This is a genomic window from Saccharopolyspora sp. NPDC000995 (assembly GCF_053599315.1).
In genome coordinates, this window is the sequence record NZ_JBSFLZ010000049.1 from 1 (window position 1) to 43,471 (window position 43,471).

At 70.0% G+C, this 43,471-nt stretch carries 43 protein-coding genes and 1 pseudogene; 16 read left to right on the forward strand and 28 right to left on the reverse strand.

What is annotated here, in order from left to right:
* From ACWDKQ_RS17765 to ACWDKQ_RS17775, 3 genes are all read right to left on the reverse strand, one after another.
* Positions 1-513 (reverse strand): DUF397 domain-containing protein (locus ACWDKQ_RS17765; RefSeq protein WP_450139827.1); only part of this gene is annotated, 513 nt, incomplete at its 3' end.
* Between the two features lie 20 nt (positions 514-533).
* Complete coding sequence (locus ACWDKQ_RS17770; RefSeq protein WP_450139828.1) at positions 534-2,486, reverse strand: vWA domain-containing protein; 1,953 nt, start codon at positions 2,484-2,486, stop codon at positions 534-536.
* Positions 2,486-3,886, reverse strand: a complete 1,401-nt coding sequence (locus ACWDKQ_RS17775) for an ATP-binding protein (RefSeq protein ID WP_450139829.1) — start codon at positions 3,884-3,886, stop codon at positions 2,486-2,488. The genes ACWDKQ_RS17770 and ACWDKQ_RS17775 overlap by 1 nt, the downstream gene beginning before the upstream one ends.
* Before the next feature lie 118 nt (positions 3,887-4,004).
* On the opposite strand from ACWDKQ_RS17775, the gene ACWDKQ_RS17780 reads away from it, so the two are divergent.
* On the forward strand, positions 4,005-5,243 hold the full coding sequence (locus ACWDKQ_RS17780) for a serine hydrolase domain-containing protein (protein ID WP_450139830.1): 1,239 nt from the start codon (positions 4,005-4,007) through the stop codon (positions 5,241-5,243).
* A gap of 49 nt (positions 5,244-5,292) precedes the next feature.
* Here the strand turns inward: ACWDKQ_RS17780 and ACWDKQ_RS17785 are convergent, their stop codons facing one another.
* From ACWDKQ_RS17785 to ACWDKQ_RS17795, 3 genes are read right to left on the reverse strand one after another with little or no spacing between them, the layout of a single operon-like run.
* A complete protein-coding gene (locus tag ACWDKQ_RS17785) occupies positions 5,293-6,255 on the reverse strand; it encodes an MBL fold metallo-hydrolase (RefSeq protein WP_450139831.1) in 963 nt (320 codons plus the stop codon).
* Between the two features lie 44 nt (positions 6,256-6,299).
* The gene (locus ACWDKQ_RS17790; RefSeq protein ID WP_450139832.1) at positions 6,300-7,094 is read right to left on the reverse strand and encodes an SCO1664 family protein; all 795 of its coding nucleotides are present in this window, start codon (positions 7,092-7,094) and stop codon (positions 6,300-6,302) included.
* Positions 7,095-7,099: 5 nt separating this feature from the next.
* Entirely contained in the window at positions 7,100-7,666 is a 567-nt protein-coding gene (locus ACWDKQ_RS17795) for a DUF3090 domain-containing protein (protein WP_450139833.1), read from the reverse strand.
* A 232-nt stretch (positions 7,667-7,898) separates the two neighbouring features.
* Here ACWDKQ_RS17795 and ACWDKQ_RS17800 point away from each other — a divergent pair, with 232 nt between their 5' ends.
* The 4 genes from ACWDKQ_RS17800 to ACWDKQ_RS17815 all read left to right on the forward strand — a co-directional run bounded on the left by ACWDKQ_RS17800 (position 7,899) and on the right by ACWDKQ_RS17815 (position 10,196).
* Positions 7,899-8,831, forward strand: coding sequence for a S66 peptidase family protein (locus ACWDKQ_RS17800; RefSeq protein ID WP_450139834.1), 933 nt, complete (start codon positions 7,899-7,901; stop codon positions 8,829-8,831).
* Between the two features lie 60 nt (positions 8,832-8,891).
* Positions 8,892-9,053, forward strand: a complete 162-nt coding sequence (locus tag ACWDKQ_RS17805) for a hypothetical protein (RefSeq protein ID WP_450139835.1) — start codon at positions 8,892-8,894, stop codon at positions 9,051-9,053.
* A 216-nt stretch (positions 9,054-9,269) separates the two neighbouring features.
* The gene (locus ACWDKQ_RS17810; RefSeq protein ID WP_450139836.1) at positions 9,270-9,521 is read left to right on the forward strand and encodes an alpha/beta fold hydrolase; all 252 of its coding nucleotides are present in this window, start codon (positions 9,270-9,272) and stop codon (positions 9,519-9,521) included.
* Between the two features lie 45 nt (positions 9,522-9,566).
* Positions 9,567-10,196 (forward strand): uridine kinase, encoded by a 630-nt coding sequence (locus tag ACWDKQ_RS17815; RefSeq protein ID WP_450139837.1) that lies wholly within the window; start codon positions 9,567-9,569, stop codon positions 10,194-10,196.
* 19 nt (positions 10,197-10,215) lie between these two features.
* Here ACWDKQ_RS17815 and ACWDKQ_RS17820 read toward each other — a convergent pair whose 3' ends face one another.
* Positions 10,216-10,539 (reverse strand): antibiotic biosynthesis monooxygenase family protein, encoded by a 324-nt coding sequence (locus ACWDKQ_RS17820; protein WP_450139838.1) that lies wholly within the window; start codon positions 10,537-10,539, stop codon positions 10,216-10,218.
* A gap of 85 nt (positions 10,540-10,624) precedes the next feature.
* On the opposite strand from ACWDKQ_RS17820, the gene ACWDKQ_RS17825 reads away from it, so the two are divergent.
* Positions 10,625-10,849 carry a hypothetical protein gene (locus tag ACWDKQ_RS17825; RefSeq protein WP_450139839.1) on the forward strand — a complete coding sequence of 75 codons (225 nt, stop codon included), beginning with the start codon at positions 10,625-10,627 and terminating at the stop codon, positions 10,847-10,849.
* A complete protein-coding gene (locus ACWDKQ_RS17830) occupies positions 10,846-11,166 on the forward strand; it encodes a type II toxin-antitoxin system PemK/MazF family toxin (RefSeq protein ID WP_450139840.1) in 321 nt (106 codons plus the stop codon). The genes ACWDKQ_RS17825 and ACWDKQ_RS17830 overlap by 4 nt, the downstream gene beginning before the upstream one ends.
* Here ACWDKQ_RS17830 and ACWDKQ_RS17835 read toward each other — a convergent pair.
* Genes ACWDKQ_RS17835 through ACWDKQ_RS17850 form a run of 4 tightly spaced genes read right to left on the reverse strand, consistent with a single transcriptional unit; the run spans position 11,093 to position 16,494 of the window.
* Complete coding sequence (locus tag ACWDKQ_RS17835) at positions 11,093-12,769, reverse strand: dipeptide ABC transporter ATP-binding protein (protein ID WP_450139841.1); 1,677 nt, start codon at positions 12,767-12,769, stop codon at positions 11,093-11,095. The two genes, ACWDKQ_RS17830 and ACWDKQ_RS17835, sit on opposite strands and share 74 nt — an antisense overlap.
* Positions 12,766-13,662 carry an ABC transporter permease gene (locus tag ACWDKQ_RS17840; protein ID WP_450139842.1) on the reverse strand — a complete coding sequence of 299 codons (897 nt, stop codon included), beginning with the start codon at positions 13,660-13,662 and terminating at the stop codon, positions 12,766-12,768. The genes ACWDKQ_RS17835 and ACWDKQ_RS17840 overlap by 4 nt, the downstream gene beginning before the upstream one ends.
* A complete protein-coding gene (locus tag ACWDKQ_RS17845) occupies positions 13,659-14,696 on the reverse strand; it encodes an ABC transporter permease (protein ID WP_450139843.1) in 1,038 nt (345 codons plus the stop codon). Before ACWDKQ_RS17845 ends, ACWDKQ_RS17840 begins: the two co-directional genes overlap by 4 nt.
* Before the next feature lie 7 nt (positions 14,697-14,703).
* Positions 14,704-16,494 carry an ABC transporter substrate-binding protein gene (locus tag ACWDKQ_RS17850; protein WP_450139844.1) on the reverse strand — a complete coding sequence of 597 codons (1,791 nt, stop codon included), beginning with the start codon at positions 16,492-16,494 and terminating at the stop codon, positions 14,704-14,706.
* Between the two features lie 168 nt (positions 16,495-16,662).
* On the opposite strand from ACWDKQ_RS17850, the gene ACWDKQ_RS17855 reads away from it, so the two are divergent.
* Positions 16,663-17,490, forward strand: coding sequence for a M55 family metallopeptidase (locus tag ACWDKQ_RS17855; RefSeq protein WP_450139845.1), 828 nt, complete (start codon positions 16,663-16,665; stop codon positions 17,488-17,490).
* 212 nt (positions 17,491-17,702) lie between these two features.
* Here ACWDKQ_RS17855 and ACWDKQ_RS17860 read toward each other — a convergent pair whose 3' ends face one another.
* On the reverse strand, positions 17,703-18,416 hold the full coding sequence (locus tag ACWDKQ_RS17860; RefSeq protein WP_450139846.1) for an Imm1 family immunity protein: 714 nt from the start codon (positions 18,414-18,416) through the stop codon (positions 17,703-17,705).
* Between the two features lie 124 nt (positions 18,417-18,540).
* Positions 18,541-19,167 (reverse strand): TetR/AcrR family transcriptional regulator, encoded by a 627-nt coding sequence (locus tag ACWDKQ_RS17865; RefSeq protein ID WP_450139866.1) that lies wholly within the window; start codon positions 19,165-19,167, stop codon positions 18,541-18,543.
* 154 nt (positions 19,168-19,321) lie between these two features.
* On the opposite strand from ACWDKQ_RS17865, the gene ACWDKQ_RS17870 reads away from it, so the two are divergent.
* The gene (locus ACWDKQ_RS17870; protein WP_450139847.1) at positions 19,322-20,056 is read left to right on the forward strand and encodes a sugar isomerase domain-containing protein; all 735 of its coding nucleotides are present in this window, start codon (positions 19,322-19,324) and stop codon (positions 20,054-20,056) included.
* A gap of 1 nt (position 20,057) precedes the next feature.
* On the opposite strand, the gene ACWDKQ_RS17875 is transcribed toward ACWDKQ_RS17870, so the two are convergent.
* The 4 genes from ACWDKQ_RS17875 to ACWDKQ_RS17890 form a co-directional block, all read right to left on the reverse strand.
* Positions 20,058-20,879, reverse strand: a complete 822-nt coding sequence (locus tag ACWDKQ_RS17875) for an enoyl-CoA hydratase/isomerase family protein (RefSeq protein ID WP_450139848.1) — start codon at positions 20,877-20,879, stop codon at positions 20,058-20,060.
* Between the two features lie 64 nt (positions 20,880-20,943).
* Positions 20,944-21,153 (reverse strand): helix-turn-helix domain-containing protein, encoded by a 210-nt coding sequence (locus tag ACWDKQ_RS17880; RefSeq protein WP_010310662.1) that lies wholly within the window; start codon positions 21,151-21,153, stop codon positions 20,944-20,946.
* 188 nt (positions 21,154-21,341) lie between these two features.
* Complete coding sequence (locus tag ACWDKQ_RS17885; RefSeq protein WP_450139849.1) at positions 21,342-22,970, reverse strand: ABC-F family ATP-binding cassette domain-containing protein; 1,629 nt, start codon at positions 22,968-22,970, stop codon at positions 21,342-21,344.
* Between the two features lie 241 nt (positions 22,971-23,211).
* A complete protein-coding gene (locus tag ACWDKQ_RS17890) occupies positions 23,212-24,783 on the reverse strand; it encodes a deoxyguanosinetriphosphate triphosphohydrolase family protein (protein WP_450139850.1) in 1,572 nt (523 codons plus the stop codon).
* Between the two features lie 73 nt (positions 24,784-24,856).
* Here ACWDKQ_RS17890 and ACWDKQ_RS17895 point away from each other — a divergent pair, with 73 nt between their 5' ends.
* Positions 24,857-26,041 (forward strand): lycopene cyclase family protein, encoded by a 1,185-nt coding sequence (locus ACWDKQ_RS17895; RefSeq protein ID WP_450139851.1) that lies wholly within the window; start codon positions 24,857-24,859, stop codon positions 26,039-26,041.
* Between the two features lie 198 nt (positions 26,042-26,239).
* Positions 26,240-27,994, forward strand: coding sequence for an EAL domain-containing protein (locus ACWDKQ_RS17900; protein ID WP_450139852.1), 1,755 nt, complete (start codon positions 26,240-26,242; stop codon positions 27,992-27,994).
* 167 nt (positions 27,995-28,161) lie between these two features.
* Here the strand turns inward: ACWDKQ_RS17900 and ACWDKQ_RS17905 are convergent, their stop codons facing one another.
* From ACWDKQ_RS17905 to ACWDKQ_RS17935, 7 genes are all read right to left on the reverse strand, one after another.
* Positions 28,162-28,569 (reverse strand): metal-sulfur cluster assembly factor, encoded by a 408-nt coding sequence (locus ACWDKQ_RS17905; RefSeq protein WP_010310676.1) that lies wholly within the window; start codon positions 28,567-28,569, stop codon positions 28,162-28,164.
* On the reverse strand, positions 28,566-29,024 hold the full coding sequence (gene sufU, locus ACWDKQ_RS17910) for a Fe-S cluster assembly sulfur transfer protein SufU (protein WP_450139853.1): 459 nt from the start codon (positions 29,022-29,024) through the stop codon (positions 28,566-28,568). Before sufU ends, ACWDKQ_RS17905 begins: the two co-directional genes overlap by 4 nt.
* A 24-nt stretch (positions 29,025-29,048) precedes the next feature.
* Entirely contained in the window at positions 29,049-30,356 is a 1,308-nt protein-coding gene (locus tag ACWDKQ_RS17915; RefSeq protein WP_450139854.1) for a cysteine desulfurase, read from the reverse strand.
* Positions 30,353-31,126: a Fe-S cluster assembly ATPase SufC gene (gene sufC / locus ACWDKQ_RS17920; protein ID WP_450139855.1), complete on the reverse strand. Its 774-nt coding sequence runs from the start codon at positions 31,124-31,126 to the stop codon at positions 30,353-30,355. The genes ACWDKQ_RS17915 and sufC overlap by 4 nt, the downstream gene beginning before the upstream one ends.
* A 137-nt stretch (positions 31,127-31,263) precedes the next feature.
* Complete coding sequence (sufD, locus tag ACWDKQ_RS17925; RefSeq protein ID WP_450139856.1) at positions 31,264-32,448, reverse strand: Fe-S cluster assembly protein SufD; 1,185 nt, start codon at positions 32,446-32,448, stop codon at positions 31,264-31,266.
* A gap of 1 nt (position 32,449) precedes the next feature.
* Positions 32,450-33,913 carry a Fe-S cluster assembly protein SufB gene (sufB, locus tag ACWDKQ_RS17930; protein WP_450139857.1) on the reverse strand — a complete coding sequence of 488 codons (1,464 nt, stop codon included), beginning with the start codon at positions 33,911-33,913 and terminating at the stop codon, positions 32,450-32,452.
* Positions 33,910-34,743: a helix-turn-helix transcriptional regulator gene (locus ACWDKQ_RS17935; RefSeq protein WP_450139858.1), complete on the reverse strand. Its 834-nt coding sequence runs from the start codon at positions 34,741-34,743 to the stop codon at positions 33,910-33,912. Before ACWDKQ_RS17935 ends, sufB begins: the two co-directional genes overlap by 4 nt.
* Positions 34,744-34,828: 85 nt before the next feature.
* Here ACWDKQ_RS17935 and mptB point away from each other — a divergent pair, with 85 nt between their 5' ends.
* From mptB to ACWDKQ_RS17955, 4 genes are all read left to right on the forward strand, one after another.
* Positions 34,829-36,397 carry a polyprenol phosphomannose-dependent alpha 1,6 mannosyltransferase MptB gene (gene mptB / locus ACWDKQ_RS17940; RefSeq protein ID WP_450139859.1) on the forward strand — a complete coding sequence of 523 codons (1,569 nt, stop codon included), beginning with the start codon at positions 34,829-34,831 and terminating at the stop codon, positions 36,395-36,397.
* An 11-nt stretch (positions 36,398-36,408) separates the two neighbouring features.
* Positions 36,409-37,344, forward strand: coding sequence for an ABC transporter ATP-binding protein (locus tag ACWDKQ_RS17945; protein ID WP_450139860.1), 936 nt, complete (start codon positions 36,409-36,411; stop codon positions 37,342-37,344).
* Between the two features lie 89 nt (positions 37,345-37,433).
* Positions 37,434-38,150: an ABC transporter permease gene (locus tag ACWDKQ_RS17950; RefSeq protein WP_450139867.1), complete on the forward strand. Its 717-nt coding sequence runs from the start codon at positions 37,434-37,436 to the stop codon at positions 38,148-38,150.
* Positions 38,151-38,433: 283 nt separating this feature from the next.
* Entirely contained in the window at positions 38,434-39,396 is a 963-nt protein-coding gene (locus ACWDKQ_RS17955; RefSeq protein WP_450139861.1) for a COX15/CtaA family protein, read from the forward strand.
* Positions 39,397-39,408: 12 nt separating this feature from the next.
* Here the strand turns inward: ACWDKQ_RS17955 and ACWDKQ_RS17960 are convergent.
* The 3 genes and pseudogenes from ACWDKQ_RS17960 to ACWDKQ_RS17970 form a co-directional block, all read right to left on the reverse strand.
* Positions 39,409-39,675: pseudogene (locus ACWDKQ_RS17960) on the reverse strand (response regulator transcription factor); the annotation flags it as partial.
* 79 nt (positions 39,676-39,754) lie between these two features.
* Positions 39,755-40,249: a GbsR/MarR family transcriptional regulator gene (locus ACWDKQ_RS17965; protein WP_450139862.1), complete on the reverse strand. Its 495-nt coding sequence runs from the start codon at positions 40,247-40,249 to the stop codon at positions 39,755-39,757.
* 112 nt (positions 40,250-40,361) lie between these two features.
* Positions 40,362-40,682: a hypothetical protein gene (locus ACWDKQ_RS17970; RefSeq protein ID WP_450139863.1), complete on the reverse strand. Its 321-nt coding sequence runs from the start codon at positions 40,680-40,682 to the stop codon at positions 40,362-40,364.
* A gap of 180 nt (positions 40,683-40,862) precedes the next feature.
* On the opposite strand from ACWDKQ_RS17970, the gene ACWDKQ_RS17975 reads away from it, so the two are divergent.
* A complete protein-coding gene (locus ACWDKQ_RS17975) occupies positions 40,863-41,831 on the forward strand; it encodes a quinone oxidoreductase family protein (protein ID WP_450139864.1) in 969 nt (322 codons plus the stop codon).
* A gap of 92 nt (positions 41,832-41,923) precedes the next feature.
* Here the strand turns inward: ACWDKQ_RS17975 and ACWDKQ_RS17980 are convergent, their stop codons facing one another.
* On the reverse strand, positions 41,924-42,859 hold the full coding sequence (locus ACWDKQ_RS17980; RefSeq protein WP_450139865.1) for a heme o synthase: 936 nt from the start codon (positions 42,857-42,859) through the stop codon (positions 41,924-41,926).
* Between the last annotated feature and the right edge of the window lie 612 nt (positions 42,860-43,471).

Here is a 43,471-nt window from a genome sequence, read left to right on the forward strand (position 1 = left end):
TGCGGCTGCACCGACACCACGATCTCCATCCTGCGGCCAGACACCACAAGACTGCCGCAAGATCATCATCCCGGGCCTGCCCAACACACCCTCACTCAACCCGAGAATTAACCACCAGGGTCTCCACCACATCCAAAACAGCCTCTTCAGGCAGTCATACGAGGCCGAACCGCCCGGCCTTGACGGCGGCGACGAAGCCGCCCCATCCAGCCCCACCGGACCAAAGCTCCGGCCACCAGGATTCTTCGAATCCCGAGCCCCGACGACCGTGTCAGCGACGGCGATCTCGACACGTGCGCCGTTGTTCGTGCTGTAACTGGACTTCCCCCAGCCAGCCCCGCTTCGGGTCGCGAACGCGGTCTCGACACAATCACCGTTGTTCGCGCTGTAGCTGGACTTCCGCCAAGCCAGGACGCCGACACCCCCGAGATCCGCCTCGTCTACACCTGTACGAGCGAATTTTTCGAGGTGAGGGGCACCTGAGCCAACCAGTGACTCAAGGGTGCCCCTCACCTATCACCGGATCGAGTGGGTCAGCGGCGGCGCTTGGTGCGGAGGTAGTCGCCGACGACCGCCGCGCCGAGGCCGTCCGGGGTGGGTGCCAGGACCCGGCCGCCGCCGCGGCGGGCCACGATGTCCACGAAAGCCTTCAGGCTCGGATCCTCGCCGAGCATGAAGACGCTCAACGTGGCGCCCAGGCGGTGCAGGGCGTCCACTTCGGACAGCGTGACCTGCAGGGTGTGCCGCGTCGGCGGGTACTGGAACACCGCCTCGCCGTCGGGTTCGAGGTGGGCGGTGGGTTCCCCGTCGGTCACCACCAGCACGACCGGCTGGGCGTCCGGGTGGCGGCGCAGGTGGCGGCCCGCGAGCAGCAGCGCGTGATGCAGGTTCGTGCCCTGTTCCCAAACCCCTTCCAGCGCGGCGAGCTCACCGACGTCCACAGTGGACGCGTAGCGCCCGAAGGTCACCAGTTGCAGCGCGTCCGAGCGGAACCGGGTCGCGACCAGGTGGTGCAGCGCGAGGGCGGTGCGCTTCATCGGCACCCAGCGGCCGTCCTGCACCATTGACCACGACGTGTCCACGCAGAGCACCACCGCCGAGCGCGAACGCTGCTCGGTCTCGGCCACCTCCAGGTCTGAGATGTCCAGCTGCGCCGAATCCGGCCCCTCCGCCGCGCGCCGCAGCACGGCGTTGCGCACAGTGCGGACGGCGTCCCACGGCTCCGCGTCGCCGTAGCTCCACGGCCGCGTGGTGCCGGTCAACTCCCCCGCCGCGCCCGCGCGGTCGGTGTCGCGCTCGCCGCGCCGCGACCGCAGCTGCGCGATCACTGAGCGCAGCGCGGTCTCCCCGAGCCGACGCAGGGCGCGCGGTGACAGCCTCAAGCTGCCGTCGGGTGCCCGTTGCAGCAGTCTCTGCTGCCGCAACTGCTGCTCGATCTCCGACAGCCGCTGCGCATCGACAACGGCCTGCGGGCCGAGCTGCCGCTCCAGCGCCTCCAGGTCGATATCCTCCAGGCTCGCACCCGGATAGGCCTGCCCGAGCTGCTCCGCCAACCGGTCCAGCTCACCGAGGTCGGCCATCGCCGCCGTGGCTTCGGCCAGCCCCATCGGCTGGTCGCCGCGGAACCGCGCCCGGCCCGTCCAGTCCTCGCCCGGCCGCAGCCCCTGCAGCTGCTGGTCGAGCCGCTGCAACGCCCGGGCGATGCGCGGGTCGCCGAAAGCCTGCTGGGACAGCGACATCAACTCGGCGCGCTGCCGCTCGCTCATGGAGTTCAGCAGCCGCTGGGCGGCCGCCGAGCGGGCCGCCAGCGCGTCGATCAGCTCGTCGACGTTGCGCGGGTTCTCCGGGAAGAACTCGCCGTGGCTGGCCATGAACTGCTCGAACTTCTGCTGAATGTCGGAGTCTGCGCGGGCGTGCGCGGCCAGCAGCGCAGACAGGTCGCCGAGCATCTGCCGCACCCGCTCGGCGTCCTCAGGCGTGACCTGTTGCATCGCCTGCTTCATGCCCTGGAAGCGCTGTTCGAGGAACTCGGCGCCCAGCATCTGCCGGAGCTCCTCAAAGATCTCCCGCGCGTCCGGCGACCGCCAGTCGTAGTTCGCCAGCTCCGAGACCTGGCCCGCGACGTCCGGCGGCAGCGCGCCCAGCTGCAACTCGCGGAACCGCGCGTCCCCGCTGGTGTCGGCCGCGAGCGCCAGCCGCTCCGCCTCCAACGCGCGGTCCAGCAGCCGACGGACCTCGGAGATCGTCCCGTCGAGCCGGTGCCGCCGCTGCATCTCGCTGCGCCGCTGCCACAGCCGCCGGGTGAGCTCGTCGAGACCAGCGACGTCGCGGGTGCCGGTGCGCAGCAACTCCTCCAGCGCGGAGCGCGGCGAGGCGCCTTCCATGACATCGCGGCCGATCTGGTCCAGTGCCGCACGCAGATCCACCGGCGGCGCCAGGGGATCCGCCCCGCCGTGCCACGCGTTGTACCGGAACCGACGGCTCATCAGCTGTACACCGACCGGTCGTCATCGGCGTCCTTGCCGAGCCGCTTCGCCAGGTACAGCGACTCCAGCGCCAGCTCGACGGCGCTGGCGATGCGCCCCGGCGGGTCCCCGGCGCGCACCCCGAGCCGCTCGGCGACCTGGTGCAGCACAGGCAGCTCCGGCAGCGCGGTGAGGACGTCGCGCCCGGCGACGCGCTCACCGGTGGCCACCGGGTGCCCGTCGATGACGGCCTGGGCCAGCGACTGAAGGTCCAGCCCGGCGAACAGGCCGCGGGCGGTGTCGGCCACCGAGCGCCGCAGCAGGTAGCCCAGCAGCTCGTCCTCGCGGCCCTCCTCGCCGGCCTCGAACTCGATCTTGCCGCGCAGAACGGCGGGCACCGCCGCCAGGTCGACCGGCCGCGCCACCGCCGGGTGCTCGCCGGTCACCGCGGACCGGTGCAGCGCGGCGGCCGAGACGGTCTCGGCGGCGGCGATGGCGAACCGGGCCGACACCCCGGAGCGCTGGTCGACCGCGGCGGATTCGCGCAGGTGGCCGACGAAGCGGGCGAGCACCTCCAGCAGGTGGTCGCCGACCTCGGCCGGCAGGTCCGCCTCCTGGCGCACCAGCGACACCTCGTCATCGACGTCCAGCGGGTAGTGGGTGCGGATCTCCGCGCCGAAGCGGTCCTTCAGCGGCGTGATGATCCGGCCCCGGTTCGTGTAGTCCTCGGGGTTTGCGGTGGCGACCAGCAGCACGTCCAGCGGCAGCCGCAGGCTGTAGCCGCGGATCTGGATGTCCCGCTCCTCCATCACGTTCAGCAGCGCCACCTGGATCCGCTCGGCCAGGTCGGGCAGCTCGTTGACGGTGACGATGCCGCGGTGCGCGCGGGGCACGAGTCCGAAGTGGATCGTCTCCGGGTCGCCCAGCGAGCGGCCCTCGGCGACCTTCACCGGGTCCACGTCGCCGACCAGGTCGCCGACCGAGGTGTCAGGGGTGGCCAGCTTCTCCACGTACCGCTCGCTGCGGTGCCGCCAGGCCACCGGTAAGTCGTCGCCGAGCTCCACGGCGCGGCGGCGGGAGGCCGGGGTGATCGGCTGCAGCGGGTGTTCGCCGAGTTCCGAGCTCTCGATCACTGGAGTCCACTCGTCGAGCAGTTCCACGAGGCTGCGCAGCAGCCGCGTCTTGCCCTGCCCGCGCTCCCCGAGCAGCACGACGTCGTGCCCGGCGATCAGGGCGCGTTCCAGCTGCGGCAGCACCGTCTGGTCGAATCCGACGATGCCGGGCCACAGCGCCCGGCCGGAGCGTAGCGCGGTCAGCAGGTTGGCGCGCAGCTCGGCCTTGACGCTGCGCGGGACGTGGCCGCTGGACCGCAGCGCTCCTGCCGTGCGGGGCAGCCCTTCGGGTTGAGTCGGGGTCGTCACGCCCCCGACGCTACCGGCACGAACCGACAAGCGCTGCCATAGCAGAAAGGATTTCGTATGTGGGCGCGCTGGAGTAGAAACACCAAGTAACCCGCGATGGCATGCGCAGGAGGATCAAGTGGGCCTGGAAATCGAGGTCGATCCCGGCGAAGTCGGTTTCGACGCCGCCCGGCTGAACCGGATCGACGAGCACTTCGCGAAGTACGTGGAGGCCGGCAAGCTGCCGGGCTGGCTGGCGCTGGTGTCCCGGCACGGCAAGATCGCGCACCTGTCGACGCACGGAATGCGCGACATCGCCAGCGGCGCCCCAGTGCAGACCGACACGCTGTTCCGGATCTACTCCATGACCAAGCCGGTCACCTCGGTGGCGATCATGATGCTGCACGAGGAGGGTGCCTTCGAGCTCACCGGCCCGGTCGCCGACTTCATCCCATCGTTTGCCGACCTGCGGGTTTACCGAGGTGGGACCGCCCGCGCCCCGCAGACCCGCCCGGCAGCCGAGGAAATGCGGATCTGGCACCTGCTGACGCACACCGCCGGCCTAACGTACGCCTTCCACTACCTGAACCCGGTCGACGAGCTCTACCGCCGCGCCGGATTCGAGTTCGGCATGGCCGCCGACCTCGACCTGGCGGGTTGCTGCGACGCGTGGGCGAGCATGCCGCTGCTGTTCGACCCGGGCACTGCCTGGAACTACTCGGTGGCCACCGACGTGCTGGGCCGGATCGTGGAGGTGGCGTCCGGGCAGACGCTGGACGAGTTCTTCCGCACCCGCATCTTCGAGCCGCTGGGCATGACCGACACCGGCTTCGCGGTGGACCGCGCCAACGCCGACCGGCTCGCCACCCTCTACGCGGCCGACCCGCAGGGCAAGGCCCGCCCGCACCCGAAGCACGCGGAGCTGCACGCTACGGCGTTGGAGCTGCCCAAGGCCCTCTCCGGCGGCGGCGGGCTGTTCTCCTCCGCGCACGACTACCACCGGTTCACGCAGATGCTGCGCGGGGAGGGCGAGCTCGACGGCACGCGCCTGCTCGGCAGCCGCACGATGCGGTACATGACCCGAAACCACCTGCCCGGCGGCGCGGACCTGGAAACCCTGGCGCTCGGGTCGGTCTCCGAGGTGGCCAACGCGGGCAAGGGCTTCGGGCTGGGCTTCGCGGTGATCGGCGACCCACTGGCGGCGAAGGTGATCAGCTCCCGGGGCGAGTTCTCCTGGGGCGGCCTGGCCAGCACCGCGTTCTGGGTGGACCCGGCGGAGGACCTGACGGTGCTGTTCCTGACTCAGCTGATGCCGTCGAGCACCCACCCGATCCGTCCCCAACTGCACCAACTCGTCTACCAGTCCCTAGTGGACTGAAAGACCGTTTTCGTTCTCCGCAATGTCAATGGAAATCGGACCTTCGATTTTAATGGAAATTTCGGCCCCCCGACCCCAGGACGCGGGATTCGCCGATGGCGAGGTCCCAGAGTTGCTCCGGGTCGCGGCCGGTGTCGCGCCAGGCCTTGCGGACGCGGGTCAGCGGTTCGACGACCGGTTCCCGGGTCAGCACGAACGTCGCCCAGTGCATCGTCGCCGCGTACCTCGCGCCCAGGTCCGCCACCGCCTGCACCGCCTCCTCCGGGTTCATGTGCACCGGCTTCATGAACCACCGCGGCGCGTACGCGCCGATCGGCACCATCGCCACGTCGATGCCCGGATACTGCTGCCCGATCTCGGCGAAGTGCGGGCCGTAGCCGGTGTCCCCGGCGTGGTAGACCCGGTGCTCTGGGCCGGAGATCACCCAGCTGCCCCATAGGCTGCGGCAGGTGTCCCGCGGGCCGCGGCGGCTCCAGTGCTGCGCGGGGGCGAAGTCGAACGTCAGCCCGGCGACCTCCGCGGACTGCCACCAGTCCAGCTCGATGACCTCGGTGAAGCCGCGGCGCCGGAACCAGCGGCCCACCCCGGCGGGCACCAGCAACGGAGTGTCGCGCGGCAGCCGCAGCACAGTGGGCGCGTCCAAGTGGTCGTAGTGGTTGTGGCTGATCACGACCGCGTCGACGGGCGGCAACTCGGCGAAGGAGACACCCGGCGGCGTCAGCCGGCGCGGCACGCCAGGAATCCGGGACGACCAAACGGGATCGGTGAGCACCGTGGCCCCGGCCGTCCGCACCACGTAGGTCGCGTGGCCGACCCAGGTGACCGCAGTGTCGCGCGCCGTGACCGGTGGCAGCCCGGTGCGCAGCACCGGGATCCGGTTGGAGTCCTCCACCCGGCCACGGAATCCGCCGGTCCACATCAGTCGCATCACGTCGCTGAAGCGGGGCAGCGGCGCGTGCAGGCGGTCGGCGTAGGAGGGCTGGATCATCGGCTGCTGGTACTGGGTTCGCACCCGACCAGATTGCCCCGCCCAGCAGCCGGTCCGCACCCGCGGATTCAGAACGCGGGCCAGGGGATGGCGGGCCATTCCCCGGAAGGAGCGGGAAACGTCCCGTCCTCCAGCAGCCGCTCGATGCGCGCGTTGACCGCCTGGACTTCCTTCGGCGTCACGTGTTCTGCCAGCTCAGCGGCCAGCGGGCCCTCCATCAGGGCGCGCAGCTCGCCGAGCCGGTCGACGGCGTCGGCCGGCAGCGGCTGGCCGATCCAGCCCCAGAGCACGGTGCGCAGCTTGTCGTCGGTGTTCAGGCTCACGCCGTGATCGACGCCCAGCACCTGGCCGTCCGGGGCGTGCAGGATGTGCCCGCCCTTGCGGTCAGCGTTGTTTATCACGATGTCGAGCACCGCTAACAGCCGCAGCTGCTCGTGGTCGGCGTGTGCCAGCACCACCGGGTCGCCGCGGTGGTCCTGGGCACGCAGCACCGGCAGCCAACCATCCGGCACCCCGCCCGGGACGACGATGTCGACCAGCTGCGAATCCTCTTCGGTGTCCACCCACAGCTGCACCATGCCCGGCCCAAATGGGCCATCGCGCAGCAGCGTCGGCGGGATCAGCCCCCAGCCGGTGGCCTCGGACAGCAGGTAGGACGCGATCTCACGGCCGGCGAGCGTGCCGTCCGGGAAGTCCCACAACTGCCGCTCCCCGCGCACCGGCTTGTAGACGCACTCAGCTGAGACGCCGTCGGCCTCGATCACGCAGAACAACGTCGCGTTCGACGCCTCCACCAGCCGCCCCTGCACGTCCAACCGGCCGTGCAGGAGCAGTCCGCGGACCGCGGGATCATCGGCGCGCACGCCGGTCAGACCTCTTCCGAGCGGCGGTAGCCGTTCTGCCGCGGGCAGATGTGACCGGCCGGGTCCAGCGGTTCGGCGCACAGCGGGCACGGCTTCCGGCCCGCGTTGATGACGCGCTCGGCGCGCTCGGCGAACGCTCGGGCGTGCGCTGGGCTGAGGAACACCCGCAGGGCATCGGGGCCCTCCTCGGTGTCGTCGAGGACCACCGACTCGTCGATCTCCTCCTCGGTGACCGCGAGCAGCTCGACGACCACCGCTTCGGTCTCGGCGTCCCAGCCCAGCCCCATCGTGCCGACCCGGAACTCCTCGTCCACCGGCACCGCCAGCGGGTCGGTGTCGACCAGGTCGTCGGGGGTCTGGGTGGGCAGGTCGGTGTTGAACCGCCGCTGCACTTCCTCCAGCAGCGCGCCGATGCGTTCGGCCAGCACCGACACCTGCTGCTTCTCTAGCTGCACGCTCACCGTGCGGACATCCTCGGACGCCTGCAGGTAGAAGGTGCGTTCACCGGGTTCACCGACCGTTCCGGCGACGAATCGGTCGGGTTGACGGAAGACGTGGATGACACGAGCCATGGCACCTCCGACACTAGGCCACCGCGCGCTGGCCGTGCGCGGCTGGCCCCCGTTTTGTTCATCACCGTTTCGGGCCGGACCGGTTTCCACCGGGCCATCCGCCGGTTTACTCGTTGAGCACTCCTTTCGACCACCGGTTTCAACCTTGTTCGCCATTGGCGAACTCCGGCGCTGCACGCTGCGGGCCGATACGATCACGGGCGGTGGTCAGGATCGCGGGATGGAGCACGCCATGAGCATGCGCGAACTACGTCGCCCGCACAGGCTGCGCAGCGGGGACACCGTGGCGCTCGTCGCCCCCGCCGGGCCGGTGCCCGAGCAGCTGCTCGACGCCGGGCTGGCGCAGCTGCGCTCGTGGGGCCTGAACGCGCGGGTCGGCAAGCACGTCCGCGACCGCCATCCGCACCTGGACTACCTGGCGGGCACCGACGCCGACCGCGCCGCCGACCTGCAGGAGGCGTGGTGCGACCCGGACGTCACCGCGGTGTTCTGCGTGCGCGGCGGCTACGGCAGCATGCGGATCCTCGACCACCTGGACTGGACCGAGATGGCTGCGGCCGGACCGAAGGTGTTCACCGGCTCCAGCGACATCACCGCCCTGCACGACGCATTCGCCACCCAGCTCGGCGTGGTCACGGTGTTCGGGCCGATGCTGGCCACGAAGGCGTTCGTCGAGGACCCCGCGGCGCGGGAGCACCTGCGCCGCACGCTGTTCCAGCCCGAGTCGGTCACGATCCTGACGCGTTCCAACGCGGGCGCGCTCGTGCACGGGCGCGCACGGGGCATTATCTACGGCGGCAACCTGAGCATGGTCGCGGGCTCCCTCGGCGCGCCGGACGCACCGACCCCACCGGAGCGCGGGATCGCCATGCTCGAGGACGTCACGGAGGACCCCTACCGGTTGGACCGGTTCGTCACGAAACTGCTGCGCGCGGGCTGGTTTGACCACGCCGCCGGGATCGCGCTCGGTTCCTGGACCGAATGCGGGCCCCTGGAGGAGGTGCGCGCGGTCATGTCGGACCGGCTGGGCGGCCTCGGTGTGCCGATCATGTGGGAGCTCGGCTTCGGCCACTGCGACGCGCAGCGCACGATCCCGCTCGGCGTGGCCGCCGAACTCGACACCGACGCGCAGCGCCTCTCTATCCTCCAACCGGCGCTGCGCTAGTTGGCCTTCCGCCGTGCGTAACGTGGCGCGCCTTCGCCCGGTTGCACGATGGCGGCCGACATGTCCGCCATGGTCGAATCGCTGGGCTTCGACGCGGTCGGCATCGTCGGCCACGACTGGGGCGCACGGGTGCGCACCGCTGGAACCTGGACCGCCCGGCGCGGATCGACCGGCTGGCACTGCTGGACATCGTGCAAACCCGCGAGACGTGACGGCGGCTGAACACCGAAACCGGCCTGGCCTACTGGCACCGGCTGTTCCACATGCAGCCGGACCTGCCTGACGGCTGGCCAGCGCCGACGTCGCGGGCTACCTCGGATACTTCTTCGAGCGCTGGACGGTCAACCGGCACGGCCGGGAGGCGGTGGCGATCGACGAGTACGTGCGTGCCTTCTCGGCGCGCCAGGAGCGCTGCGGGCCGGTTTCGACGACTGCCGGGTGTCGTTCCCGCAGGACAGCGAGCACGACGACGCTGACACGGAGGCGGGCCGGAAGCCGGCCATGCCACTGCTGACCCTGTGGGGCTCGGCCGGCCTGCCCGCCCAGCTGCCGATACACGACATCTGGCGCGAATACGCCGAGGATGTCACCCGTGCCGAGATCCCGGAGTGCGGCCACTTCCCCGCCCGAGGAGCGGCCCGGAGGCAGTGCTCGGCCCACCTGCGGGAATTCCTGGCGCCCGCGGCGTAGTTGATAGCCTCGTCAGCAACCCGCCCGCAACGACAACGGTGTCCCATGCGCGTCCGCCCCATCGCACCAGACCTGCTGGCGGCGGAGGTGGTCGAACGCATCGACGCGCTTCCGGGGCGCTGGGCGCGGGTGGCGGTGGACGGCGCACCCGCCGCGGACACCGGCGATTTCGCCAACCACCTGGTGGAGCCGCTGCGGACGCTCGGACGCGAGGTGGTCCGGGTGCGCACCTCGGACTACGTGCGCCCGGCGTCGCTGCGGCTGGAGCACGGGCACCGCGACGCGAATTCGTTCTACGAGAGCTGGTTCGACCTCGCGGGCCTGACCCGCGAGGTGCTGACCCCGTTGGCCGAAGGAGGGAACGGCCTGGTCCTGCCAGCCCTGTGGGACGCGGGGGCGGACCGCTCCCCCCGCCTGCCGCGGATCTGCCTCCCGGACCGGGGAGTGGCCATTGTGGACGGACCACTGCTACTCGGCGCGAACCTGGCGTTCGACTTCACCGTCCACCTGTGGCTGCCGGAAGCCGCGCTCGAACGGCGGACTCCCGAGGCCGACCGCTGGACCCTGCCCGCATTCGGGCGCTACGCCAAGGAGGTCGGCCCGGACAACGTCGCGGACTACGTGGTCCGAGTGGATCGCCCGGGCCGCCCTGCCGTCATCGACAGCCTGGACTGAGCCGGCGGTAGCGGACGGATCAGATGTGATGGCTGGATTCGACCCGGTAGAGCGCCGGTTCGTACGTGGCGACGGCGGCCGCGGCCTGCATGTGCTCCTGCGCGGCCGGGTTGGCGAGCATCGCCCTGAAGTCGTCCTCGCTGCGCCACTGGGCGTAGTTCGCGACGTGCTTGCCGTCGAGGCCAGCGTGGATGTTCGCCGACACGAACCCGGGCAGGTGCCGCATCACCTCCTCGGTCGCATTGTCCAGCAGCTCCACCAGCTCCCGCTGCCGCTCGGGCGCCACCGTGAAGACGTTGATCAGAGTCGTCACCGGGGCACCCGGCTCGATCGTCGTAGCCACGCGCAACATCCTGCCCCGCACCACCGACAATTCCCGGACTGAGCACACAAGCTCGCGTATTACAAAATGTGTTACAGTTGGTTGTATGGGCACGCTGAACGTTCGCACCGATGAAGCCATGGAGACCGCGCTGAAGGCGTTAACCGGCGATACGCGGAGCCGATCCGAGGCGGTCCGCTACGCACTCCTGCGGACCTACAAGGAGATTCTGCTGGAGCAGGCGGCGAAGGACGCCGAGCGGCTGAAAGAAGATCCTGACGACCAGGCCGAAATGCTGGCCATCCAGCGGTTCATGGGAGTCGCCGAGTGATCTTCCGGGGCGCCGTGTACGAGATCAAGGCGTTCCCCGGAGCGCGCGGACACGAGCAACAAGGCAAGCGGTACGCGGTAATCATCCAGTCCGACCACTTCTCCACCAGCACCATCGCGGTCGCCCTCACCTCCACCCGGGCGGGCGCAGCGGTCTACCGGCCCGAGATCGAGTTGAACGGCACCAAGAGCAGGATTCTCACCGACCAGATCTACTCGGTGTCACCGGAGCGCCTGGGCGACTTCAAGGGCTCGCTCGGCGCCGGAGAACTCGCCGACCTGGACCGGGCATTGCTTCTGCGGTTCGGCCTGATCTGACTTCTACGCCACGCGGCGCTCCACCGACGCAAACGGCCCCCAGGAGTGTCTTGGTGTAGTCGTGCTGGGGGTCCAGCAGGACCTGTTCCACCGGGCCGACTTCGACGAGGTTCCCCTGGTACATCACCGCCACCCGGTCGGCGATGTTCCAGGCCAGGCCGAGGTCGTGGGTGATCACCAGGGTTGACAGGTCGCGTTCGACCCGCAATCGCAGCAGCAGCGCCAAGATCTCGCCCCGCACCGTCGCATCCAGCGACGCCACCGGTTCGTCGGCGACCAGCACCCGCGGCTCCAGCACGAGCGCACCGGCGATCACCACGCGTTGCCGCTGGCCGCCCGACAGCTCTTGCGGCAGGCGGCCGAAGAACTTCTCCGCTGGCCGCAGCTCCGCCGCCTCGAGCGCCGCCGCGACCCTCCCCGGCTCGTCGTCGGTGATGCCGTGGATGCGCAAACCCTCCGCCACCGCTTCGTAAACGGTGTGCCGGGGGTTGAGCGCCCCGGTCGGGTCCTGCAGCACCAACTGCACCTGCTTGCGGTACTCGCGCAGCCCCGCGCTGCTGGTCGGCAGCGGCACGCCGTCGAAGCGCACCGCACCGCCGGTCGGCTGCTGCAGCCCCAGCATCGTCCGGGCCAACGTCGTCTTGCCGGAGCCGGACTGCCCGACCAGCGCGACGATCTCGTTCTCGTCGACCGCGAGGTCCACCCCGCGCACCGCGTGCACGGTCTGTCCGGAGCGGCTGGTGAAGTCGACCGACACCGACTCGGCGGACAGCAGCGCCGATCCGCTCTGCACCCCTGCGGTGAACCGGAACCGCGGGTCGCCAACCGTAGGGAACGCGCTGGCCAGCGCCTTGCTGTGCGCGTGCTGCGGCGCGGTCATCACCTGCCGCGACGGACCGTGCTCGACGACCTGGCCCTGGTACATCACCGCGAGCCGGGCGCAGCTGGCCGACAGCACCGACAGGTCGTGGCTGATCATCATCAGCGCGATGCCGCGCTCCGCGACCAGCCGCCCCATCAGCTCCAGGATCTGGGCCTGCACCACCACGTCCAGCGCGGTCGTGGGTTCGTCGGCGATCACCAGCCGCGGCTCGCAGGCCAGGGCCATCGCGATCATCACCCGCTGCTTCTGCCCGCCGGAGAGCTCGTGCGGGTAGGCATCGGCCCGCTCCGCGGGGAGTTCCACCTGCGCGAGCAGCTCCGCGACCCGCTCGCGCAGGTCGCCTTTCGCCCGGCCGTGCAGCCTGATCGGCTCCGCGATCTGATCGCCGATGGTGCGCACCGGGTTCAGCGCGTGCATCGCGCCCTGGAAAACCACCGATGCGCTCGCCCAGCGCACCGCGCGCAGCTGCCCGAACGTCATCTCGCGAACGTCCTTGCCGTCCAGCAGGATCTCGCCGTCGATGCGCGCCGAGCTCGGCAGCAGCCGCAGCACGGACATCGCCAGCGTCGTCTTGCCGCAACCGGATTCCCCTGCCAGGCCTAGGGTTTCGCCCTCCGCGAGGCTCAGGCTCACGCCTGCCACCGCGACCATTCCCGGCGAGACCCCCTGGGCGCCCCGGTAGGTCACCGCCACGTCCCGCATTTGCAGAATCGGAGTCACCGTCGCCCCCGCAACCTCGGATTGAACACCGTCTCCAGCGCACGCCCGCACAACGTGAAGCTGAGCACCACCACCACGATCCCCAGGCCCGGCGGCAGCAAGTACCACCACGCACCGCCGGTGACCGCGCCGGTGTCCATCGCGGACTTCAGCATCGAACCCCACGACACCCGGCTCGGGTCGCCGAGGCCCAGGAACGAAAGCGTCGACTCGGCGATGATCGCGCTGGCCACCGACAGCGTGGTGTTGGCGAACACCAGCGGCAGCACCGCGGGCAGCACGTGGCGGCCGATGATGTGGCCGTGCCCGGCGCCCAGGGCCTGCGCCCGCTCGATGTAGGGGCGGGACTCGACGGTCAACGTCTGGGCCCGCACCATCCGCGCGGTGGCCGGCCAGGCCGTCACCCCGATCGCCAGCACGATCGTCCAGAGCCCGCGGGCGAGCACCGTGGACAACGCGATGGCCAGCACCAGGGACGGCAGGACCAGGAAGAAGTCGGTGAAGCGCAGCAGCACCCGGGAGGTCCAGCCGCCGAAGTGGGCCGCGAGCACCCCCACCAAGGTGCCGATCAAGACCGACAGCACCGCCGCGGCAAGCCCGACGACCAGCGACACCCGCGCGCCCCACCAGGTCAGCAGCAGCACCGAACGACCGGATTCGTCGGTGCCGAGCCAGAATTCGCTGCTCGGCGCCTGCAACGGCTCGCCGGGCGCCCGCGTCACGTCCAGGCCGCTGGCGTCGGTGAGCAGCGGCGCGAACAACGCCAACGCGCCGACCACGGCCAGCAGCACGAGACCCACCAGCCCGGCCCGGTCCGCGCGGAAGACGCGCCACGCCTCGGCCGCGCGGGTCTTGCGGCGGGCCCAGATGATCTGCCCGGCAGTGGCTGTCATGATTCCCGCACCCTCGGATCGAGCACCCGGTAGAACAAATCGGCCAACACGTTCATCACCACCACGCTTCCGGCAAGCACGATGAAAATGCCTTGCAACAACGGCAGGTCCGGCACCCGCAGCGCCTCGTAGGTCAGCAGTCCCAGGCCCGGCCAGGAGAACACCGTCTCCACCGTGATCGCGCCCGCCACCACCAACCCCAGCCGAAGGAAGATCAGCGTGACGGTGGGCAGCAGCGCGTTGGGCACCGCGTGCCTGCGCCGCACCAGGTCCTCGCGCAGGCCCTTGGCGCGCGCGGTCGTCAGGTAGTCCTCGCCCATCTCCTCCAGCAACGACGAGCGCATAACCATCAGGTACTCGGCGTAGATCACCGCCACCATGGTCAGCGTCGGCAGCACCAGGTGGTGGGCGACGTCGAGGACCTGCGGCAGCAGCTCCGGCGGCGTGTCCGGCGAGGAGATCCCGCCGACCGGGAACAGGCCCGGGATCGGCCCGACCCCGACTCCGAAGGCCATCAGCACGATCAACCCGAGCCAGAACGTCGGCACCGACCACAACGTCAGGGCGATCGAGGTCGACGTCTTGTCGAAGGCCTCGCCGTGCCGCCACGCAGCGCGGCTGCCCATCCACAGCCCCAGCAGCACGGCGATCACGGTCGCGGTGCCCACCAGCAGCACGGTCGGGCCGATGCGGTCGAGGATCAGCTCGCCCACCGGGCGGCTGTAGGTGTAGGACGTGCCGAGGTCACCGCGCAGCAGGTTGCCGAGGAAGTCCAGGAACTGCTTCCAAAGCGGCTGGTCCAGGCCGAACCGCTCCCGCAGCACGGCGATCTGCTGCGCGGTCACCGGCGCGCCACGCGTCATGGTGCGCACCGGGTCGCCGGGCATCACCCGGAACAGGAAGAACCCCAGCACCGCCACCATGAACAGGCTCACCAGGCCGCCGCCGAGCTTGCCGCCCAGGTAGCGGGCCATCCGGTGGCCATTGCCGGTCGGCGGTGACGGTTCGGCGACGGTGACGAGTGCTTCGGACACGGCTCACTCACTCCCTGGTGTCGGCGGTCGCGCGGCGGCGGACCACCACGAGCGCCACCACGACGCCGACCAGCACCACGAGCCCGCCGAGCACCCAGGCGACACCGGTGTAGTCGGTGCCCGAGCCGTTCAGCGCCTTGTCGGTCGGCTGCGCGCCGTAGTAGCCCCAGTAGCCCTGCTGTGCCACGATCACGCCGTCGCTCTTCGGCTGCAGGCTGAACCCGCTGTAGCGGTCGGCGCGGTAGGCCTCCAGCGAATTCTGGTACCACAGGATCAGACCGGCGGCCTGGTCGTAGAACCGGGCCTGCGCCTGCTTGACCAGATCGACCCGCTTCGCCTGGTCGAACTCGCCGAGCTGCCGGTTGTAGAGGTCGTCGTACTGCTGGTCGCACAGGAACGTGTCCGGGTTGCCGCCGCCGTCGGGGCCCGGCCGGGACGCGCAGGTCTGCAGCCGCAGCACATAATCCGGGTCGGGGTTGGCCGACCAGCCGCTGACGACCATGTCGTAGTCGGCGCTGGTGGTGCGGTCGTTTAGCTGGTTGTCCGACACCGGCTGCAGTTCGACGCCGATGCCCAGATCGGCTAGCCACCGCTTGACGAACTCACCGACCTGGGTGTCTTCCGACCGGGAGCCGTGCAGCACGAGGTTGAAGTTCAGCGGCTCACCCTGCGGGGTCCGGCGGATGCCGTCCGCGCCGCGCGCGTAACCCGCCTCGTCGAGCTTCCGGTTGGCCGCCGCCGGGTCGAAGGTCCGCGGCTGCGGCGGGGTCCAGTGGTAATCGGAGAAGATCGGCGGCAGGTACCCGCCGCCCTCCTGGCCGTAGCCACCGAGCACCCGCCCCACCAGGGCCTTCCGGTCGATCGCCTGGTCGATGGCCTGCCGCACTCGCACGTCCTTCAGCGCCGGGTGGCCGGTGCCGATCGGCTGGTTCTCGCTGTTGGATGCGCCCGGGTTGAGCGACAGTTCGAAGAACCGCCGCCCCTGACCCTTGACCTGCTGGATGTCGGGCTGCCCGGCCAGCGCGTCGAATTGCGCGGAGGTCAGCTTCTGGACGACGTCCACGTCGCCTTTGCGCAGCGCCTGCACCGCGGCGTCGCTGTTCTTGAACTGGATGAACCGCAACCCGGCGACCTTGGGCGCACCGCGCCAGAACTCCGGGTTCGCGGTCAGCGTGACGTCCTGCTCGGCGCGGTAGCCGGTGAGCGTGAACGGCCCGCTGCCGACAACCGGCATCTGGTCGTTGGCGAAGGTCGCGACGTCGGCGACCTTCGACCACACGTGCTCGGGCACGATCGGCGCGTCGATAGCCAGCATCGTGGCCTGCGGCGTCTTCGTGCGGATCACCAGCGTGGTGTCGTCCGGGGCCGTGACTGCCTCGAAATTCTTCACGAAGTTGCCGTTCGCGGTGCTCGCGGCCGGATCGGTCATCATCCGCTTGAACGTGTAGGCCGCGTCGCGGGCGGTCACCGACTGCCCGTCGGACCACTTGACGCCGGAGCGGATCCGGAAGGTCCAGGTGAGCTTGTCTTGGGAGGGCTCCCAGCTCTCGGCAAGCTCCGGCATCACCGAGAAGTCGTCCGGGCTGTAGGTCGTCAGCGTCGGGTAGATGGACCGGAAGATGTCGCTGGAGGCCACCGTGTAGCCCAGGAACGGGTTCAACGAGTCGATCTGCTGCTGCAGCCCGATCCGCAGCGTCGCTCCGTCCCGGTGCGCGCCGTCGCCCTGCGCCGATGCCGGCATCGGCGCCAGCAATCCGACCAACAGCACGGCCCAGAGCACGGCGAATCGTCTGCTCACGGTGCCCCCTCCTTTGTGGCAATGAGAAGAAGGAACCATCTTCAGGCACTGTTCGTCAATGGTTAACCGAAGGTCGTCTTCGAGCCGCGTCACGCAGGGGAATCGGACCGTTACGCAACCGGCGCGTCGCCGCCCGGAATTCTGGTTGAGCGGCATAGATTTGCGGCCGTGCGGATCTTGCTCTCAGCGGACATGGAAGGCGTCACCGGCGTCACCTGGACCGACGACGTGGTGCCGGGGACCGAGCAGTGGCAGCGCTTCCGCCGCCTGCTAACCGATGACGTCAACGCGTGCGTCGAAGGGCTCTGCGCGGGCGGCGCCACCGACGTACTGGTGAACGAGGCGCACTCCGCGCAGCGGAACCTGCTACTCGAGGACCTCGACCAGCGGGCCGTGCTGCTGACCGGGCGCCACAAGCCGCTGTCCATGATGCAGGGCATCGATTCGGATGTGGACGGTGTGGTGTTCCTCGGCTACCACGCGGGCGCGGGCGAGGAGGGTGTCCTTGCGCACACCTACCTGGAGAACTCCATCACCGGGGTGTGGCTCGACGGCGTCCCTGCCGGGGAGGGTGGCCTCAACGCGGCGCTGGCCGCCGAGTACGGGGTGCCGGTCCTGCTGGTCACCGGCGACGACCGGGCCTGCACCGAGGCCGCCGGCTACGCACCCGCTGCCAAGACCGTCGCGGTCAAGGAATGCGTGAGCCGCTACGCGGCGATCTGCCGGCCACCCGCCCGCACCGCGGCCGACATCCGCGCCGCAGCTACCGAGAGCCTCGCGCTGGCCGGGCGGACCGAGGGCGAGGTCCGGCCGCACCGCATCGAGGTTGAGTTCGACGCCGCGCACCTGGCCGCTGCCGCCGAGGTGATCCCGACCGTCGAGCAATTGGACGTGCGGCGGGTCGGGTTCGACGCGCCGAACATGACCGAGGCGATGAAAGCGTTCAAGATCGTGACGACCATCGCGGCCCGCGCAATCCAAGGCATCTACGGCTGACTACGAAAACTGGCTCCAGACTCACCCTGCGTAGCGGCGCAAGTGGCGGAACCTCAGCCGCCGTATGGCTCCGGGATCCCCGGCTCATATATGACCAGACCAACACGCGGCGTCTGGGCTGTCCTCGCCAGGCGAGGTCTCAGAAACCGCGGCGGTGCAAGCCGCGAGGATGGCTAAGCGCAATGCGGCTTCAAAGACAAAACCAACAACCTCTACAGGTCTCCCCAGCGCGCGGTCTGCCAGTGCACGGCCTCCGGCCGCTGACCGGTTCGGGCGAATTCGTCCAGCGCGGCGCGGAGGTCTCGGAATGGCAGGACCGCGTCGCTCGGGAACTTCAGCGTGCTGCCCGCGTCGAACGGTAGCGCCGGCGCCTCCGCCGACGGCTCCGGGTTGAGCGTGTGCCAGGACCGGAGTTCGCCGTCCTCGGACTCCTCGGTGAAGTTCAGGACGCCGACCTCGGCCTCAACGTCGGTGACGATCCGGACCTGCTGGTATGGCCCGGCCGCCTCGGGATCCTCGTGCGGGCGGTCCCAAACGTAGAGGTGGCTGGCGCCGGGCTGCTTCAGTCGCAGCACCTTGTCCACCAGTTCGGCCTTGTCGTTCTCGGTCTGCGCGTAGTACCGCTCGCCGTCGGCCACCGCGGTCGCGACCGTGATCCCCAGTTCGGTGTTGCGGGCCCCGATCGCCTCGGCGCGCAGGCCTTCCAGGCAGATCCGCGCCTCCTTCAGCGCCTTGATCGCCGCGCCCTGGTGGAACACCAGGTCTGCCCAGTAGGGGTGGCCGAGCGCCTTGTTCAGGTCGTCGTAGACCTCGTGCGTCGCCTCGATCAGCTTGTCCAGGGCGTCTACTGGGACGTCGGCGAGGCGGGAGAACACGACCGCAAGCGGTTCGAGCGGGCCGGGCTCGTCTTGCGCTGGATTCGACATGCTCCCCGCATCCACTTCGATCATGGGCGACCCCCAGGACGCCCTGCCCAGATCTCGTTTGCCAAAGGCTACCGTGCGTCATCCAGCGATCTCGCAGCGCCACCGGGCGGCCGACTGCCCTCGTTCAACCGGCGCAGTCTCGCAGCACCCCGAGCGTCGGTTCGTCCCGACCCGAGCCCAGCGACAATAACGCCCGTGCCAGTCCGTCCGCATCGTCGAGCCCTAGCTCCTCGACCAGGTCGTCGGGCAGGCTGAGCATCGACAGCGCCACGCCGAGCATGCCCGCGTCCAGCAATCCCGCGCCGCGGCGGCTCATCCTGCGCCCCACCGCGGCGTGCAACTGCACCGCGGTGTCCACATTGGCCTCGGTGATGGCGCCGAGCGCCTCCCGCACCTCGGGGTTGCGCACCGCTTCCAGGTGCAGCTCGAACAGCGCTAGGAACTGCGACCTCGCGCTCGTGGACATCCGCCGCAGCATCGCTGCGTACAGCGCGGCGATTTCCGCACCGGTGACGTCCGCCGGAATCTGGCTGCGCAGGTCGCGCAACGCCGCGGTGTGCTGGGCGGCGAGATAACGCGCGACGGCCAGGAACACCGCGCTGCGCGTCGGGTAGTAATTCTTGGTGGTGCCCTCTGGAACCTCGGCCTCGCGGTCGATGGCGCGGTGCGTGAGCCCGCGGCCTCCTTCGCGCGCCAGCACCTCGACGGCGGCGTCGGCGAGCAGTTCCCGGCGGTTGCCTCGTTGCGGCATGCATCCCCTGGCGGTCGGATCTTGCTTGCTGATCAACAGCGTATCCCGCCCACCACACCAGTGGTGGGCGGGGGCACTCCGCGCGTCTTGACCGATACCCACATGATTGGTATAGACCTTAGGTCAGCGATCGCCTCGCCACGGGAGCGCAAACATGTCGGAAACCGGCCTGGTCCACGCCGAGCAGACGCTGGAGCACCTGCGAAAGATCGGCGCGTACAACGCCGAGGCCCTGCGGGCCGCCGCCGACCGGCTCATCGCCGCCATCCAGGCGGACGGCCTGGTGTTCACCGCTGGCGCGGGCCACTCGCTGGCCGGGGTGATGGAGTCGTTCTACCGGGCCGGCGGGCTGGCCCCGGTCCGGCCGCTGTACCACCCGGACCTGCTGCCCCTGCACGGCGCGGTCGCCAGCACCAAGACCGAACGCCGCAGCGGCCTGGCCGCAGAGGTGCTCACCGGGGCCGGCTTCCGCGGCGGCACGGACGCGCTGGTGGTGTTCTCCAACTCCGGGGTAAACCCGTACCCGGTGGAGTTGGCCAAGCTCGCCCGCGCGGCCGGCTCGACGGTCGTCGCGATCACCTCGCCGGCGGCGAGCACCGAAGCCCCGAAGCGCGCGGGCACGACGCTGGCCGAAGCAGCCGGGATCGTGCTGGACACCCTGGTGCCCGGGGGCGATGCGAGCTACCCGGCGACAGCACCGGTGACGGCGCCGCTGTCCTCGATGGCCAACGCGTTCCTGTGGAACATGATGCTGGTGCAGATGCATGACCTCGCCGCGGCGGCAGGCGTCGACCTGCCGGTCTGGCGCAGCTCCAACACGATCGGCGGAGACGAGGCGAACGCGGCGAACCTCGCGCACTACGGGGAGCGGGTGCCGGGCCTGCGCTGATCTACTCCAAGCCGAAGTGCTCGGCCAGCTCCGCGATGCGGCGCAACTGGGCGGCGCGCTCGGCCGCGAGCTGCTGCTCCGGGTCGACGGCCTCGTCGGCCTGGACCAGCAGCGCCAGCGTCTCGCGGACCGCGCCGGCCGGCGGTTGCGTGACGGCTTCGGCGAGCCGGTCCACCGCGTCGTCGAGCAGCTCGGGCTCGACGACCGAGTTCGCCAGACCGAGCCGCACGGCCTCTTCCGCCTGAATTTCTCGCCCGGTCAGGCAGATCTCCACTGCCTTTGCGTAACCGACGGTCCTGACCAGGGGCAACGTACCGCCAAGATCTGGCACGAGCCCCAGCCCCGTCTCCGCCATGCGCAGCCGCGCATCGGTGGCGAGCACACGCAGGTCGCAGGCCAATGCCAGCTGGAAACCGGCGCCGATGGCGTGCCCCTGCACGGCCGCGATGGTTACCCGGTCGGGTTCGCGAAGCCAGCTGAATCCCTGCTGGAAGCCGGCGACCTCGGCATCGGCCAGTTCGGTGGGGCGCTGGGCCAGAGCAGCCAGCCCGGGCGCCCCGTCGACGTCGGCGAATCCGAACAGCCGACGATCAAGGCCGGCCGAGAACGACCGGCCCGCGCCGCGCACCACCACGACCCGGATCTCCGCGTCGAGGCACCGACCGATCTCCCGCAGCGCCTGCCAGGTGTGCGGTGTCTGCGCGTTGAGCTTGTCCGGGCGGTTCAAGGTGATCGTGGCACGCCGCCCGTGGATCGTGAGCCCCACACCGCCACGATCCAACAGGCCGGCGTCCACTATCGACTCCGCCAAGCGGACCTCCATTGCAGATCTGAACAGATCGCTGGAGTCTGTTATGTCGAAATCCGGCGACCGCTGGTCGCCGTGCTCACTTCTTCTTCGAGCGCGTCGCGCCCCCGCGGCCCCGCAACTGCACGCCTGATTCGCTCAGGACGCGGTGCACGAACCCGTACGACCGGCCGGTTGCCTCGGCCAGAGCGCGGATGCTTGCCCCCTTCTCGTACTTCTTTCTCAGGTCACTGGCAAGCTTGTCCCGCGCACTACCCGTGATGCGCGCGCCTTTCTTCAGCTCAGCCACGGTGTCCCCGCCTTCCCTCTGAGCAGGTCGGGCCTCGCGACCCCTGTCAGCGCAATGATCGAACAGGAAACGCGGGAACGCCAGGCGATCATGGAAAAAAGATCGGCCAACGGTCGAGATGTGCGTCCGGCGATCACCGGAATGCACTAATCCATCCGTAGTAGTGCGCGCCGCGAGCGCAACCGTCGTTACGCCAACTGGACGAGGTCCAAGTAGTCGTCTGACCAGTGGTCTTCCGTCCCATCGGGCAACAGGATGACCCGTTCCGGTTCGAGGGCCTGCACCGCGCCGGGATCGTGCGTGACCAGCACCACCGCCCCGGCGAAGCTTCGCAGCGCGTCAAGCACCTGCTCGCGGCTGGCCGGGTCGAGGTTGTTGGTCGGCTCGTCCAGCAGCAGCACGTTCGCCGCGCTGGAAACCAGTCCCGCCAGCGCGAGCCGGGTCTTCTCACCTCCGGAGAGGGTGCCGGCGGGCTGCTGCAACTGCTCGCCCTGGAACAAGAACGCGCCGAGCAGGGTGCGCAGCTGCTGCTCGGGGGTGTCCGGTGCTGCGCTACGGATGTTCTCCCACACCGTGGCGTCGTGGTCCAACGTTTCGTGTTCCTGCGCGAAATACCCGATACGCAGGCCGTGACCAGGCACGACTCCGCCCGAATCGGGTTCCTCTATGCCTCCCAGCAGCCGCAGCAGGGTGGTCTTGCCCGCACCGTTAAGGCCGAGCACGACGACCTTGGCGCCGCGGTCGACGGCGAGGTCCACGCCGGTGAAGATCTCCAGCGAACCGTAGGACTTCGACAGGCCGTCGGCAGTCAGCGGGGTGCGCCCGCACGCTGCCGGTTCTGGGAAGCGGATCTTGGCGACCTTCTCCTGGGCCTGCTCGGTCTCCGCCTCGGCCAGCAGCTTCTCCGCCCGGCGGGCCATGTTCTGGGCGGCGACCGCCTTGGTCGCCTTGGCCCGCATCTTGTCGGCCTGCGCCATCAGGGCCGACGCCTTCTTCTCGGCGTTGGCGCGCTCGCGGCGGCGGCGCTTCTCGTCGGCGGCGCGGGCGTCCTGGTAGCGGTCCCAGTCCATGTTGTACACATCCGCCTCTCCGCGGATGGCGTCGAGGAACCACACCTTGTTGACCACGGCGGCCAGCAGATCCACGTCGTGACTGATGACCACCAAGCCGCCGTCGTGGTTCTTGAGGAAGTCGCGCAGCCAGTTGATCGAGTCGGCGTCGAGGTGGTTCGTCGGCTCGTCTAGCAACAGCGTGCTGGCCGACCCGCCGCCGGGCCCGGCCTCGGACGCGGCGAACAGGATCCGGGCGAGCTCGACGCGCCGCCGCTGACCACCGGAAAGCGTGCTCAGAGGCTGGTTGAGCACCCGGTCGGGCAGCCCGAGGTTGCTGCAGATGCGCCCGGCGTCGCTCTCGGCGGCGTAACCGCCGCGCGCGGCGAAGCGATCTTCGAGCCTGCCGTAGCGGGCAATGGCCTTGTCCCGCTCCCGCTCGTCGACCAGTTCGGCCATCGCGGTCTGGGTCTTCTCCATGTCACGGATCAGCTGGTCCAGGCCCCGCGCGGACAGCACCCGGTCCTTGGCGGGCACGGTCAGGTCGCCCTCGCGCGGGTCCTGCGGGAGATAACCGATCTCCCCGCGGCGGACCACGTCGCCGGCGTAGGGCTGACCCTCGCCGGCGAGCACGCGCAGCGTGGTGGTCTTGCCCGCGCCGTTGCGGCCGACCAGGCCGATCCGGTCGCCGGGCTGGACGCGCAGGGTCGCGTCGGAGAGCAGGATGCGGGAGCCGGCGCGCAGTTCCAGGCCGGTGGCAGAAATCAAAGGAAGCTCCGAAGGATAGTGGTCAAGCGGTTCCACGAACGCGCCCACCAGTCGGGGCCGGGTGGGCGTGGGCACTGCTGAACGGCGCGGTCGCTAGTCGACGACCGGGCAGCCCAGCGATGGAGTGGCGCGGGGAACGCGAACCACAAAACGCTTGCTAACCACGAGCACAGTGTATCGGGCGGTGTCCACCGGTTTGATCGCAGACCGCATCACACCGGTCACACCCGAACAGCCCCCGTCACAGCACGAACGTGTCGCTCCACAACTGGGTGGTCCGGCCCGACAGGGCCTCCAGCAGCGCGGCCGACTGGTCATCGGTCAGCGAGGCGACGAAGTCGATCACGGCCCGGCCGCGCGCCATCCGCTCCAGGCGCTCGGCGTCGACCGGCTCCCTAACGCTCGGCACGACCAGCAGCTCCGGGTCCTCACTGAGCAACTGCGCGAACTCGGCGCGGGCCCGGTCGAAGAGGTCGCGCAGCCGGTGGGGCAGCCGGGCGGCCTCGCTGCGGTCGATCAGCCAGTTGTCCAGCGCCTCGACGAGCTTGCTCAGCAGCCGGTCCTGACCGCGCTGGTGCAGTGCGAGGTCGGGACGCTGCAGCACGAACCGGCGGTGCACGAACTTCAACACCTGCACCTCATGCCACTGCTCGACCGCCAGCGCGACGTGCCCGGACCGCGTGTTCGGGTGCTCCTCGACCTGGATGCCCTCCACCAGGCGCTGGGTCCACTCACCAGAGAAGGCAGCGATGGACCGCTCGGCGAGCTGGGAGCGGTCGAAGGGCACCTCCAACAGCTTGTTGACGAGATTCGCGACGACCTTCTTGACCGCGCTGACGAAGGCCTCGTCGTCAGCGATCCAGCCGTCCTTGGCGTGCAGCCGGCGGCGCAGCCGCTCCAGCGAGCAGCCGGGGCGCATGCCGTCGCTGGCGAGCTCGGCGTCGGAGCGGCCGGCGAACTCCACGGCGTGCCCGAGCCACTCGGTCAGCTCGTGCGAGACGCTGGTGTGCTGCAGGATCCCGACGCGGTGGAAATCTTCCAAGTCGTGAATCGCATAGGCGATGTCGTCGGCGGTGTCCATGATCGACGCCTCGACGGTCTGCTGCCAGCCCTCGAGCCGTCCGCGGAACGCTGCGCGGGCGTCGATCATGTCCGCGAGTTCGGTGCTGTAGCAGGAGAACTTCGCCGACCCGGTGCCCGGCTGCTCCTCCGGTTCGGACGCGCCGCGCGGTGGCGAGTCCAGGTGCCGGGGGTGCGGCTGCGGGCGGGACAGCCGCGTCCACGGGTACTTCAGCAGCGCGGCCCGCACGGCCGCGGTCAGATCCAGGCCGTCCCCTCCGACGCCGCGCACGTCGATGCGGGTGACGACGCGGTAGGTCTGGGCGTTGCCCTCGAACCCGTCCGGCAGCGAGAACCGCTGCCGGGCCAGCCGGTCCAGCACGCTCTCGCCGAGATGCCCGAACGGCGGGTGGCCAAGGTCGTGGCCGAGCCCGGCGGCCTCGACCACGTCCAGATCGCAGCCGCCGAGCCGGTCCAGCCGCGCCACGTTGTCCGGAGTGGCCACCAGCCGCTCGGCGATCGCCCGCGCGACCTGCGCGACCTTGAGGCTGTGGGTCAGCCTGTTGTGTAGCAACAGCCCGGAGCCGCTGGGGCTGACGACCTGCGTCACGCCACCGAGGCGGGCGAAGAACGCGGAGCTGGACACCCGGTCGCGGTCCGCGCGGAACGGGCTCGCGGCGAGATCACCAGGGCCGTTGCGAACTCCGGAGCGCCCGCTGCGCCGCCCGGTCCGGGTTGGCTGCACATCCTGCATGGCCTCACGTTAGCCGCCCTGGCAGCGGACCCCGCGTCCAACGTGATCTGATGCTGCGGTGGATGTCGTTGTCGTGGGCGGCGGACCGGCGGGTCGTGCGGCGGCGGCTGCCTGCAGCGATACGGGCCTGCAGGTGACGCTGGTCGACCCGGCCCCGCGCCGCGTCTGGCCGCACACCTACGGGACCTGGCGCGACGAACTGCCCCCATCGGTGCCGTCGGCGGCACTGGCTTCGGTGATGCCGCGCATGGCGGTGCACGGCACCGACCGGCACGAATGGCAGCGGCCGTACGCGGTGCTGGACAACACGGCGTTGTGGAAGCACTTCTGGCGCGCCAACGTCGTCGAGGTGACGGGGCGCGCAACGGCCGCCGAACACGGGCCTACGGGTTCGACCGTGGTGCTGAAGGACGGTCGGCGATTCGCGGCGGCCGTCGTGGTCGACGCGACCGGCGCCACACGGGCTCTCTCCGGCGGTCGCCCGCCGCACACCGCGGCCCAGCAGTCCGCGCTGGGCTGGGTGGTCGACGCCGCAACGGCGGAGCCCTTCTGCGAACCGGACGCGGGTGTGTTCATGGACTGGCGACCGGCCCCGCAAACCCGCGGCGGCTGGCCCACATTCCTCTACGCGATCCGCCTCGGGCCGGACCGGGTGCTGCTCGAGGAGACCTCGCTGGCGCGCCGCCCGGCGCTGCCGCTGGCGTTGCTGCGCCGGAGGCTGGCCGGCCGGTTCGCCGCGGCCGGGGTGGATGCACAGGGGCGGATCGGCGAGGAGCGGGTGCGGTTTCCGGTGGACGACCCGCTGCCCCGGCCGGGTCGGGTGATTCCCTTCGGCGCGGCGGCGGGTTTCGTGCACCCGGCGACCGGTTTCAGCGTGGCGGCGTCCCTGCGACGCGCGCCGTGGCTGGCGGCGGCGATCAGCGCCGGGCTCCCGTCCGGTCCGGCGGCCGCGGCCAAGGCGAGTTGGTCGATCCAGTGGCCACCGAGCGCGGTGGCCGCGCACGTGCTGCGGCACCGGGCGCTGCACGCCCTGCTGTCCCTGCCCCCGGACCTGGTGCCGGGGTTCTTTGAGACGTTCTTCCGGCTGGACGAGCCGCACCGGACGGCGTTCCTGGCCCCGGAAGGCAATCCGGCCGGGACGGCGGCCGCGATGTCGGCGCTGTTCCGCAACGCGCCGTGGCGGATCCGGCGGCGGCTGGTGCTCGGCGGTCTCTCGGTGGGGCACCCGCCGGCCCGGCACGGCCTCGGCGGCGACTGACACCAGAACCGACAAACCCTGCAGACCGTAACGGAACGCTTCCGTTTCGCTGTGTCGCTGGACACAGGTCCGCCGACAGGACCATGTCCTGCCCCGGTCGGTCGAGCTAGGTTGGGTTCCGGGGAGAGGCGGTCCGCCGCCGAGGACGAGGAACTGAGATGTCGGTGAACAGGTCGTGAAAACCGTCGATGGAGCGGCATGAGTCCGGGCAACATCGACTCCGTGCTTGCGTTGGTTGACGAAGTGCGCTTCGCGTTCCAGCCGTTGATCAACATCAAGACCGGTGCCATCGTCGCGGTCGAGGCGTTGGCCCGGCCGGCAGGCGCGCACGTCCAGGACCTGTTCCGGGAGGCGGCCCGGCAGCGGCGGCTGACCGAGCTGGACGTGTCGCTGGCGACCGCCGCGCTGACCTCGATGGCGGACCACGAGTCGCTACTCCCCCTGCACCTGAACATCTTCGGCGGCACGGTCATCCACGACCTCCCCCGGCTCGACGCGGTGCGCGAGAAGCTCCGCGAGATCGGCCGCCGCGAGCAGGAGGTGACGCTGGAGATCGGCCCGCCGTTCACCAGGCTGGACCCCGGACAGCTGCTCGCCGGGGTGGACAAGCTGCGCGGCGACGGTTTCCAGGTCGCCCTGGACGGCGTCGGCGAAGGTGATGTGCCCCTGACCCTGATCGCCGACATCGGGCCCGCGATGGTGAAGCTGGACCGCGCCGTGGTCGCCGGGCTGCCGGAGAGCACGGCCCGGGTCGCGGTGGTGGAGGCGGTCCGACACCTGTGCGAGTCGACCGAGAGCCAACTGGTCGCCGAGGGCGTGGAGAACGAGCGGCAGCTGACCGCGCTGCGTCGCAACGGAATCCGCCTGGTGCAGGGGAACCTGCTCGCCCCGGCGGCCCGCCAGCCTCCGACGGCAAGCAGCGTGCCGGGTGTGGCGGCTGAGCTGACCGACCCCCACGGCCCGTCGATCAGCACGCTCGCCACGGGTCCACGGGTGACGGAGTTCCTGTCCCCGGCAACAATGCTGCCGATCGACGCCACGGCGGACAAGGTGCGCAGCGTGCTGGCGGATCATCCGGAGATCAGCGGCGTGGTGCTGGTCGACGGCGAGAACCGGCCGGTGTGGACCATCGACCGCAACCGGTTCCTGCTGGCGGTGACCGGCCCGTACGGGCACGCGCTGCACGCCAAGCGCCCCGCGTCGCGGCTGGCCGATGAGCCGCGGGTGGTCAACACGGCGACGACAGCGATGGAAGCGCTGAGCCTGGTGACCCGCTCGGACCAGTACCGGATGTACGACGACGCGATCGTGGTGGACGAGTCCAGCCGCTGCCTGGGCGCGGTGCGGGCCGGCGACCTGATCCGCGGCATGGCGGAGCTGAAGGTGGAGGAGGCGGCGGCGCTGAACCCGCTGACCCGCCTGCCGGGCAGCGACGCGATAGCCCGCGACGTGGCCCGCCGGATCGCCGCCGGCGAGATCTTCGCGGTGAGCTGGCTGGACATCGACAGCTTCAAGAAGGTCAACGACACGGCCGGGTTCTCCGCTGGCGATGACCTGATCCGCGCGATCGGACGCAGCCTCACCGATGCGGCGACGGCGCTGAGCTCGGTGCAGGTCGGCCATGTCGGCGGCGACGACTTCCTGCTGGTGGCCGACCTCGACGACCTGGTGCCGCTGGCCGAGCTGGTGCTCGACCCGCCGCGTTCGGCGGATCACTTCGCCGTGAGCCTGTCGCTGGCAACGCTGGTGTGCACGCCGACGACGGTCGACTCCTACGACGAGGTCTCCAGCAAGCTCGCGCCGCTGAAGCAGCGCGCCAAGTCGCTGACCGGTTCGAGCTGGGTCATGTCGCGGCCGGGCTCGGACCGCATCGAGGTGCTCCGCGGCGAGCAGCCGGAGGTGCCGCCGGGTTTCCCGACGCACGACCCGGAACTGCCCGGCCCGGCCTGGTAAATCCGGATTCAATAAGCACGGCGGTAGCCGAGTGTCAAGGTTTGCCCGCCGGGTGCCGTGGTGTGGGGATGAGGTCCCGGAGGTATGCGCGGGCCGGCGAAACCGCAAAACCCCAAAAAGAAAGAGACACCCCGAAACCCCAGGTGCCTCTTCCCAAAAACCAAGCCTTAAACGGTGAAGCCGAGAGCCCGCAGCTGCTCGCGCCCTTCCTCGGTGATCTTCTCCGGCCCCCAAGGCGGCATCCACACCCAGTTGATCCGGAAGTCGTTGACCAACCCACCACCGGGACCGGTCGTCAGCGCGGCCCGTGCCTGGTCCTCGATGACGTCGGTCAACGGGCAAGCCGCCGAGGTCAACGTCATGTCCACGGTGGCGGTGTTGTCCTGCTCGACCCGGATGTCGTAGACCAGCCCGAGGTCGACGACGTTGATCCCCAGCTCGGGGTCGACGACGTCGCGGAGGGCTTCCTCTACGTCCTCCAGCGCCGCCACCTCGGCGGCCGGCGCGGCTTGCTCGGGCAGCGCCTCGGCGCTGCGGGCCACGTCAATTTCCTGAACCGGGGCTTCGTCGCTCATGACGCCTCCTCGACAACTACGCGCGACACCGCGTCCTTGAAAGCCATCCAACCCAGCAGCGCGCACTTCACGCGCATCGGGTACTTCGCCACTCCCGCGAACGCGACGCCGTCCTCCAGCACGTCCTCGTCCGGTTCGATCTTGCCGCGGCCGTGCATCAACTCGCTGAACGCGGCCTCGGTGGTCAGCGCCTCCCGCAGCGGCTTGCCGACGACCAGGTCGGTGAGCACCGACACGGAGGCCTGGCTGATCGAACAACCCTGCCCCGCGTAGGAGACGTCGTCGACGATCGCGTCGGCGTCCGTGCCCGCCAACCGCACCCGCAGGGTGACCTCGTCGCCGCAGGTGGGATTCACCTGGAACGATTCGGCGTCGAAGGGTTCCCGCAGGCCGTGGCGGTGCGGTTTGCGGTAGTGGTCCAGGATGATCTCCTGGTACATCTGCTCAAGCTGCATGAAGAATTCTCCTGCAGTCCCCGATCAAGCCACTCCGAAGAAGCGCTGCGCCTCGCGCACCGCGTCCACCAACGCCTTGACCTCGTCCAGTTCGTTGTACAAGTAGAACGACGCCCGCACGGTCGCCGGAATTCCCATCCGGCGGTGCAGCGGCCATGCGCAGTGGTGTCCGACGCGGACCTCGACGCCCTGGTCGTCCAGCACCTGACCGGCGTCGTGCGGGTGCACTCCGTCGATCACGAACGACACGGCGCCGCCGCGGTGCTCGGTGTTGGTGGGCCCGATGATGCGCACCCCGTCGATCGTCGACAGCTCCCGGAGCGCGAGCTCGGTGAGCTGCCGCTCGTGTTCGGCGACGCGGTCCATACCGACCGCGCTCAGGTAGTCGACCGCCGCGCCCAGGCCCACCACCTGCGACGTCATCGGCACGCCCGCCTCGAACCGCTGCGGCGGCGCGGCGAACGTGGAGCGTTGCATGTGCACGAGTTCGATCATCGAGCCGCCGCTGATGAACGGCGGCATCGCGGCCAGCAGTTCGCGACGCCCGTAGAGCACGCCGACTCCGGAGGGGCCGAGCATCTTGTGCCCGGAGAACACCGCGAAGTCCACGCCCAGCGACTTGAAGTCCACCGGAGCGTGCGGCACCGACTGGCAGGCGTCCAGCACCACCAGCGCACCGACCTGGTGCGCCCGGGAAACCAGCTGCTCCGTCTGGTTCACCGTGCCCAGCACGTTGGACTGGTGGGTGAAGGCCACCACCTTGGTCCGCTCGCTGATCAAACCGTCCACATCGGACAGGTCGAGGCGGCCCTCGTCGGTGACCCCGAACCAGCGCAGAGTGGCGCCGGTGCGTTCACACAACTGCTGCCACGGGACCAGGTTCGCGTGGTGCTCCATCTCGGTCACCACGACCTCGTCGCCCGGTCCGAGGCGGAAGCGCTCGGCCTCCGCTCCGGCGGTGGCGGCGTTGCTCATGGCGTAGGCGACCAGGTTGATGCCCTCGGTGGCGTTCTTGGTGAACACCACCTCGTCGGCGTCAACCCCGATGAAGCGGGCGATTCGGTCCCGCGCGCCCTCGTACGCGTCCGTGGCCTCCTCGGCGAGCTGGTGCGCGCCGCGGTGCACGGCCGCATTGGAGTTCTCCAGGAACGAGCGCTCCGCGTCGAGCACCTGGCGCGGGCGCTGCGAGGTAGCCCCGGAGTCCAGGTAGACCAGGCGGCGGCCGTCGCGGATGGTGCGACCCAGGATCGGGAAGTCCGCCCGGATCGCCGCCACGTCCAGGGGCGTGCTCGGGATGCTCGCACGCTCGGTGCGAGGAGGCTGAACGGTCATGACTGGACGGCTGCCTCCTTCTTGCCGGTGAAGCGCACGTAGCCCTTCTCCTCCAGCTCATCGGCGAGCTTGGCACCACCGGACTCGACGACCTTGCCCTCGGCGAAGACGTGCACGTAGTCGGGGGTGATGTGCTTGAGGATCCGGGTGTAGTGGGTGATCAGCAGGACACCCTTGCCACCCTTGGCGTGGTAGGAGTTGACGCCCTCGGAAACCACCCGCAGCGCGTCGACGTCGAGGCCGGAGTCGGTCTCGTCGAGGATCGCGAACTTCGGGTCCAGCAGGTCCAGCTGCAGGATCTCGTGCCGCTTCTTCTCACCACCGGAGAAGCCCTCGTTGACGCTGCGCTCGGCGAACGACGGGTCGATGTCGAGGTCCGACATGGCCTGCTTGACTTCCTTGACCCACTTGCGGATCTGCGGGGCCTCGCCGCGGACCGCGGTCGCCGCGGTGCGCAGGAAGTTCGACATCGACACGCCCGGCACCTCGACCGGGTACTGCATGGCGAGGAACAGACCGGCGCGGGCCCGCTCGTCGACGCTCATCTCCAGCACGTCCTCGCCGTCCAGCAACACCGAACCGGAGTCGATCCGGTACTTCGGGTGCCCGGCGATTGCGTAGGCCAGCGTCGACTTGCCGGAGCCGTTGGGGCCCATGATGGCGTGGATCTCGCCCGAGCCGACGGTCAGGTTGACACCGTTGAGGATCGGCTTGGCGCCTTCCTCGGTGAGGACCGAGCCGTGCAGGTCCTTGATCTCCAGGGTGGCCATTTCTTCTTCGTTCTCCTGGTGTGTGCGAAAGCTCTTGACTGTGCCTGCAAATACCAATCCGGCCAAAAGTGTCGTAACCGCGAAACTTAGGCGGCTGCCGGTCGTGCGGGTCGACTTACTTTTGACCTCCTCGGTATTCAGGCGCCGACGACGGCGAGTTCTTCCTCGATCGCGGCTTCCAGCCGCTCCCGGACCTCGGGCACGGTGATCTTCTGCAGCAGCTCGCCGAAGAACCCGCGCACCACCAGGCGCCGGGCCTGGTCCTGCGGGATGCCCCGGGCCTGCAGGTAGAACAGCTGCTCGTCGTCGAACCGGCCGGTGGCGCTGGCGTGCCCGGCGCCTTCGATCTCGCCGGTCTCGATCTCCAGGTTGGGCACCGAGTCGGCCCGCGCGCCCTCGGTCAGCACCAGGTTGCGGTTGAGCTCGTAGGTGTCGGTGCCCTCGGCCGCAGCCCGGATCAGCACGTCGCCGATCCACACCGAGTGCGCCGAGTCGCCCTGCAGCGCGCCCTTGTAGAGCACGTTGCTGCGGCAGTTCGGCACCGCGTGGTCCACCAGCATCCGGTGCTCCAGGTGCTGGCCGGCGTCGGCGAAATACAGGCCGAGCAGTTCGGCGTCGCCGCCCTTGTCGCCGTAGGTGATGGTGGTGTTGACCCGCACCAGGTCGCCGCCGAGGGTGACGGCGAGGTGCCGGAACACCGTGTCGCGGCCCAGGTAGGCATGCTCGGAGCTGACCTGCGTGGCGTCGTCGGCCCAGTCGTGCACGGACACGACGCGCAGCTGCGCGCCGTCACCGGCGACGAACTCGACGTTGTCGCCCAGCGTGCCGGAACCGCGGTAGTCGATCACCACTACGGCCTCGGCGAACTGCTCGGCGCGGACCTGCAGGTGCCCGAAGGCCACCTGGCCCTCGCCCGGGCCGTGCACCGTGATGGTGATCGAGTCCTCGGGCTTGGTGTCTCTCGGGACCGTGACGACGGTGGCCTCGGTGAAGGAACTCCAGGCCTGCGCGGCGACGCGGTCGGACGGGATGCCCCCGTTGCCGATCCGCGCGTCGTCGCGCCCCACCGTCTCCACGGTCGCGCCGTCGCCGGTGACCTCGATCTTGATGTTGCCGGTGGCGGTGGCGGTGCCGTCGTGCAGGCCCCTCAGCCGCTTCATCGGCGTGAAGCGCCAGTCCTCCTCGCGGCCGCCGGGCACCTCGAAGGCCTCGACGTCGTAGGACATAAAGCGCGCCCCGCGGGAGGACTGCGGGATGCCGCTGCCGCCCCCGTGCGAGTGCTCGGCGAGGCCGTGCTGGGCGTCGGTCTTGGTGGTGCTCATCTCAGCCGACGGCCCCTTCCATCTGCAGCTCGATCAGGCGGTTCAGTTCCAGTGCGTATTCCATCGGCAGCTCGCGGGCGATCGGCTCGACGAAGCCGCGCACGATCATCGCCATCGCCTCGTCCTCGGTAAGGCCCCGCTGCATCAGGTAGAACAGCTGGTCGTCGCTGACCTTGGACACGGTCGCCTCGTGGCCCATCGACACGTCGTCGACGCGGACATCCACGTACGGGTAGGTGTCGGAGCGGCTGATGGTGTCCACCAGCAGCGCATCGCACTTGACGTTGGACGACGAGTGGTGCGCCCGCTTCGCGACCTTGACCAGGCCTCGGTAGGAGGTGCGGCCGCCGCCCCGGGCGATCGACTTGGACACGATCGTCGAGGAGGTGTGCGGCGCCAGGTGCTCCATCTTCGCGCCCGCGTCCTGGTGCTGGCCCTCGCCGGCGAACGCCACCGAGAGCACCTCGCCCTTGGCGTGCTCGCCCATCAGGAACACCGACGGGTACTTCATGGTCACCTTGGAGCCGAGGTTGCCGTCGACCCACTCCATGGTGGCGCCCTCTTCGGCCTTGGCGCGCTTGGTGACCAGGTTGTAGACGTTGGTCGACCAGTTCTGGATCGTCGTGTAGCGGCAGCGGCCGCCCTTCTTGACGATGATCTCCACGACCGCGGAGTGCAGCGAGTCGCTGGAGTAGATCGGCGCCGTGCAGCCCTCGACGTAGTGCACGTAGGCACCCTCGTCGACGATGATCAGGGTCCGCTCGAACTGGCCCATGTTCTCGGTGTTGATCCGGAAGTAGGCCTGCAGCGGGATGTCCACGTGCACGCCCGGCGGCACGTAGATGAACGAGCCGCCCGACCACACCGAGGTGTTCAGCGCGGAGAACTTGTTGTCGCCGGCCGGGATGACCGAACCGAAGTACTCCTTGAACAGCTCCGGGTGTTGCTTGAGGCCGGTGTCGGTGTCCAGGAAGATGACGCCCTGCTCCTCAAGGTCCTCGCGGATCTTGTGGTAGACGACCTCGGACTCGTACTGGGCGGCCACACCCGCGACGAGGCGCTGCTTCTCGGCCTCTGGGATGCCCAGCTTGTCGTAGGTGTTCTTGATGTCCTCGGGCAGGTCTTCCCAGGTCTGGGCCTGCTGCTCGGTGGAGCGGACGAAGTACTTGATGTTGTCGAAGTCGATCCCCGACAGGTCGGCACCCCAGTTCGGCATCGGCTTGCGGTCGAACAGCCGTAGCGCCTTCAGCCGGGTCTCCAGCATCCACTCGGGCTCGTCCTTCTTGGCCGAGATGTCGCGGACGACGTTCTCGTTGAGCCCACGACGTGCGCCAGCACCCGCAACGTCGGAGTCGGCCCAGCCGTACTCGTAGCTGCCCACGCTGGCCAGGATTTCGTCCTGGCTGAGCTGGCCGTTGCCGTTGGACGTCGTGGTGGGTGTGCGCTGCTCCGCAGCGGCAGTCATACGGACTCCCCTCCAAAAGGAATCGGGGCGGTGTTCTGCTGACCCTTCGGGACCGGGGCAGCAGGGATCTGGACGGTGTCCGAGGTGTCGCCACCCGGATCCGCGAACCGCGCGGTTGGTACGTGCGTGGTGCAGGCCGCATCACCGTTGGCGATGGTGGCCAGCCGCTGCACATGGGTGCCGAGGACTTCCGCGAACGCCGCCGTCTCGGCCTCGCACAGCTGCGGGAAGTCCGCAGCGACGTGCGCCACCGGGCAGTGGTGTTGGCAGAGCTGCTCTCCGCTGCCGACGCTGCGCGTCGAGGCAGCGTAACCCTCCCTGGTGAGCGCGTCGGCTAGAACCTCCGCGCGCTTCGCCGGGTCGGTCGCGGCCGCCAGCACCTCACGATGGTTGGCCACCAATGCGGCCATCCGCCGGTTGGCGAACTCGCGGACCGCCTGCTCCCCTTCGTGCTCGGCGATGAACCGCAGCGCCGCCACCGCCAGGTCGTCGTAGGCGTGCCCGAACCGCGCCCGGCCCACTTCGGTGAGCAGGAACAGCTTCGCGGGTCGGCCACGACCGCGACGGCCCCGCGGGGAGGCTTCCCGGGTGTAGGCCTCGCCCTCGGCGACCAGCACGTCGAGGTGCCGGCGCACCGCGGTGGGGCTCAGCCCGAGTTCGTCGGCCACCGCCGCAGCGGTGATCGGCCCCCGTTCCAGCAGCAACCGCGCAACCGCGTGCCGGGTGCGTCCGTCGCCGTGCGAGGCAGCACCGTACTGGGCCGCGTGGCCCTCGGCGCTGGCCACGGTGCCTGTCATCCAGGCGGGCGCGGACGTCCCGACGTTTTTCACAACACGAATGTTACCTATTTCGTCTCGGGACACCAGAGCGCGGGGCGGCCGCGTGAGCTGACTCACGCGATTACCCTTCGTCGTCGTGGCGGCAGTCGAATCGAAAGACCCAGCGCCCGCAGGTTCCGACCCGGGGCCCGCGGAACCGAAGCCCCTGGACCGCGCCGAGCGGCGGCAGCTCGACGTCGTCCGCCGGTTCGGCACCACCGGTTCGCTGGTGCTCGCGGTGGGCGCGATCGGTGCCGGGGCCGCCCCGGTGGACAACCCGCTGTCCGGCGCCCGCCTGATCGGTCTGCCCGTCCGGATCCCGACCGCCGCGATGGCCAGCTGCTGGCTGGGCATGCTGATGATCGTGATCGCCTGGCTGTGGCTGGGGAAGCTCTGCTGGCCGGGCCGCGGCCGGATGCTGTCGGTCACCCAGCTGGCCCGCACGCTGGCGATGTGGGCACTGCCGCTGGCCCTGGCCCCGCCGCTGTTCAGCACCGACATGTACAGCTACCTCGCGCAGAGCGAGGTGGCCGCCCGCGGCTTCAACCCGTACGTGCTGGGCTCGGCCGCCGCGCTGGGCATCGACCACCCGTTCACCGCCAACGTGCCCAACATCTGGCGCGACACCCCGTCGCCGTACGGGCCGCTGTTCCTGATGTTCGGCCAGGTGATCTCCCGGATCGTCGGCGACAACGTGGTGTTCGGGGTGCTGGTGTGGCGCGCGGTGATGCTGTGCGGGCTGGCACTGGCGATCTGGGCGATCCCCCGGCTGGCGCGCCGCTGCGGGGTGCACCCGGCAGCGGCGCTGTGGCTCGGCGCGGCCAACCCGATCGTGCTCTTCCACGTGGTCAGCGGCATGCACAACGAGGCGCTTATGGTCGGCATCATGCTGGCCGCCATCGAGCTGGGGCTGCGCTACCAGACCGTGCCGGGCACCATCGCCGCCGGCGTGCTGCTGACCATCGCCGGGGCGATCAAGCCGCCCGGCTGGATCGCACTCGGCTTCTTCGGGATCTACCTGGTGCTGCGGCGCGGCGGCCGGTTCCGCGACTTGGTGCGGGTCGCGGCGCTGCTGGCGGCGGTGTTCCTGGCCACCATGACGGTGATCACGGTGGCCAGTGGCTGGGGACTCGGCTGGATCGACACCTTCGACGTGCCCAACCGGGTCAAGACGTTCATGGCGCCGCTGACCGCGTTCGGCATGACCGGCGGCGGCCTGAGCACCCTGCTGGGGCTGGGCAACCAGACCGACGCGATGCTGGTCATCACCAAGATCATCGGATATCTGATCGTCGCCGCGGTGTGCCTGCGGATGCTGTGGCTGTCCTTCCGCGGCCGCATCGAACCGCTGGCCGCGATGGGCATCACGTTCCTCACGCTCGCGCTGGCCGTGCCGGTGCTGTGGCCCTGGTACCTGCTGTGGTCGGTGGTGCCGCTGGCGCTGTCCACCAACAGCAACCGGTTCCGAATCACCGCGACCGTGATCTGCGCCGCGGTGTCACTGCTGGTGCCGCCGACCGGGGCGGGTTTCGTGCTGCGCGCCTACCAGATCCCGTTCGCGGTGATCGCCGCAGCGATCGCCTTCGCGATCACGCTCTGGCTGGTGCGCGGAAAGGTCCCGGGCCTGCTGCCGACCCGCGGCGGTGTTCGGCCGGGCACGCAATAGGCTTGGATGTCGTGAGCAACGCCGATAGCCCGGCCGTCCGGTTGCGGGGGCTGAAGAAGCGCTTCGGCGACACCGTCGCCGTTGCCGGGCTCGACCTGTGCCTGCCGCGCGGCAGCGTCCTGGCGCTGCTCGGGCCCAACGGCGCGGGCAAGACCACTACCGTCGAGATCTGCGAGGGCTTCCAACGCGCGGACGACGGGGAAGTGCGCGTGCTCGGGCTGGACCCGCGCACGCAGTCAGAGGCGTTGCGGCCGCGGATCGGCGTCATGCCGCAGGGCGGCGGCGCGTATCCGGGCGTGCGCGCCGACGAGATGCTGAACCTGATCGCCGCCTGCGCCGCCGACCCGCTGGACCCGGCGTGGCTGCTGGACGTGCTCGGCCTCGACGCCGCCCGCCGCACCCCCTACAAGCGGCTCTCCGGCGGCCAGCAGCAGCGCCTGTCACTGGCCTGCGCCCTGGTCGGCCGCCCCGAGCTGGTGTTCCTCGACGAGCCCACCGCAGGACTGGACCCGCAGGCGCGGCGGCTGGTCTGGGACCTGGTCGGCGCACTGCGCCGCGATGGAGTAAGCGTGCTGCTGACGACCCACCTAATGGACGAGGCCGAAACGCTGGCCGACCGGGTGGTGATCGTCGACCACGGCCGCGCGGTCGCCGAGGGCACCGCGGCGGAGCTCACCGAACCCGAGGACGGCAGGCAGGAACTCCGGTTTCGCTCCCAGCCCGGGCTGGACCTGAAGCTGCTGCTGGCCGCGCTGCCGGAGGGCTGCGAGGCCACCGAGCTGCGCCCCGGCGACTACGTGGTGCGCGGCGTGGTCGACCCGCAGGTGGTGTCGACCGTGACCGCCTGGTGCGCGCAGCACGGCGTGCTCGCGCAGGAACTCCGGGTCAGCCGCCGCAGCCTGGAGGACGTATTCCTGGAATTGACCGGACGGGAGCTGCGATCGTGAACGCCGAAACCAACGCTCCCGCCCAGCTCGGCGCCCAGTTCCCGCCGGGCACGTTCGCGCCGAAGCCCGGCCGCGGCGGCGCGGGCCGGATGCTGGCCGCGCAGACCAAGGTCGAGGCGCTGCTGATCATCCGGCACGGCGAGCAGGCGCTGCTGACGCTGATCATCCCGCTGGCGCTGCTGATCGGGCTGAGCACGCTGCACATCGGCGCCCTGCCGGAGCCGCGGGTGAACTCGGTGATGCCGCGGATCCTGGCGTTGGCGGTGATGTCCACGGCGTTCACCGGGCAGGCCATCGCGCTCGGCTTCGACCGCCGCTACGGCGTGCTCAAGCGGCTGTCCGCGACGGCGCTGCCGCGCTGGACGCTGGTGTCCGGTCGTGTACTGGCGACGCTGCTGGTCGTCGCGCTGCAGGCGGTTGTGCTGGGCGTCGCCGCGGCGCTGCTGGGCTGGTCACCCGCGCTTGCCGGGCTGCTGCCCGCCATCCCGCTGTTGGTCCTGGGCACGCTCGCCTTCGGCGCGGCCGGGGTGCTGGTCGGTGGGTCGTTGCGGGCCGAGATCGTGCTCGCGCTGGCCAACGCGATCTGGTTCGTGCTGCTGCTCGCCGGTGGGTTGGCGCTGCCCGCGAGCGAACTGCCCGGCCCGGTCGGTGCGGTCGCTGGCTTCCTGCCGTCCGGTGCCCTCGCGGAGGCCTTGGACGCGGTGCTTGTCAACGGCGCCCTGCCCGGCGTGCAGCCGGTCGCGGTGCTGGTGGCGTGGGGCGCGGTGTGCGGCGCGGTGGCGATCCGGACCACCCGTCTGACCTGATCCGGGACTGCCGACCGTCCTGGAACATCGTTCTAGCTAGAGCATCGTTCTAGGATGCGCGACGAAGGTCGCGGGCCAAACCAAGCAAACCCTGGAACTAGAGCACGCCGAACTGGCGTGGCCCGACGAACCGCACCTCTAACCTCGAGCTCTGGCACGCGATCACGCTGCTGCGCGGCGCGCTCCCGCATGGACTCCGCCGCACGCTCTGACAGCTCGCCGGCACCGCGTTGTCAAGCCCCTGCGGGTGGGCGGTTTTCGGCGGCGGCCTACCATCGAGTGCGTGCCCACGGCCTCGATGACTTCCCGGATCTCCCGCCCGTCGCCGCGCGTTGTGCGCGGTCTGGCAATCGCGGTGCTGGTGACGCAGGCGCTGATCTCGGTGACCGGCGTGATCGTCCGGGTGACCGGTTCCGGGCTCGGCTGCCCCACCTGGCCGCAGTGCTTCCCGGGCAGCATGGTGCCCGTCGAGCACCCCGAGGTAGCGACCCTCCACCAGGTGATCGAGTTCGGCAACCGACTGCTGACCGGCGTGATCGGGTTCATCGCGCTGGCCTGCTTCCTGGCCGCGTGGCGGTGCCTGCCCTACCGGAAGCGGCTAGTCCGGCTGGCGCTGGTGATGCCGCTGGGCGTGATCGCGCAGGCAATCATCGGCGGCATGACGGTGCGCGTCAACCTGGCCTGGTGGAGCGTGTCGATGCACTTCATGGCCTCGGCAGTACTCATCTGGCTGGCCACGATCCTGGTCAAGGCGACCACCGAGGGCGACCGCGAGCCAGCCGGCGTGGTGCCGCCGCCGATGCGTAAGCTGCTGGCCGCCCTGGTCGTGGTCACCGCGGCCGTGCTGGTCCTCGGCACGCTGGTCACCGCTTCCGGCCCGCACGCGGGCGACCCGGACACGCCGCGACTCGACCTCCCGGTGCCGACGATGGTGCAGGCCCACGGCCTGCTGGTGATGGCGTACGTGCTTTTGCTCGCGTTGTTCGGCGTGTGGCTGCGCAGCGCCCGCCCGACCAAGGCCCTGCTGAAGACCTACGGCGCGGCATGCGTGCTCGTGCTGGTGCAGGGCGGGATCGGCTCCGTGCAGTACTACCTCGGCGTTCCCGAGACGATGGTGGTCCTGCACGTGCTGGCGGCGACGCTGGTGATCATCGTCACCGCGATGCTCTGGTGCGAGTCCCGCTACCGCGGCCCGCTGCCGGAGCCGACGCCCGAGGCCACGGCCAAGGAATCCGTCGCCGCCTGAACCAGTCGGACCTCAGCCGAGAATGCCGCGCTCGTAGGCGGACGCGACCGCCGCGGCCCGGTCCTTGACCCCCAACTTGTCGTAGAGGTGGGTCAGGTGGGTCTTGACCGTCGCCTCGCTGAGGAACAGCGCCGCGGCGATCTCGCGGCCGGACCTGCCCCTGGCCACCAGCCCCACGACCTCGCGCTCCCGCCCGCTCAACGGCTTTTCACCGGGCGATCGCACACGGGACACCAGGCGCGAGGCCACCGCCGGTGAGAGCACCGTCCGACCCGCCGCTGGACTCGATCTCGAAGTTGCCTGCGACCCGCTCCGGGCAACCAATCGGCCGATGCCGTCATCCCCGGCGCGGTGCTGGTCAGAAGCGCAGCTTGGGTTTGCCTTCGCGTTCCCAGCGGCGCCACAGCTCCGGCATCTCGCCGGACAGCCACTGGTAAAACTCGTTCACCGTGCGCAGGCGGCGGGCCCGTTCGCCCTGGCCGCTGAACATCCGCAGGCCTTGCGAGGTGAGCTCTTCCAGCGCGGTGACCCGCTCCATGCGCTGGCGCACCAGCGCCGGCCAGCGGTCCTCCTCCACCTGGTACAGGGCCGCCTCGCGGCCCTGCCGGGTCGTCTTGGAGATCACCCCGAGCCGCATCAGCAGCCGCACGTTCGTGCTGATCGATCCGGTACTCGCGGCCAGCGCGTGGGACAGCTCCGCGGCGGTGCGCTCCGGCGGGTCGCAGATCAGCAGGAACGCCAGGATCCGGCCGGCGATCAGCGGCATGCCTTCGCTGGCCTCGAAGTGCGCCGCCATCTGCTCGATCCACTCCGACATGGCGGGCCGGTCGGTGCGCTGCAAGTAGTCGGACACGACGACTCCAAATGATCGAGTTTAGTCCCCGCTGAAAACATAGACCACAGCGAACGATTCAACCAAGCAGCGATCAAAGGTGTGTCGAACATCTAACGCGAGACGCGCGGCGTCACCGCGCCCGGGGGCCGGCCATCTTCCGCCGGTGCGCGGGCCCGATCTTCAGCGCCGCGACCGTCTCGCCGTCCCACTCATGCGGCGACAGCCCTTCGACGGCCTCGACGAGGGCCTCTCCCGCGGCCGCGTCGGGCACCAGAACGTCGCCCATCAGGCCGTCCTCGCCGATCAGCACGATCCGGGCACCCGTCCGCCCCAGGTTCTCCACCACCGCGCGCGCAGACCCGCCGTGCGCGGCGACGAACGCCGTCGCCACAGCGATCGCCTTTGGCGACGGGGCGGTGGCCTGTTCGGTGTCCTTCTCGGCAGCCGTCATGCCCGCAATCCTAAACACGATTCACCACCGGGCGGCAGCTTCGTCGCACACGACACCCGCGCGATCAACGGGCGGCACCTCGTGCGACGGGCATCATTTCGGATGTCGGGTGCTCGCGGGGAAGATCGGATCGAGGTGCGGAGTTGCACCCGTCGAACGATGACAGGCGGAGGAGAGAGCATGCACGCGATTCGCGTGGCGGCCAACGGCGGACCCGAGGTCCTGGAGTACAGCGAAGCCGAGCTGCCCGACCCGGGGCCCGGCCAGCTGCTGGTCGAGGTCGCCGCGGCCGGAGTCAACTTCATCGACACCTACCAGCGCAGCGGGATCTACTCGATGAAGCTGCCTTTCACGCCCGGTTCGGAGGGCGCGGGCAAGGTCGTCGCGGTCGGCCCCGACGTGACCGGCTTCGGCGTCGGCGACCGCATCGCCTGGGCGATGGCCCCGGGCAGCTACGCCGAGCGGGCGCTGGTGCCCGCCGACAAGGCGGTGCGGGTGCCGGACGGGGTGGACGACCATACGGCGGCGGCCGCGCTCCTGCAGGGACTGACCGCGCACTACCTGATCACCTCGACCTACCCGGTGCGCACCGGCGAGACCGCCCTGGTGCACGCCGCGGCCGGCGGCATGGGCCTGCTGCTGACCCAGCTGATCAAGTCGCGCGGCGGAAACGTGATCGGCACGGTGTCCACGCCGGAGAAGGAGGAGCTGGCACGAGAGGCGGGAGCCGACGAGATCATCCGCTACACCGAGGCGGACGTGGTCGAGGAGGTCAAGGACCTCACCGACGGGCGCGGCGTGGACGTGGTCTACGACGGCGTCGGCAAGACCACCTTCGACGCGAGCCTGGCCAGCCTGCGGCCTCGCGGCATGCTCGCGCTGTTCGGCGCGTCCAGCGGCCCGGTGCCGCCAGTCGACCCGCAGCGGCTGAACGCGGCGGGATCGGTGTTCCTGACCCGCCCGAGCCTCGCGCACCACATCCTGACCCGCGACGAGCTGGACTCGCGGGCCAACGAACTGTTCAGCTGGATCGCCAGCGGCACCCTCAAGATCCGCATCGGCGGCACCTACCCGCTGGCGGACGCCTACCGCGCGCACGAGGACCTGGAAGGCCGCCGCACCACCGGAAAGCTCCTGCTCCTGCCGTGACCACCGCGCACGTCCGCAATTTCAATGGAAATCGAAGGTCTGATTCCATTGAAATTGCGGACACCCGCAACCGGACGAGCGCGGAAACGCGATCAGAACGGCCAGCCCAGCACGGGCAGGCTCAGCGCGGAGTCCACAGCGAGGGCCACGCACACGATCATCAAGTACGTGTTGGACATGTGGAACAGCTTCATCGGCTCGGTCTTCTCGCCGCGCTTGGTAGCGGCGTGCAGCCGGTGCGCGAGGAACAGGAACCACGTCCCGGAGAGGACCGCGAACGCCGCGTAGAGCCACCCGGTCGCCGGGACCAGCAGCAGCGTCCACACCACCATCAGCCAGGTGAACACCACGATCTGCCGCGACACGTACGTCGGCTGCGCCACCACTGGCAGCATCGGGACGCCGGCGCGCTCGTAGTCGTCCTTGTACTTCATCGCCAGCGACCAGGTATGCGGCGGCGTCCAGAAGAAGATCACGCCGAACATCACCAGCGCCGGCCAGTCCACCCGGCCGGTCACCCCGGCCCAGCCGATCACCACCGGCATGCAGCCCGCGGCGCCGCCCCAGACGATGTTCTGCGCGGTGCGCCGCTTGAGCACCAGCGTGTAGACGAAGACGTAGAACAGGATCGTGCCGACGGCCAGCGAAGCGGCCAGCAAGTTCGTCGTCGCCCACAGCCAGCCGAAGGACCCGACGCCGAGCGCGATGCCGAAGACCAGGGCGTGCCGGGTTGACACCGTGTGCCGCACCAGCGGGCGGGCCCGGGTGCGTTTCATCACCTGGTCGATGTCGGCGTCGGCGACGCAGTTCAACGCGTTCGCGCTGCCCGCCGCCATGGTGCCGCCGATCAGCGTGGCGAGCACCAGCCACGGCGACGGGATGCCCCGCGCGGCCAGCAGCATCGCCGGGATGGTGGTCACCAGCAGCAGCTCGATGACTCGCGGCTTGATCAGCCCCGCATAGGCTTTCAGCAGCTCAGCGGGCCGCCGAGCGTGCCGTGTCCGGGGGGCGTCGACGACGGTGGTCACGACGCTGCGCTCACCGACGGCATGGCACTCCTAAGGCGTTTCGGACGACCTGGCACAACCCGGACCGCGCCGAATTGGACCGACCATGAATAGTAGGCGCGCTACTGAACGCGGCTTCGCGCGGGTCTATCGCCGGGGTCCCGCGCGGGCCCGGTGGCCCTGGTCACGCCCCTTCCCCGCTATCCTGACCGGGTTCCCGCCTGTTCCCGGTCGCGCGGGTCGCCCTTCAGCGCGAAACCGCAGGGCACGGGCAGGCAGCAGCCGAGTCCCCGGCGTCACCCGGACGGCGCAACCGTGGGTCTCCCAGCCGCAGTGTGGGCGCCGCCGCTTCCCGCTCCCGACGGGCGGGGAAACAGCAATGCAGACGGGTCGGCGCGTGGCTGATCGGACACGACTAGGCTGCCCGTCGGACGAGGGATAACCGCGGTTCGGATCGGTCCAGCAGCGACCGCATTCACCGCGTTGTAGGGAAAACCGCCGAAGGAAACTTGGAGCTGCGTCCGTGTCCGTCACCGACGACCTTGCCCGCTTGACCACCAAGAACCTGCCCGAAGGCTGGACCGAACTGGACCAGCGCGCGGTGGACACCGCCCGCGTGCTCGCCGCCGACGC

Bases quoted from the DNA above. Each gene is read 5' to 3' on its own strand.
- ACWDKQ_RS17770 (WP_450139828.1), bottom strand. From the start codon at position 2,486: ATGAGCCGTCGGTTCCGGTACAACGCGTGGCACGGCGGGGCGGATCCC.
- ACWDKQ_RS17795 (WP_450139833.1), bottom strand. From the start codon at position 7,666: ATGGCTCGTGTCATCCACGTCTTCCGTCAACCCGACCGATTCGTCGCC.
- ACWDKQ_RS17800 (WP_450139834.1), top strand. From the start codon at position 7,899: ATGAGCATGCGCGAACTACGTCGCCCGCACAGGCTGCGCAGCGGGGAC.
- ACWDKQ_RS17805 (WP_450139835.1), top strand. From the start codon at position 8,892: ATGTCCGCCATGGTCGAATCGCTGGGCTTCGACGCGGTCGGCATCGTC.
- ACWDKQ_RS17815 (WP_450139837.1), top strand. From the start codon at position 9,567: ATGCGCGTCCGCCCCATCGCACCAGACCTGCTGGCGGCGGAGGTGGTC.
- ACWDKQ_RS17825 (WP_450139839.1), top strand. From the start codon at position 10,625: ATGGGCACGCTGAACGTTCGCACCGATGAAGCCATGGAGACCGCGCTG.
- ACWDKQ_RS17840 (WP_450139842.1), bottom strand. From the start codon at position 13,662: ATGACAGCCACTGCCGGGCAGATCATCTGGGCCCGCCGCAAGACCCGC.
- ACWDKQ_RS17860 (WP_450139846.1), bottom strand. From the start codon at position 18,416: ATGTCGAATCCAGCGCAAGACGAGCCCGGCCCGCTCGAACCGCTTGCG.
- ACWDKQ_RS17865 (WP_450139866.1), bottom strand. From the start codon at position 19,167: ATGCCGCAACGAGGCAACCGCCGGGAACTGCTCGCCGACGCCGCCGTC.
- ACWDKQ_RS17870 (WP_450139847.1), top strand. From the start codon at position 19,322: ATGTCGGAAACCGGCCTGGTCCACGCCGAGCAGACGCTGGAGCACCTG.
- ACWDKQ_RS17875 (WP_450139848.1), bottom strand. From the start codon at position 20,879: ATGGAGGTCCGCTTGGCGGAGTCGATAGTGGACGCCGGCCTGTTGGAT.
- ACWDKQ_RS17890 (WP_450139850.1), bottom strand. From the start codon at position 24,783: ATGCAGGATGTGCAGCCAACCCGGACCGGGCGGCGCAGCGGGCGCTCC.
- ACWDKQ_RS17900 (WP_450139852.1), top strand. From the start codon at position 26,240: ATGAGTCCGGGCAACATCGACTCCGTGCTTGCGTTGGTTGACGAAGTG.
- ACWDKQ_RS17905 (WP_010310676.1), bottom strand. From the start codon at position 28,569: ATGAGCGACGAAGCCCCGGTTCAGGAAATTGACGTGGCCCGCAGCGCC.
- sufU (WP_450139853.1), bottom strand. From the start codon at position 29,024: ATGCAGCTTGAGCAGATGTACCAGGAGATCATCCTGGACCACTACCGC.
- ACWDKQ_RS17915 (WP_450139854.1), bottom strand. From the start codon at position 30,356: ATGACCGTTCAGCCTCCTCGCACCGAGCGTGCGAGCATCCCGAGCACG.
- sufC (WP_450139855.1), bottom strand. From the start codon at position 31,126: ATGGCCACCCTGGAGATCAAGGACCTGCACGGCTCGGTCCTCACCGAG.
- sufD (WP_450139856.1), bottom strand. From the start codon at position 32,448: ATGAGCACCACCAAGACCGACGCCCAGCACGGCCTCGCCGAGCACTCG.
- sufB (WP_450139857.1), bottom strand. From the start codon at position 33,913: ATGACTGCCGCTGCGGAGCAGCGCACACCCACCACGACGTCCAACGGC.
- ACWDKQ_RS17950 (WP_450139867.1), top strand. From the start codon at position 37,434: ATGCTGGCCGCGCAGACCAAGGTCGAGGCGCTGCTGATCATCCGGCAC.
- ACWDKQ_RS17970 (WP_450139863.1), bottom strand. From the start codon at position 40,682: ATGACGGCTGCCGAGAAGGACACCGAACAGGCCACCGCCCCGTCGCCA.
- ACWDKQ_RS17975 (WP_450139864.1), top strand. From the start codon at position 40,863: ATGCACGCGATTCGCGTGGCGGCCAACGGCGGACCCGAGGTCCTGGAG.